The organism is Ginsengibacter sp., assembly GCF_057362405.1.
Genome location: NZ_JBMQQG010000240.1, coordinates 1 through 45,487 on the forward strand (window position 1 = coordinate 1; position 45,487 = coordinate 45,487).

At 37.5% G+C, this 45,487-nt stretch carries 45 protein-coding genes, 1 tRNA gene and 1 pseudogene; 21 read left to right on the forward strand and 26 right to left on the reverse strand.

The annotated features are described in order from the left end of the window. The 4 genes from ACO1O5_RS20485 to ACO1O5_RS20500 all read left to right on the forward strand — a co-directional run. On the forward strand, positions 1 to 702 hold a 702-nt coding region (locus ACO1O5_RS20485), incomplete at its 5' end, for a 3'-5' exonuclease (RefSeq protein WP_486273592.1). A gap of 117 nt (positions 703 to 819) precedes the next feature. Further along, entirely contained in the window at positions 820 to 1,419 is a 600-nt protein-coding gene (locus ACO1O5_RS20490; RefSeq protein WP_486273594.1) for a NifU family protein, read from the forward strand. A 90-nt stretch (positions 1,420 to 1,509) separates the two neighbouring features. Further along, positions 1,510 to 2,169: a nicotinamide riboside transporter PnuC gene (gene pnuC / locus ACO1O5_RS20495; protein ID WP_486273596.1), complete on the forward strand. Its 660-nt coding sequence runs from the start codon at positions 1,510 to 1,512 to the stop codon at positions 2,167 to 2,169. Then, the gene (locus tag ACO1O5_RS20500; RefSeq protein ID WP_486273598.1) at positions 2,157 to 2,732 is read left to right on the forward strand and encodes an AAA family ATPase; all 576 of its coding nucleotides are present in this window, start codon (positions 2,157 to 2,159) and stop codon (positions 2,730 to 2,732) included. Before pnuC ends, ACO1O5_RS20500 begins: the two co-directional genes overlap by 13 nt. A 4-nt stretch (positions 2,733 to 2,736) precedes the next feature. Here ACO1O5_RS20500 and mtgA read toward each other — a convergent pair whose 3' ends face one another. From mtgA to ACO1O5_RS20520, 4 genes are all read right to left on the reverse strand, one after another. Continuing rightward, the gene (mtgA, locus tag ACO1O5_RS20505) at positions 2,737 to 3,444 is read right to left on the reverse strand and encodes a monofunctional biosynthetic peptidoglycan transglycosylase (RefSeq protein ID WP_486273600.1); all 708 of its coding nucleotides are present in this window, start codon (positions 3,442 to 3,444) and stop codon (positions 2,737 to 2,739) included. Positions 3,445 to 3,455: 11 nt separating this feature from the next. After that, a complete protein-coding gene (locus ACO1O5_RS20510; protein ID WP_486273602.1) occupies positions 3,456 to 4,010 on the reverse strand; it encodes a hypothetical protein in 555 nt (184 codons plus the stop codon). A gap of 4 nt (positions 4,011 to 4,014) precedes the next feature. Next, positions 4,015 to 4,659 (reverse strand): LysE family translocator, encoded by a 645-nt coding sequence (locus ACO1O5_RS20515; protein WP_486273604.1) that lies wholly within the window; start codon positions 4,657 to 4,659, stop codon positions 4,015 to 4,017. Positions 4,660 to 4,753: 94 nt separating this feature from the next. Continuing rightward, positions 4,754 to 6,286, reverse strand: a complete 1,533-nt coding sequence (locus ACO1O5_RS20520) for a GH3 family acyl-acid amido synthetase (protein WP_486273606.1) — start codon at positions 6,284 to 6,286, stop codon at positions 4,754 to 4,756. 546 nt (positions 6,287 to 6,832) lie between these two features. Between ACO1O5_RS20520 and ACO1O5_RS20525 the strand changes: the two genes are divergently transcribed. Then, on the forward strand, positions 6,833 to 7,213 hold the full coding sequence (locus ACO1O5_RS20525) for a hypothetical protein (RefSeq protein ID WP_486273607.1): 381 nt from the start codon (positions 6,833 to 6,835) through the stop codon (positions 7,211 to 7,213). A 156-nt stretch (positions 7,214 to 7,369) separates the two neighbouring features. Here ACO1O5_RS20525 and ypfJ read toward each other — a convergent pair whose 3' ends face one another. Continuing rightward, entirely contained in the window at positions 7,370 to 8,224 is an 855-nt protein-coding gene (ypfJ, locus tag ACO1O5_RS20530) for a KPN_02809 family neutral zinc metallopeptidase (RefSeq protein ID WP_486273609.1), read from the reverse strand. A 49-nt stretch (positions 8,225 to 8,273) separates the two neighbouring features. After that, complete coding sequence (locus ACO1O5_RS20535) at positions 8,274 to 9,080, reverse strand: copper resistance protein NlpE N-terminal domain-containing protein (RefSeq protein ID WP_486273611.1); 807 nt, start codon at positions 9,078 to 9,080, stop codon at positions 8,274 to 8,276. Between the two features lie 212 nt (positions 9,081 to 9,292). Here ACO1O5_RS20535 and recA point away from each other — a divergent pair, with 212 nt between their 5' ends. Continuing rightward, positions 9,293 to 10,318, forward strand: coding sequence for a recombinase RecA (recA, locus tag ACO1O5_RS20540; protein WP_486273612.1), 1,026 nt, complete (start codon positions 9,293 to 9,295; stop codon positions 10,316 to 10,318). Between the two features lie 167 nt (positions 10,319 to 10,485). Then, positions 10,486 to 11,070: an RNA polymerase sigma factor gene (locus ACO1O5_RS20545; RefSeq protein WP_486273613.1), complete on the forward strand. Its 585-nt coding sequence runs from the start codon at positions 10,486 to 10,488 to the stop codon at positions 11,068 to 11,070. Here ACO1O5_RS20545 and rlmD read toward each other — a convergent pair. After that, positions 11,067 to 12,470, reverse strand: a complete 1,404-nt coding sequence (gene rlmD, locus ACO1O5_RS20550) for a 23S rRNA (uracil(1939)-C(5))-methyltransferase RlmD (protein WP_486273615.1) — start codon at positions 12,468 to 12,470, stop codon at positions 11,067 to 11,069. The two genes, ACO1O5_RS20545 and rlmD, sit on opposite strands and share 4 nt — an antisense overlap. A 121-nt stretch (positions 12,471 to 12,591) precedes the next feature. Between rlmD and ACO1O5_RS20555 the strand changes: the two genes are divergently transcribed. From ACO1O5_RS20555 to ACO1O5_RS20565, 3 genes are all read left to right on the forward strand, one after another. Beyond that, entirely contained in the window at positions 12,592 to 14,046 is a 1,455-nt protein-coding gene (locus tag ACO1O5_RS20555; protein ID WP_486273617.1) for a redoxin domain-containing protein, read from the forward strand. A 58-nt stretch (positions 14,047 to 14,104) separates the two neighbouring features. Next, a complete protein-coding gene (locus ACO1O5_RS20560) occupies positions 14,105 to 16,033 on the forward strand; it encodes a foldase protein PrsA (protein WP_486273619.1) in 1,929 nt (642 codons plus the stop codon). A 201-nt stretch (positions 16,034 to 16,234) separates the two neighbouring features. Continuing rightward, positions 16,235 to 16,927, forward strand: coding sequence for a porin family protein (locus tag ACO1O5_RS20565; protein WP_486273621.1), 693 nt, complete (start codon positions 16,235 to 16,237; stop codon positions 16,925 to 16,927). An 88-nt stretch (positions 16,928 to 17,015) separates the two neighbouring features. Here ACO1O5_RS20565 and ACO1O5_RS20570 read toward each other — a convergent pair whose 3' ends face one another. Further along, positions 17,016 to 17,969, reverse strand: coding sequence for a methylenetetrahydrofolate reductase (locus tag ACO1O5_RS20570; RefSeq protein WP_486273622.1), 954 nt, complete (start codon positions 17,967 to 17,969; stop codon positions 17,016 to 17,018). Positions 17,970 to 18,160: 191 nt separating this feature from the next. Here ACO1O5_RS20570 and lptB point away from each other — a divergent pair, with 191 nt between their 5' ends. The 4 genes from lptB (at position 18,161) to ACO1O5_RS20590 (ending at position 22,032) form a co-directional block, all read left to right on the forward strand. Then, a complete protein-coding gene (gene lptB, locus ACO1O5_RS20575) occupies positions 18,161 to 18,922 on the forward strand; it encodes an LPS export ABC transporter ATP-binding protein (protein WP_486273623.1) in 762 nt (253 codons plus the stop codon). Positions 18,923 to 19,034: 112 nt separating this feature from the next. Beyond that, positions 19,035 to 20,564: a GH3 auxin-responsive promoter family protein gene (locus ACO1O5_RS20580; protein WP_486273625.1), complete on the forward strand. Its 1,530-nt coding sequence runs from the start codon at positions 19,035 to 19,037 to the stop codon at positions 20,562 to 20,564. Between the two features lie 29 nt (positions 20,565 to 20,593). Beyond that, positions 20,594 to 21,343 carry a 3-oxoacyl-[acyl-carrier-protein] reductase gene (gene fabG / locus ACO1O5_RS20585; protein WP_486273627.1) on the forward strand — a complete coding sequence of 250 codons (750 nt, stop codon included), beginning with the start codon at positions 20,594 to 20,596 and terminating at the stop codon, positions 21,341 to 21,343. A gap of 53 nt (positions 21,344 to 21,396) precedes the next feature. Next, positions 21,397 to 22,032: a carbonic anhydrase gene (locus ACO1O5_RS20590; protein ID WP_486273629.1), complete on the forward strand. Its 636-nt coding sequence runs from the start codon at positions 21,397 to 21,399 to the stop codon at positions 22,030 to 22,032. 25 nt (positions 22,033 to 22,057) lie between these two features. Here ACO1O5_RS20590 and ACO1O5_RS20595 read toward each other — a convergent pair whose 3' ends face one another. From ACO1O5_RS20595 to ACO1O5_RS20610, 4 genes are all read right to left on the reverse strand, one after another. Beyond that, entirely contained in the window at positions 22,058 to 22,822 is a 765-nt protein-coding gene (locus ACO1O5_RS20595) for an enoyl-CoA hydratase/isomerase family protein (RefSeq protein ID WP_486273630.1), read from the reverse strand. An 88-nt stretch (positions 22,823 to 22,910) separates the two neighbouring features. Beyond that, positions 22,911 to 25,004, reverse strand: a complete 2,094-nt coding sequence (gene paaZ, locus ACO1O5_RS20600; protein ID WP_486273632.1) for a phenylacetic acid degradation bifunctional protein PaaZ — start codon at positions 25,002 to 25,004, stop codon at positions 22,911 to 22,913. Positions 25,005 to 25,090: 86 nt separating this feature from the next. After that, positions 25,091 to 25,507, reverse strand: coding sequence for a hypothetical protein (locus tag ACO1O5_RS20605; RefSeq protein ID WP_486273634.1), 417 nt, complete (start codon positions 25,505 to 25,507; stop codon positions 25,091 to 25,093). 82 nt (positions 25,508 to 25,589) lie between these two features. Continuing rightward, positions 25,590 to 26,174 (reverse strand): adenylate kinase, encoded by a 585-nt coding sequence (locus ACO1O5_RS20610; RefSeq protein ID WP_486273636.1) that lies wholly within the window; start codon positions 26,172 to 26,174, stop codon positions 25,590 to 25,592. A 190-nt stretch (positions 26,175 to 26,364) separates the two neighbouring features. Between ACO1O5_RS20610 and msrB the strand changes: the two genes are divergently transcribed. Then, positions 26,365 to 26,805, forward strand: a complete 441-nt coding sequence (gene msrB / locus ACO1O5_RS20615) for a peptide-methionine (R)-S-oxide reductase MsrB (protein WP_486273637.1) — start codon at positions 26,365 to 26,367, stop codon at positions 26,803 to 26,805. A 14-nt stretch (positions 26,806 to 26,819) separates the two neighbouring features. On the opposite strand, the gene ACO1O5_RS20620 is transcribed toward msrB, so the two are convergent. From ACO1O5_RS20620 to gndA, 4 genes are all read right to left on the reverse strand, one after another. Then, positions 26,820 to 27,104, reverse strand: coding sequence for a GlsB/YeaQ/YmgE family stress response membrane protein (locus tag ACO1O5_RS20620; protein ID WP_486273639.1), 285 nt, complete (start codon positions 27,102 to 27,104; stop codon positions 26,820 to 26,822). Positions 27,105 to 27,175: 71 nt separating this feature from the next. Then, positions 27,176 to 27,910, reverse strand: a complete 735-nt coding sequence (pgl, locus tag ACO1O5_RS20625; RefSeq protein ID WP_486273641.1) for a 6-phosphogluconolactonase — start codon at positions 27,908 to 27,910, stop codon at positions 27,176 to 27,178. 2 nt (positions 27,911 to 27,912) lie between these two features. Next, the gene (gene zwf, locus ACO1O5_RS20630; protein ID WP_486273643.1) at positions 27,913 to 29,400 is read right to left on the reverse strand and encodes a glucose-6-phosphate dehydrogenase; all 1,488 of its coding nucleotides are present in this window, start codon (positions 29,398 to 29,400) and stop codon (positions 27,913 to 27,915) included. 42 nt (positions 29,401 to 29,442) lie between these two features. Continuing rightward, the gene (gene gndA, locus ACO1O5_RS20635; protein WP_486273645.1) at positions 29,443 to 30,891 is read right to left on the reverse strand and encodes an NADP-dependent phosphogluconate dehydrogenase; all 1,449 of its coding nucleotides are present in this window, start codon (positions 30,889 to 30,891) and stop codon (positions 29,443 to 29,445) included. A gap of 271 nt (positions 30,892 to 31,162) precedes the next feature. Here gndA and ACO1O5_RS20640 point away from each other — a divergent pair, with 271 nt between their 5' ends. Beyond that, on the forward strand, positions 31,163 to 31,270 hold the full coding sequence (locus ACO1O5_RS20640) for a hypothetical protein (RefSeq protein WP_486273646.1): 108 nt from the start codon (positions 31,163 to 31,165) through the stop codon (positions 31,268 to 31,270). Between the two features lie 112 nt (positions 31,271 to 31,382). Continuing rightward, complete coding sequence (locus ACO1O5_RS20645) at positions 31,383 to 32,420, forward strand: 2-oxoacid:ferredoxin oxidoreductase subunit beta (protein ID WP_486273648.1); 1,038 nt, start codon at positions 31,383 to 31,385, stop codon at positions 32,418 to 32,420. 24 nt (positions 32,421 to 32,444) lie between these two features. Here the strand turns inward: ACO1O5_RS20645 and ACO1O5_RS20650 are convergent, their stop codons facing one another. After that, positions 32,445 to 32,693, reverse strand: coding sequence for a hypothetical protein (locus ACO1O5_RS20650; RefSeq protein WP_486273650.1), 249 nt, complete (start codon positions 32,691 to 32,693; stop codon positions 32,445 to 32,447). 203 nt (positions 32,694 to 32,896) lie between these two features. Between ACO1O5_RS20650 and ACO1O5_RS20655 the strand changes: the two genes are divergently transcribed. Continuing rightward, positions 32,897 to 34,024 carry a glycosyltransferase gene (locus ACO1O5_RS20655; RefSeq protein WP_486273652.1) on the forward strand — a complete coding sequence of 376 codons (1,128 nt, stop codon included), beginning with the start codon at positions 32,897 to 32,899 and terminating at the stop codon, positions 34,022 to 34,024. A 6-nt stretch (positions 34,025 to 34,030) separates the two neighbouring features. Then, positions 34,031 to 34,948 carry a DMT family transporter gene (locus tag ACO1O5_RS20660; protein WP_486273654.1) on the forward strand — a complete coding sequence of 306 codons (918 nt, stop codon included), beginning with the start codon at positions 34,031 to 34,033 and terminating at the stop codon, positions 34,946 to 34,948. 8 nt (positions 34,949 to 34,956) lie between these two features. On the opposite strand, the gene ACO1O5_RS20665 is transcribed toward ACO1O5_RS20660, so the two are convergent. The 6 genes from ACO1O5_RS20665 to ACO1O5_RS20690 all read right to left on the reverse strand — a co-directional run bounded on the left by ACO1O5_RS20665 (position 34,957) and on the right by ACO1O5_RS20690 (position 43,619). Continuing rightward, a complete protein-coding gene (locus ACO1O5_RS20665; protein ID WP_486273655.1) occupies positions 34,957 to 35,448 on the reverse strand; it encodes a SixA phosphatase family protein in 492 nt (163 codons plus the stop codon). 55 nt (positions 35,449 to 35,503) lie between these two features. After that, on the reverse strand, positions 35,504 to 37,351 hold the full coding sequence (locus ACO1O5_RS20670; RefSeq protein WP_486273657.1) for an amidophosphoribosyltransferase: 1,848 nt from the start codon (positions 37,349 to 37,351) through the stop codon (positions 35,504 to 35,506). A 141-nt stretch (positions 37,352 to 37,492) separates the two neighbouring features. Further along, positions 37,493 to 38,857 carry a peptidylprolyl isomerase gene (locus tag ACO1O5_RS20675; RefSeq protein ID WP_486273659.1) on the reverse strand — a complete coding sequence of 455 codons (1,365 nt, stop codon included), beginning with the start codon at positions 38,855 to 38,857 and terminating at the stop codon, positions 37,493 to 37,495. A gap of 141 nt (positions 38,858 to 38,998) precedes the next feature. Then, on the reverse strand, positions 38,999 to 41,761 hold the full coding sequence (gene infB / locus ACO1O5_RS20680) for a translation initiation factor IF-2 (RefSeq protein ID WP_486273661.1): 2,763 nt from the start codon (positions 41,759 to 41,761) through the stop codon (positions 38,999 to 39,001). Positions 41,762 to 41,887: 126 nt separating this feature from the next. Then, positions 41,888 to 43,138 carry a transcription termination factor NusA gene (nusA, locus tag ACO1O5_RS20685; protein ID WP_486273663.1) on the reverse strand — a complete coding sequence of 417 codons (1,251 nt, stop codon included), beginning with the start codon at positions 43,136 to 43,138 and terminating at the stop codon, positions 41,888 to 41,890. Between the two features lie 10 nt (positions 43,139 to 43,148). Further along, on the reverse strand, positions 43,149 to 43,619 hold the full coding sequence (locus tag ACO1O5_RS20690) for an LSm family protein (RefSeq protein ID WP_486273665.1): 471 nt from the start codon (positions 43,617 to 43,619) through the stop codon (positions 43,149 to 43,151). A 164-nt stretch (positions 43,620 to 43,783) separates the two neighbouring features. On the opposite strand from ACO1O5_RS20690, the gene ACO1O5_RS20695 reads away from it, so the two are divergent. Continuing rightward, entirely contained in the window at positions 43,784 to 44,020 is a 237-nt protein-coding gene (locus ACO1O5_RS20695) for a hypothetical protein (RefSeq protein ID WP_486273667.1), read from the forward strand. Positions 44,021 to 44,022: 2 nt separating this feature from the next. Here the strand turns inward: ACO1O5_RS20695 and ACO1O5_RS20700 are convergent, their stop codons facing one another. Further along, positions 44,023 to 44,637 carry an HAD family hydrolase gene (locus ACO1O5_RS20700; protein ID WP_486273669.1) on the reverse strand — a complete coding sequence of 205 codons (615 nt, stop codon included), beginning with the start codon at positions 44,635 to 44,637 and terminating at the stop codon, positions 44,023 to 44,025. Between the two features lie 78 nt (positions 44,638 to 44,715). Here ACO1O5_RS20700 and ACO1O5_RS20705 point away from each other — a divergent pair. Further along, a tRNA-Ile gene (locus ACO1O5_RS20705) sits at positions 44,716 to 44,789 on the forward strand. 318 nt (positions 44,790 to 45,107) lie between these two features. Here ACO1O5_RS20705 and ACO1O5_RS20710 read toward each other — a convergent pair. Further along, positions 45,108 to 45,281, reverse strand: coding sequence for a hypothetical protein (locus ACO1O5_RS20710; protein ID WP_486273671.1), 174 nt, complete (start codon positions 45,279 to 45,281; stop codon positions 45,108 to 45,110). A gap of 27 nt (positions 45,282 to 45,308) precedes the next feature. Then, positions 45,309 to 45,449 (reverse strand): annotated as a pseudogene (locus ACO1O5_RS20715) (plasmid mobilization protein); the annotation flags it as partial. Positions 45,450 to 45,487 lie beyond the last annotated feature (38 nt).

The following is a 45,487-nucleotide window of genomic DNA, read 5'->3' on the forward strand; positions in this document are numbered from 1 at the left end:
AGCCTTGGGAGTTATCTCCAACAAATAACGCTTTTAACAGATGCTGATGATGATAAAGGAGAAAGCGATGTGGTAAAGCTAATGACTATACATGCAGCAAAAGGATTGGAATTTCCGGTCGTTTTTGTTGGCGGCCTCGAAGAGACTTTGTTTCCAAATGCCATGTCAATTAATACAAGGGAAGAACTGGAAGAAGAAAGGCGATTGTTTTATGTAGCAGTGACGAGGGCTAAGCAACGCCTTTGGCTAACGTATGCGAATACACGATATCGTTTCGGAAATCTTACTCAAAATGATCCAAGCCGGTTTATTGACGAGTTACCTGAAGAAAGACTGGATAGAGCTTTTGCCGCGGGCAACATGCGCAACAATCAAACGAATAGTTGGAATGCATTCAATAATGGTAATAAAGGGATTAATAGTTACCCTAAAGAAACTCGTAAATCCGCGGTTGAAAAACCTGCATACCTTGTTACATCACCTGTCGTAAAAATAAAAGAACACACGCCAACAGAAGGATTTGCCCCAAGCGACACAAGTAATTTACAGGCGGGCCAAAAAATAGAACACCAAAAATTTGGATTTGGCGAGGTTATAAAAATGGAGGGAGCTGCTCATAATCCTGTTGCTACTGTTAAATTTGAACACAATGGAGAAAAGAAGATCATGTTGAACTACGCAAAGCTGAGGATTGTGGAATAAAAATTGAATTAAATGCCTTTTCGGGAAGCGGAAAAAGAGCTTATTTGCGCAACTTAAGAGACATCTAACTTCTACTCACCGCAAATATTCTTAACTTTGTTATCTTAATTTTATAATATGATTAAAACAGGAAATCCGGTTATCAGTATATATACAGAAATGACGCCGAACCCGGAAACGATGAAATTTGTTGCCAATAAACTTTTATATCCAGGCAAAAGTGTCGACTTTCAGGATGAGGAAAGCGCAAAGGCATCTCCACTTGCCATGCAATTGTTTAGTTTTCCTTTTATAAAATCAGTTTTTATTGCCAGTAATTTTATTACGCTCACAAAAACGAATGAAACTGAAGATTGGCAGGATGTTATTCCTTCCATAAAGCAATTTTTAAGAGAGTATCTCGAAGAAGGGAAAACAATAATTAACGAAGAAGAGATTGCTTCGAGAAAGACCACGAGCTCTAATGAAGTTAGTCTTGACGATGGAGATGTAGTGAAGCGAATAAAAGAATTACTGGAAAATTATGTAAAACCTGCAGTTGAAATGGATGGTGGAGCCATACAATTTAAAAGTTATGAGGACGGAAAAGTTAACTTGATGCTACAGGGAAGTTGCAGTGGTTGTCCTTCCTCGATGATCACATTAAAAGCTGGGATTGAGGGTATGATGAAGCGTATGATTCCGGAAGTGAAAGAAGTAGTAGCGGAAGCAGATTGATAGAATTCAGAAAAAATTTATTTAAGGCATCTCAAAGCAGGTGCCTTTTTTATTATGATGTAACCTATTTTTGATTCTTTAATTTATCATTTGAGTTTTTCAGAAGTCTATCAACAGTTTGTTTCTGATATGCAGCAGACAACGTTGCTGGAATATATTGCTGTGTTCTTCGGAATTGCAAGTGTATGGTATAGCCGCAAAGAAAATATTCTCGTCTACCCCGTTGGGTTAGTAAATACTATAATTTATGTTTATATAAGTGTAAGAGGAAGTTTATTGGGCGAGGCTTCGGTAAATTTTTATTACACCGTTATGAGCATCTATGGATGGATACTATGGGCTAAAAAAAATCAGCAACAGGAACATATTGTATTAATTACAAGGTCTGATGCAAAGGAATGGTTGAGGCAAATACTTTTTTTTGCAGTGTTTTACATTACCATTTTTTATTCACTGACCTATTTGAAAAGGGATTTTGCGCCGGGCGCTATTCCCTGGGCCGATGCATTTGCAAGCGCTACTGCGTTCACAGCAATGTGGTTAATGGCAAGGAAAAAAGTGGAAAGCTGGTATTGGTGGATTGCTACCAACATTGCTTCTATTCCTTTGTATTTTGTTAAGCACTATGTATTCACAAGCATTTATTATATAATCCTTTTGATAATGGCTTTCTGGGGGTTGAATGAGTGGGCAAAAAAAGCAAAAAAACTCAAAATTAAAAAAGAAGAACTACCTGAATGGAAACAATAAAAAAATTTGTTGTCATTGGTCCGGAGTCTACGGGAAAAAGTACTTTATGCAGCCAACTAGCAGATTATTATAAAACCAGTTGGGTACCCGAATACGCCAGGGACTTTCTTGAAAAAAACGGAACAGGTTATTCTTATAATGATTTACTTACTATTGCGAAAGGGCAAATTAACCTTGAAGAACTGGTTGAAGATCATCTTTCAGAGCAAAGAGAGAGACCAATATCAGACGTCCATCACCAAACATCGGGCATTCTTTTTATTGATACCGATATGTACGTGATGAAAGTATGGTGCGAGTTTGTTTTTAATAAATGTCACAACTGGATCTTGAATCGCATTGCCGAAAGAAGTTACGACGGATATCTTCTTTGCAATACTGATTTGCCATGGGTGAAAGATGATTTAAGAGAATACCCTGATATGGTAACGAGAAATAAATTATATCGTTATTACAAAGACTTATTAATTAATCAATCGGTACCGTGGACGGATATTACCGGCAGCTATGATGAAAGATTAACAAAAGCGAAACTTTTTATAAGCGAGCTCGATAAGGGATAGAAATTTATTTGATTAATTCTTTAACATCCGGATCAGCTTCAAGGTGATTCATTTGCCGCAATATCCAGGGATACCGGGTAGCTACATGAGCAGATAAGGGTTTTATCGTGTATCCCTTTGGGTTAGGAAGACATGCTGCTATTAACGCCGCCTGTTTTCTTGATAAATCTTTTGCATGCTTTTTAAAATAGTGTTCGGAGGCCGCTTCTACTCCAAAGACACCTTCTCCCATTTCAGCCACATTCAGATACATTTCGAGAATACGTTTTTTGCTCCAAAATTTTTCAATCATAAAAGTAAAATATACTTCCAGGCCTTTTCTAAAATAGCCACCATGTTGCCACAGGAAAACATTTTTTGCCACTTGCTGGCTTATAGTACTGGCGCCCCGCAACGATTTGCTTTTTTGATTGTGTTTCATAGCCTTTTGAATACTTTTAAAATCAAAACCATTATGATCAGGGAATAACTGGTCCTCACTGGCCATTACCGCCAGTTTCACATTGGGGTTCATTTCATTGATGCCCACGTAATCGCGATGTAATCCGTGGCCTTCAAATACACTTGCCATTTGCGTGAGCGTTATAGGAGGATTTATCCATTTGCAAAGCACAATGTATATAATGGAAAAGAGAAAGCCATAAATAATTGTTTTTACAATGATGCGCAGGATTCTTCTTACTAGGCTTGTTCTATCTGTTTTTTTATCCAATAAATCAATTTTTATTTAACGGTAATGTACTCAAGGGTATACTTTCTTCCAAGCGCCATTTTCTTACCACTTGATTTTGCAAGAAGGTAACCTATGCCTGCAAGTAATGCCGCTCCACCAACGAGATATGGACTTGCATAATATCGTGTATTAGGTTTTGTAAAGAGCCATGTTCCCAAACCAACTGTGGCTAACAGAAGGCCACCCCCCATTAAGGCTCCTCCGGATGCAGCCAAATCAAATTTTTTATTTCCGTTACTTCCAAAGCCGGTTATTTCTTTGTAATTGACCGCAAAAGGATAGGTGCCTAAAGTATCAAGTATGTATATGCCAAGGCTCGTGGGCACTTGCCTTACATCATATTGAACCAGAAATAAAGAATCGTGATTAATTGATTGTATATAAGCATCGAAATATCTTGTTGATGTATTAAAAACGATTTCATTGCCGGGAAAAAAAGTTTGTATGGTGCGATTATTTTTTTTGAGAATAAGTAAATCAGAAGATTGTCCTGCTGCGAAAATGAAAGATAAAATTCCTATAAATGAAACAAATATGGCTTTCATTGGATCAAGTGTTTTTTACAAAGAATAAAACGCCAGTGAGCAATACCGTGCCAAAGATGACCAGGATCAGGCCGGAAATTTTATTAATTAGCCTGATATTATGCACGGTTAATTTTGATCTTAGCTTGCCTGCCAGTGTTACTTTTGCTACATCTGCAGTCATGTTTATAATTAGAGTAGTGGTGAAAATAATTATTCGTTCCTTTATTGTATGAGTAACCGCGATCGCAGTAGCGGCTGTAAGCCAGAAAGCAATGACTGCCGGATTTAAGGTGTTTAGCAAAAAACCTTGTATAGCAATTCTTACATGGTCACTGGCTTTTAGCGGAGGTAAAGAAACATCTTCGGGATGTAATGGAACCTTTTTAAAAAAAAGATAATAAACTCCCATTGCTATGAGGAAAAAACTTCCGGTAATGCCGATAGGTTTTTTGAAATCGAGGAGACGCGTAACCAACTCAGAAAAAATATTGCTTAAAAGCACCAATAAAAGATCACTCGCCCATACGCCGATAACAAAGCTAAAGCCACCCTCTTTTCCGTTATTGACACTTTGCTTAATTATGGTAAATATTACGGGGCCAACGGAAATTACCAGTAGCAGGCCCATTGCAAGACCTTTGAGTATTGCTTCAAGAACATCTGCCATGTATAGGAGAGATATTTAATTATTAAGAAAAAGAAGGAATATAAAACTACAATATTAAATTTCAACCTTAAAGCAGGATAGAGTCAATAAAATTTTAAATTTCAACTTTTTCGCCTTTTAAAAATTTTTGCCAATCTTCAAGCATTTTTCCTTTTAATACCCTTGGAAATTTATGTTGACCTCCTACCTTGCCTTTTGCTTTCATAAAATTCATAAAAGTCTTTTCGCTCAATACATCAACAAAAATTTCTTTGAGAGCATGCTTCCTTTCCACCTCATAATCATCATTGAGTTCTTTTAGCTTTTCATCAATCATGATCTTTAGCTTTTCCGAATTCACCGTATCGTTTGTTGCAATAAACCAATGATGAGCAAAGAAGTTGCCATATGGCACGCCGGCAACTGTAAACTCACCGATGGATATATTAAGTTCTTCACTAACGAGTTTGATTGCACAGTTCATATTATCTACACTCAGGTGTTCGCCGACAAGGCTCAAAAAGTGCTTTGTACGTCCTGTAATGATTATTTCGTTTTTTTCAATGTCAACAAATTTTATTGTATCACCGATCAGGTATCTCCATGTTCCGGCATTGGTGCTTATAAGAATTGCGTAATTTTTGCTTTCTTCCACTTCATGAATCATCAATACTTCAGGATTGGCCACCATATTCCCCTCACTATCGAAATTGTTATAATCAAAAGGAACGAATTCAAAAAAGATATTATTATTAAGTGCCAGCTTCATTCCTTTGGCATCCTGCCTGTTTTGATAAGCAAGAAAACCTTCACTCGCCAAATAGGTTTCGATATAAGTAATAGGTTTGCCCAAAAGTTTATTGAATCCTCTCTTATAAGGTTCCAGCGCTACTCCGCCATGTACGTAAAACGCAAGATTAGGCCAAATCTCATGGATATTTTTAAGATTATAACGCTCAATTACTTTTTCCATGCATAACTGCACCCATGCCGGAACTCCAACCAAAAATGCAATATCCCATTCCGGCGCCTTTTCTACTATCTCATCTAATTTTTTTGACCAATCAGTGTTCTTTGCAATTTTTCTTCCCGGCTTATACATTCCCTGAAACCAGAAAGGAATATTTTTAGCCTGAATGCCACTGAGGTCGCCCGCATAGTATGTTGCGGACTTTTGTAAGTGCGTACTGCCGCCCAGCATAAGCCATCCTTTGCCAACCGATGATTTTGGAACATTTGTATAGGTTGCCAAACTAATAAGCTGACGAATACTGGTTAATGTATTTGCCCTTATTAACTCTTTTGTTATTGGAATATATTTACTGGACGATTCACTGGTTCCGCTGCTTAATGCAAAAAATTTAATGATACCAGGCCAGCATACATCTGGTTTTCCATCCAGTGCCCGATACCACCATTCATTGAAAATTTTGCTATAGTTATAAGTTGGAACTATTTGTTGAAAAGCTTTCCCCGGATGGCGACTTAAAAGAATTTCATCAAATAGATATTTTTGGCCAAATTCTGTAAAACGGGATTTTCTTAACAACTTTGTCAGCACTTTCAATTGTTGTCTCTTAGGGGAGCTCACAGGAATGTTTAAAGCTCTTGAAACCGATTTTGGTAATTTGAATTCTATTAATGCCATTCAATTAGAAAGTTGAGACTTGCAACAAATTTAGTGAATACTATTACCCCACGTAACATTAATTTACAAGTGGCTTATAGGACCGTAAAGCTGTTTACAAATATATTAAAAATTGCCGCTTGATAAGTGGATGTTGCCATTTGCTAAATGGAAGGAAATTATTGGGGAAAAATATAAAACTTAGCACTCGAAAATATTCGCAGATCGGTACTTTGAGGGCGAAAGGAAGTGTTATAAAGCGAATTTGAAGGATTTTAATACCAGGGTTCTTGGAATATAAAAGTGTGTGTAGTTTTTAATCAGGAGGCTCCCGGCTTGTTTGGCCGGGAGTTTTGTTTTAGGTCATTGGAGTCCTTAATTTAGGAGCATTAAAATTCCTTTTTTGATAACGTGGAGATTTGGCTTTGTATTCTATCTGCAAATAATTCATTTGGGTAAAAAAATTACAGTAATTTTATTGTAAATCAGTTAGCATATCTTTACATCGGTTCCCGGTTTCCTTTATCCGGATAATACCCCAAAAAAAAAATTAAATTAAAATTCTTAATGTACAATCACATCTGGAAAAAATATTTACCCATTATTAAAATATTAATGAAAAAATCTGCCACCGGGGACCAGGTATTGGATTTGAACAGGGTTGATTTTGAAAGAGCCGGAACTGGAAGAAAGGCCGGCTACAAATTCACTATTGAACTTACCGACGGGAAAGTGGGCAATGTGATTAGTGGCTCAGAACTGGCAATGCATCTTGCCGCTGTAATATTAGAAGACGATGGAGCCAAACAAATCATAAATGAAAATAATTACGAGATAAGCCTCAATACGAAGTTCCAGTTGTCAATTAAAAATGTTAGTTCTGCTGAGATTAGTAAATCTTCGCCTAAAAAGAAGGGTAAAGATACAATTGAGGAAGAGGCTGAATAAATCAAGCCTTTTTAATTTTAGCCTACATTCTATAAGGTCATTTGAAGAAAAATTATAGACCTTATTATTCTATTTCAAAAATTATAAACTGAAATGCGAAGTACTTTCAGGAAAGAATAAGTCAACTTTCTAAAATAGTGTTCCAGCACTAAAACTTTATAAATTAGTTGCAGAGAAAGTATCTCCTTGGCTTAGGTCACCCGTATCATATCCTTTCTTAAACCAATACATCCTTTGTGCCGAAGTTCCATGGGTAAAGGCATCCGGAGTTACTGTGCCGGTAGCTTCCTTCTGCAACCTGTCATCTCCGATGGCATTGGCCGCTACCAGCGCCTGCTCAATATCGTTAGGATCAATTACATTTTTCATTTGCTGATCGTAATGTGCCCAAACTCCTGCATAAAAATCTGCCTGGAGTTCGAGTTTTACAGAATATTTATTGTATTCACTTTCACTAACCTGCTGTTGTATCCTTTGTAATTTTTCGGTTGTTCCAAGAAGGTATTGAATATGATGCCCTACTTCATGAGCAACTACATAAGCCATGGCAAAATCCCCCGCAACTTTAAAACGCTGATTCAATTCCTGTGCAAATGAAAGGTCTATATACACATCATGATCCGCCGGGCAATAGAAAGGCCCGCTTTGGGAGCTTGCCTCTCCGCATCCGGAAGTTGTGGCATTCCGAAAGAGAACGAGAGTTGGCTTAGTATAGGTTTTACCCATGTCACCAAAAATTTTCGTCCATACATCCTCTGTATCTTTCAGTACCACCTTTACAAATGAAGCTTCTTTATCGTCAGCTGCCTTTTGCTCTGCAGACATTTCCTGCTGCTGGGGCTGTTGCTGCTGTAAATCCTGTTGCAGTTGATTTACATCTCCGCCACCTAAAAGGAATTTTGCCAATATGAAGATTACGCCAATAATTCCTCCGCCAACTGCCACATGACCACCGGTGATGCCTCTGCGGTCATCCACATTATCACTCTCCTGCCTGCCTTGCCATTGCATACTTAAATAATTTAAAAATTAAAAAGACTTCAATAAATAAGTCACAAATTTATTGAGAATTTTTGTTAGTAAGCATTACTCCACAACCTTTATAACGTATGCCGTTGTACTCCACACTTACCTTATGCTGATATAAATAATCGCTCATTCCATCGTTGCAAAACTGCGGATAAATAGTAATAGTCCACACTGTCGTGTCAGACTTAAGCTTATAGATTGTACTGTCTTTATTGATTATTGGTTTTACTACACCCGTTACAACAGGTTTTTTCCAATCTGCCAATTTGAATGAAATTGTTTTTTTAAAATCGATATCGAGACTCCAAAAAGGCTCGTTCCCGACTCCTGAAAAGTCAATACCATCCCGTTTCTTCTTTTCCCAAATCGGATTGTTGATGGCAAGGTTTCTTTTCGTGAGCATATAGTTTGATGAATTGCGAATTAGAATTCCATTAATTTCAACTGCCAATAAAGTATCTCTTTTTTTAATGAAATTTATTACGGGTTTATTATTTTGAATCAATTCAATTTTACCATTTTTTATTTGCCAGTAACCTTCACTTATTTTAGAACCTTCGTTTTTACTCCAGATCATTTGTTCTTCCCTAAAAGTTTTGTCAGCGTTAAAAAGAATCGTTTGTTGCACGCCATCACAGTCTTTGCATGGAAATATTCCCTGGTAGACACCCAGAGGCAGACTATCATCAATTATTGAATCCTTAAGGGAATCTTTTAGAACTATGGTATCCTCAATCTTTGCAGTATCTTTTTCCACAACAGCTTTTTCGTTTTGAGAATCATTGTTGCAAGAAAAGAAAATCATACCAATGACCGTGGCGGCAGCAATAAATTTCATTTGCCGAATTTCCTATGAAAATAGATCAAAAATTTGAAAAATTTGCTTTTACAACTCCTTTCTATTTTGCAGCATAAACGGAAAATTAATCAACGATAAATAACTAATTTATTTGTCAAATAATACTAAATAAATTAGTGTTGATAACTTATAATATATATCTTTACACAACTAATAACTTTACAGAATTATAAAAGCTTAATTAATTTTTTATGGCAAATACTGAAAAAAATGGTGATAAAAGCTCCGAGAAACTTAAGGCGCTCAGGCTTACTATCGATAAAATAGATAAAGACTTTGGAAAAGGAAGTGTAATGATGATGAACGAACGTTCGCAGGAACCCCAGGCTGTAATTTCTACCGGTTCTATCGGGCTCGACGTAGCATTAGGAATTGGCGGATTGCCCAAGGGCCGGGTTATTGAAATATATGGTCCTGAATCTTCAGGTAAAACAACGCTTGCTATTCATGTAATTGCAGAAGCCCAGAAGAAAGGTGGTATGTGTGCCATAATTGATGCCGAGCATGCTTTTGATAGTGCTTATGCAAAACGTTTAGGCGTAGACGTAGATAATCTTTTAATAAGCCAGCCTGATTATGGGGAGCAGGGTTTGGAAATAGCGGACAGGTTAATACTTTCGGGCGCATTGGATGTAGTAGTTATAGATTCAGTTGCTGCACTGGTTCCCAAGAGTGAACTTGAAGGTGAAATGGGTGACAGCAAAATGGGCATGCAAGCCAGGCTCATGAGCCAGGCTTTAAGAAAATTGACAGCCACTATTAGCAAAACGAATTGTTGCTGCATATTTATTAATCAATTAAGAGAAAAGATAGGTGTAATGTTTGGTAATCCGGAAACAACTACCGGAGGCAATGCTCTAAAATTTTATGCATCCGTTCGGCTTGATATTCGTCGTATGACACAAATTAAAGATGGTGACGAATCTATTGGAAACCACGTAAAAGTGAAGGTGGTTAAAAATAAGGTAGCACCTCCATTTCGTGTTGCTGAATTTGATATTATTTATGGGGCGGGCATTTCAAAAACCGGGGAGATAATTGATATGGGTGTGGAAATGGGGGTTATTCAAAAAAGTGGTAGCTGGTTTAGTTATGATACTACTAAGCTTGGCCAAGGCCGGGATGCAGTTAAGCAACTTTTAGTTGATAACCCTGAATTGGCTAACGAACTTGAAGGAAAGATAAGAGCAAAGATTGCGGAAGTGAATGCTGCGTAATTTCTTTAAATAATTTTCTTAGAAGGGCCATCTGTAAAAGGATGGTTTTTTTGTTTATAATCAGTTCAGAGTGTAACAAGAATAAATTAATCTTAACCCGGCAACTATTTTTTATAAACATGCATTTATACCTTTATAAACCAATGCAACATTTGTAGATTTTTTACATGGAAACATCAGAACTGATTAAAGAAGCTAGGCGTGGAAGTAGTGCCGCTCAGAAATATCTGTTCGACCAGTGGGCAGAAAAAATGCATATAATATGTCGCCGTTATGTAAAGAGCCCGGAGGATGCTGAAGAACTGATGCTTGATGGTTTTTATAAGTTCTTTAAAAAAATAAACAGCTTTAGCTACAAAGGTGATGCTGCTCTATACATGTGGCTAAAGAAACTTATGATTAATGAATGCCTGATATTTTTGCGAAAAAAAAATGTATTCTCGATAGTAACAGAAGCTGCAGCACTGGAAACGCCTTTGCAGGAAGATGCACTTGATAAATTATCGGCAACCGAAATTTTTAATTTAATTGTTCAGTTACCTGCCAGGAAAGATCTTTCCTTCAGTGCAGTTTTTTCATTGGGTTGCCTTATTGATAGAAACGGAGATTATTTTGAGAAAAATACTTTTCGGTTTGGTGCCGGCAAACTTTCAGTAGCAAAAACAACAATTGAACCTTCCCTGTATTTTAATAATTTTTTTAAAGGGAGTAACGCCCGGAATCCGTATCAGTCAATACTTTTAGAGGGTTAGTTCAATTTCAAAAGGGCCACACATTCTATATGATGTGTATGAGGAAACATATCAACAGGCTGTAACCTCTCAACAGAAAATTTTTCGCTGAGTAGTTGAAGATCTCTTGCTTGTGTGGCTACATTACAGCTTACATATACAATTTTTTCAGGAGCGATATCCAAAAGTTTTTGGATAAGTTTTGCGTGTAGGCCTGCCCGTGGTGGATCAACAATAATTGTATCAGGACGGCCATGTTCAATAAAAAAGGCATCGTTGCAAATTTCTATAACATCTCCACAGAAAAAAGATGCATGAGTAATATTATTGAGCGAAGCATTTTCTTTTGCATCTTTAATTGCATCTTCAACAACATCAACACCAATAATTTTTTTCGCCTGGTTGCTTAGGAAAATTCCGATACTTCCTGTACCACAATACAAATCATAGACAATTTCATTATTATTCAACGCGGCAAAATCTTTTGCCACGTTATATAACTTCTCAGCCTGTTTTGTGTTGGTTTGAAAAAATGATTTTGGAGAAATTTTAAAATTAAAATCTTCCAGCTTTTCAATTATATATCCTTTCCCGGTAACAACATTTGTTTCAATGTCATAAATAGTATCGTTCCATTTTGAATTTATCGTGTACAATAATGTTGTGATGGATGGAACTTTTTCCATTAAGTGTTTACATATTCTTTCTCGTTGACGTTTATCATCATAACCAAAAATGAGATTCACCATTAGTTCTCCTATTGTAGAATATCTTATAATACAATTTCTCAGCCAGCCTTTATGTTCCTTAATGTCATAATAACTATAGTCATTAGCAATCGAAAAATCACGCAGCGTATTACGGATTATATTGTTAACATCATCCATTAACCAGCATTCGTTGATGTCAATTATTTTGTCGTACAGTCGCGGAACATGATAACCTATTGCGCCGCCTGGCCAGGAATCATCTCGCAATTCATTTAATTCTTCTGGTGTCAAAAACTTTTTATTGCTAAAGGTAAATTCGAGTTTATTCCGGTAACACGTTGTTTCATGGGAACCAATAATTGGCAACATTTTTATATCAGTTAGTTTGCCTATTCTCTTAAAAGCATCCGACGCTTCCTGTTGTTTATATTCAAGTTGCTTGTTGTAAGGAAGCATTTGCCATTTGCATCCGCCGCATATTCCAAAATGAACACAAAAAGGCTTAACCCTTTCTTTACTAAATTCCCGTACAGCAATTACCCTTCCCTCGGCCCAGTCTTTTTTATTTCGTGTAATTAATATATCAACAGTGTCGCCGGGTACTGCTCCTTCAATAAAAACAACTTTACCGTCAACCCGGCTAAGCGCTTTGCCTTCTGCAGCATAATCCGTCACAGGTACGTTTTCCAGCGTGAATTTTTTTCTTTTCATCTAAAAGTAAAAATAGGATATGTGCCTGAGGGTTAATTATAATTACTACAAAATGTTAAGTATTTTGCATGACTATTGATTTTTAATCAATTTAAATATTTTTGTTCCCCATCCCAAAATCATGAAGATATTTTTTAGCCTAATTGTTTTTCTTACCATGTTCTGTGCTTCTTTTGCGCAGGGGTTCAAGGTTACTTTACAAACGCCTAATTACACCAACGGGTTGGCTTACCTCACGTATTATTATGGCAAAAATATTAATATAGAAGATTCCGCCATTATAAGCGGCAAAGGTGTTGCAGTTTTCGAAAAAAATGAAAAGCTGCTTCCGGGTGTTTATTCAATAGTGTTTCCGGGTAAAAATAAATTGTTTGATTTTCTTGTCGATAAAGAACAGGTAATATCAATTAAAGCTGATACCTCGGACCTTATCAATAAAACAACAGTAACAGGCTCGAAAGAAAATATTCTGTTTCAGCAATATCAAAAATTTGTCGCAGCTAAAGGAGCCGATTTGCAGGCAGAAATAAATAGTTATAAGGCATCGAAAACTAAAAACGATAGTCTTTTGCATGAAAAGAAATATAATGATCTTAACAAAGAATTAAATGACTACAGGGACAAGATAATAAAGGAACATCCAGAGTCTATGCTCGCCGCATTGCTCACGAGTATGAAGGAGCCGAAGGTTTTAATTGCAAAGCCCGTTACCCGGGAAGACTCGGTAAATAATTACAATTATTATAAGCAACATTATTGGGACGGAATTACGTTTATGGATGACCGTATTATTCGTACGCCATTTTTTTTACCGAAAGTGGAAAAATATTTTAGGGAAGTGTTATCCCCTGCGCCCGACTCTATTATTCAAGAGTCCGATTATTTATTACTGAGAGCAAGAACAGCTCCCGAGATGTATAAGTTTTTGTTGAACTGGCTTACAGATGAGTACATATATCCGAAATACATGGGGCAGGATGCCGTGTTTGTTCACTTGTTTGAAAGGTATCATTCAAAAGGGATTTCATCGTGGCTCAATGAAAAACAGTTGACAGCGATTTCAAACAGGGCGTACATGTTAATGTCTAACCTTATTGGGGAACAGGCAGCTAATCTCGAAATGGTTGACTCGTCGGGCCAATCGATGCCACTGTATAATGTAGTTGCCCCTTATACTATTGTATGTTTCTGGGATCCAACCTGTAGCCACTGCCGGCAGGAAGTGCCGGAAATGGATTCAATGTATCATGCCAAATGGCGAAAAGAGGGTGTGAGGATCTACGGAGTACTTACCGATACAAAAGAACAATCCAAATGGAAGGATTTTATGAATACGTACAATTTGCAAAGCTGGATAAACGTTTATCAAACTGATCAGCAAAAGAAAATCGATGAAGATGCGAAAAGACCTTCCTACAAACAATTGTATGACGTAACTCAAACCCCTACTTTGTATTTGCTGGATAAGGATAAACGAATCATCGCAAAAAAATTAACCTGGCAACAAATGGACGACGTGCTTCAAATGAAAATTAATAATAAGGCTGTCAATAATATTAACAGTACTGAAAAGTAAATTTTGATGATTTAATAATTGACAAAAGTCAATAACCCATTCCAATAAATTCTGTGTGATGAAAAAACTTTTTTTGTTTACTGCTTTTTCTTTTCTTATTTCAATAACTCATTGCCAAACACTTTTTACCTACGGAAAACATACCGTGAGTAAGGAAGAATTTGTTCGGGCATATAATAAAAATAAAACCCCAGCAACCGATACGGAACAATCCCTGAAAGATTACCTTGATCTTTATATAAAATTTAAATTGAAGGTGCAGGCCGCAAAGGATATGCAGCTTGATACGCTTCCCTCTTTACAATCTGATCTTCAGAACTTCAGGGCACAGATTGAAAATAATTACTTGCAGGATGACAAAGAAGTGGATGCATTGGTGAATGAAGCATTTAACAGGGCCCAAAAAGATATTCACGTGCAACATTTCTATGTTTCAATTAACAGCAAAATGCTACCTGCAGATACCGTTAAATTATACAAAGCAATTAACGAAGCATTTGATGAATTGAAAAAGGGCGGCACAAACTATGATGAAATGGTTTCCGAAATAAAAGAAAAAATTGCTCCGCTGGAGGGAAGCGATTTGGGTTGGGTAACAGTTTTCACATTGCCATATGAATTTGAAAATATAGTGTACGACCTGAAGCCTGGGCAGGTAAGTAAGCCTTATCGTTCCAAAAAGGGCTGGCATATTTTTAAGAATGAAGAAGAGCGACCCGCGGTTGGCAAAATTAAAATTGCCCAGATATTATTTGCTGTCCCGGCCGGGAATATTAACATGAGAGATCGTGCAAAGCAAACAGCAGACTCAGTGTATAAAGCGTTGAAATCAGGTGCTGATTTCGGAGAATTGGCTAAACAATACAGTGACGACAGGAGAACTTATATGAACAATGGCATCATGCCTGAATTTGGTGTGGCGACTTACGACGGAGCTTTCGAGCAGGTTGCTTTTTCATTAAGAAACGATAGTGATATTTCACAACCTTTCCAAACCGAATTTGGCTATCACATTATTAAACGACTCTCCCGGTCACCGATACCCGAAAATAAGACCGATGCAGCTTTTATGGCCAATATTAAGCAAGAGGTACTTGCAGATAGCCGCATCGCATCAGCAAAAGAAAAATTTTTAAAACTAGTATTGGTTAAAACAGGATTCAAAAAGAACAATGCCATAAACGAAAAAGATCTTTGGACGGTAACAGATACATTTGCAATATCAAATAAGAAAATAACTGCCGGCAATGTTAACGAAAATACTATCTTGTTTTCCTTTAACAATGCGAAAGTAAAAGTGGGAGACTGGATGCAATATGTAAGAAGTGTGAAAACCACCTATGCAGCTCATGCAGAACAATCCCATGCAGAGCTTTTCAAAAATTATGTTACAATTGCGGCCACAGAAAATTATAAAAGCCGTTTGGAGAACTTTAATCCGGAATTTAAATACCAGTTGCAGGAATTTAAAGACGGCAATATGCTTTTTGAAATTATGGAACGAAAAGTTTGGTCCAAAGCTTCTTCGGATAGCGTGGGACTCGAACAATATTATAATGAACATAAAACCAATTATAAGTGGAATCCTAGTGCTGATGCCATTTTATTTTCGTGTTCCAACGAGGCTGAGGCAAAAGCCGCACTGGAAGAAATTAATAAAGGTAAAACCTGGAAAGACCTCGTAAAAGATAACGCCCAGGTTCAAGCTGATTCTGGAAGATACGAATTGAGCCAGATTCCGGTGAAAAGCAAAACTGATTTTACACCTGGTATGCTCACCGAACCCGTTGTAAACAGCGGAGACGGGACATCTATATTTTCAATTATTATTAAAACATATCCAGGTGATCAACAACGCAGTTTTGCGGACGCCCGTGGATTGGTTATCAATGATTACCAAAATTTACTTGAAAAGAAATGGATTGAGGAGTTGAAAAAGAAATACCCCGTTACAGTAAATGAAAAAGTCTTTCAGTCAATTAAATAACAGGCGTTTAATGCTACTGTTAAACAAATACGAAAATCTATAGTCATAGAATCATATTTTTCGTATTTACCCGTTAGGTAGATATTGTAATTGTATTTAAAAAAATATCTTGGATATTTTTTTAAAAAGATGTTGACAAAAATCTCTCAAGAGATTCTATTAATCCGTGTTTTTAATTTTTTAAACTAAACAAGCTAACCAATGAAGAAACTATTAATGATCGCAATGCTAACTGGCGGTGTGACCGCAGCTAAATCGCAAGTGTATCTGCAAGGAGGTTTAAACCTCGCCAATATTACCCAAACAAAGTCGGGCGAAACGCAGGATAACAATTTACTTACAACTTTGAATGCCGGTTTTTTGGGACGATTTGGGTTATCGAAAGCCATCGACCTGGAAAGTGGTTTGTTATTGGAAGGAAGAGGTGCCAAGGCAAACACTTATTTCGGCTCCACACATGAAGACAATTATGTAAAAACAGAATTTAATCCTTTGTATCTCGAAGTGCCTCTAAATTTAGTGTTGCGTTTCCCCCTTGAGAGGAATACTAATATCTACTTTAATGCAGGTCCGTATGCGGCCATGGGTATCGCAGGAAAATCTAAAACAGAAAGCAGCATTTTAGGAGTAACGTCAAGTTCTTCAAATACTGTAAAATTCAGTAATGATAATCCTTTTACCTCACAACAGGATGATGCGGCATATGACAAAATTAAAAGGTTCGATTTTGGATTAAATTTTGGTGGAGGATTAGACCTGGGTAAGGTTTTATTAAAGTTGAACTATGGATATGGGCTGACAAAAATTAATTCAACGCAAAGCAATAATAACGCTGATAATAAAAATAAATATAGAACAGTTAGTATTTCCCTGGGGATTCCCCTGGACAATTAAAAAAGATTCTTTGAGTGAAAATTCAGATAAGGTCCGCTCGTAATATTTTGCAAGCGGGCCTCTGTTTCTAAATGAAATTCAAGGATCATTACACCAATTCTTTTACTACATTGGCAATAACATGAGGCTTTCCTAAAGTATAATAATGCAAAACAGGCACACCCATTTTTTTGAGTTCCTGCGATTGTGCTAATAGCCACTCAGTTCCCACAATTTCTACTTCAGCATCTGTCTTGCATTTAAGAATTTCATTGCTTAGTTCTGTGGGAATATCTACATGAAAAGTTCGTGGTAAAACAGAGAGCTGTTTTTTTGAAGTTATTGGCTTAAGGCCTGGAATTATGGGTATTTCAATGCCAACCTCCCTGCTTTTTTTTACAAAATCAAAATATTTTTTATTATCAAAGAACATTTGCGTGGTTATGTAATCTGCGCCGGCATCAACCTTGAGTTTAAGGTATTTCAAATCACTTTCCATATTGGGAGCCTCAAAATGCTTTTCGGGGTAGCCAGCTACTCCAATACAAAATTTTGTTTTGTAACCATCCCTAATGTCTTCTTCGAGGTAGATTCCGTTATTGAGATTAACGGTTTGTTTTAACAGGTCTAACGCATAAGCGTGCCCGTTTTTTTCCGGTTCAAAAATTGTTTCATTTTTTGCTGCATCGCCACGCAACACCAATACATTATCTATTCCCAAAAAAGCAAGATCAATTAATGCATTTTCGGTTTCCTGTAAATTGAAACCCCCACATATTAAATGGGGTACAGCATCAATTTTATAATGATTCATTATAGCTGCACAAATGCCAACGGTACCCGGTCTTTTGCGCACCTCTATTTTTTCAAAAGTGCCATCAGCCTTCTTTTTAAAAACCTGTTCGCTGCGGTGATAAGTAACATTTATAAAGGCCGGATCGAATTCCATTAAAGGATCAAGATGGTTATAAATAGATTCAATCGTTTTACCCTTCAGTGGCGGTAATATCTCAAATGATACTGCGGTACCCTTCGCTTCTTTTATATGATCAGTAACTTTCATTTTTACAAAATAGATGCAAACATAAACTCAAAAACTCAATAGTCAAAAAGTCGATAGTCTATTGCAATCAAAAAAAATGACGCTTCTGCATCTGATCATTATTAATTGATTATATACGAATACCTAAAGGGAAACTATACGTTAGCATAATATTAATATCCATTCGCTTATTTTTGTTTAAATACTTTGTTTTGAACCAGACCATTTACGCAAAAGAAATTACTAAGAATTATGGCAAAAGAACAGTTACCAACAAGGTTTCGTTCCAGGTTGGCCAGGGAGAAATTGTTGGACTGCTAGGTCCAAATGGAGCAGGCAAAACAACTTCTTTTTACCAGGTGGTAGGCTTGGTTAAGCCCGACGAAGGGGATGTATTTTTGAACGATATAAACATAACCAAACTGCCCATGTATAAAAGGGCAAAAATGGGCCTGGGCTACTTACCGCAGGAAGCAAGCATATTCAGAAAGCTTACTGTGGAAGACAATATTGCCGCTGTTTTAGAAATGACCAAACTCTCCAGGGCACAACAAAAAGAGAAACTAGAGACATTGATTGAAGAATTTAATCTTGTCCATGTTCGTAAAAGTAACGGAGATGTATTAAGCGGCGGCGAAAGAAGACGCACCGAAATAGCACGGGCATTGGCGGTAGATCCAAAATTTATTCTGCTGGATGAGCCTTTTGCGGGTATTGATCCCATTGCGGTTGAAGACATACAATCAATAGTTACCAAACTTAAATATAAAAACATCGGTATTCTCATTACAGACCATAATGTAAACGAAACCCTGTCAATCTGCGATAGGGCCTATTTACTTATTGAAGGCAAAATATACAAACATGGCACTGCTGAAGAACTGGCAAAAGATGAACAGGTTCGGCGCCTTTACCTGGGTAAGAACTTTGAGTTAAAAAGAAAAGACTACCTGCACACAGATGCTATAAAATAATTTGTAAATTAGTTATGGATTAAATTGCCACGAATGCTTTTTATATATAATTACAAACTATAACATATATCATCCATAGCTTTACCTTTATAAAATAACCAAAAAGTATTTAATGAAGCTGCTGAGCCCTGCCATATCGAGATTAGCAAGACTTCGTCTTTGGCGGGTTCAAAACTGGATTAGCTTCCCGGTTGCAGCACAACGTAATGTTCTGCAAAATCTTGTAACACAGGCACAGTACACGGAATTTGGCCGCAAATATTCGTATTCAAAACTTTTTACAATCAAGGATTTTAAAAAACGTGTGCCCATTCACGAATATGATGATATTAGGCCTTACATATTGCGGATGATGAACGGCGAGGAAAATGTTTTATGGAACACACCTATTAATTGGTTTGCAAAAAGTAGCGGGACTACTTCTTCAAAAAGTAAGTTTATTCCCATTAGTGAAGAAACCTTGAAGGAAACACATTTCAAAGCTTCTAAAGATGTTCTAAGCAACTATTACAAAAATTTTCCTGATAGTGATTTACTCACAGGCAAGAGCCTTGTTGTTGGCGGAAGCCACCAGGTAAACGCTTTGAATGAAGAAATACAGTATGGTGATCTAAGTGCGGTCCTGATGCAGAACACACCTTTCTGGGGGCATTGGATTCGAACTCCGGAATTAAGTATAGCGCTGCTTGATGAATGGGAAAGCAAAATTGAAAAACTGGCACAAAATACGATCAATGAAAATGTGACCTCACTGGCGGGCGTTCCCACATGGACTATTGTATTAATTAAACGCATCCTGGAAATTTCCGGAAGGAAAACTTTAAAGGAAGTTTGGCCCAATCTTGAATTGTATATTCATGGTGGTGTTTCGTTTACGCCTTATCGTGAGCAAATGCAAAAGCTCGTAGGAGCTCCTATTAATTATCTTGAAATTTATAATGCAAGCGAAGGATTTTTTGCGGCTCAAAATATGCCTGATACAGATGGAATGTTGCTCTTTGCAGATCATGGCATATTTTACGAATTTATGCCCGTTGAAGAATATGGTAATCCCAACGCAAAAACTTTTGGGTTAGACCAGGTTAAACTGCACAATAATTATGCTCTAGTAATAAGTACCAACGGCGGCCTTTGGCGATACCTTGTGGGGGATACCATTCAGTTTACATCTCTCCGCCCGTTTAAAATAAGAGTCACGGGTAGATTGAAACATTATATGAATGCATTCGGTGAAGAGGTGATAGTAGATAATGCCGACAAGGCAATAGCGATAGCATCAGCAAAAACAAACGGAATAGTAAGCGACTATACAGCTGCACCGGTTTTTTTTAGCGAACGGGAAAATGGCGCACATGAATGGTTAATAGAATTTGATAAGCTGCCAGATAATATGGATGAATTTATCACAGCTCTTGATGATGCATTAAAATCGGTGAACAGCGATTATGAAGCGAAACGTTATAAGAACATCGCACTAAGAATACCACTGGTTCATGCTATAGAAACAGGCACTTTCAGGCAATGGCTTAAACAAAAAGGAAAACTTGGTGGTCAGCATAAAGTGCCGCGATTAAGCAATGAAAGAAATCTAATTGATGAGATTCTTGCAATGGTTAACACAGGATCAATGAATTTAATTTGACAGACGATAAAAAATAAAAAGTTGTATTTATGAAATTATTGGAAAACAAAGTTGCGATAATAACAGGAGGTAGTCGTGGTATTGGAGAAAGTATTGTTTTGAAGCTGGCTGAAAGTGGTGCGCACGTTGCTTTTACTTACTTGCACAGCGAAGAAAAAGCGAAACTGCTCGAGGAGAAAATAAAAGCATTTGGTGTTAATTCTAAAGCCTATCAAAGCAATGCCGGTAATTATGAAGAGTGTGAGACGATGATAAGTGATGTTGTGAAAACGTTCGGCACTGTAGATATTTGTGTAAACAATGCCGGAATTTCTAAAGACAATCTATTGTTACGTTTGACGCCCGATCAATGGGATGAAGTAATGACCACGAACCTTAAAAGTGTTTTTAATATGACGAAACAGGTTATACGTCCCATGATGAAATCAAGGAAAGGAAGTATAATTAATATGAGTTCAATAGTAGGCATGCGAGGAAATGCAGGCCAAAGCAGCTATGCGGCAAGCAAAGCTGGCATTATAGGATTTACAAAATCTATTGCTGCAGAATTAGGTAGCCGAAATGTAAGATGCAATGCGATTGCACCGGGCTTTATCGAAACAGATATGACCCACTATTTGAAGGAGGGAGAAGCTGCAAAATCATTTCTGGATAAAATCCCTTTGGGAAGATTTGGCAGTGCAGAAGAAATTGCCAATGTCACTCTCTTTCTTGCAAGCGACCTGAGTTCTTATGTTACAGGACAGGTAATAAGTACATGCGGCGGATTGAATATGTAATTGCCAAATGGAATGATTATACAAATGCTATAAGTAGTTGCTAAATTTAATTTATGACTTCATACGAAAAATTACTTTCGGATAATAAAACATGGGCACAAAATCAGGTTGACAATGATCCTGAATTTTTTAAAAGATTATCTTCTTTACAAACTCCTGAGTTTTTGTGGATTGGTTGCAGCGACAGCAGGGTTCCGGCAGATAAAATAACAGGGACACAGCCAGGTGAAATATTTGTTCATCGCAATATTGCCAATATGGTTGTTCATACTGATGTTAACCTGTTGAGTGTATTGGATTTTGCTGTAAATCATTTAAAAGTCAAACACGTTATTGTTTGTGGACATTATGGTTGCGGTGGTATTAAAGCCGCTATGACAAATCACGATTATAAATATGTGCTTAACATGTGGCTGCGAAATATTAAAGACGTTTACCGGTTATATCGTGACGAATTATCAGCGATTAGTGATGAGGAACACCGTACAGACAGGCTGGTAGAGCTTAACGTAAAGGAGCAGGTCGTTCACCTGGCAAAAACATCCATTATCCAACGGGCATGGTTAAACGAACAACGCCCTCATTTACATGGCTGGGTGTATGGATTAAAAGACGGATTAATCAATCCTGTTTTTGACATGCAGGCAGGTACTCATATTGACCCACTATATGAGTATGATGATTTGTAAGGAGAATATTTTAGCGGGAAGCTTTTTATCTTATTTTAACCTTGAGTTTTGCAATTGCATTTTTTGTGAACTCGCTTAATACCAATTTCCCACTTATAGCCGCTCTTTCATGCAAAAGCGTGTCCCAGTCCTCGGTGTCTTTCCAGAATATTTTTTTCAATTCCTTCATGGCGTCAGGATTGGAATGCGCAAGTGCATTTGAAAGCCTGTAAATTGATTCATCCATATTGGAAATAGAATCGTGCACCTCTGCAAACAATCCTTTCTTCTTTGCCCAGTCAGAGTTTCTCCAAAGGGTTGCATCAATAGCGAGCTGGCTATAAGCTGAAATTCCAATCTTTCTTTGAATAACGGGACCTACCACAAACGGACCAATGCCCAAAGACAGTTCACTTAATTTAACGTCGGCTTCTTTTACAGCAATTGCATAATCGCATGCAGCCACCAGCCCCACAGCGCCACCAACCGATTTCCCCTGGATACGGCCAATAATGAGTTTATTGCATTTACGCATTGCATTAATTACATTGGCAAAGCCTTCAAAAAAGTGTAAGCCATCTTTTTCGTTTTTAATTGCCATCAATTCATCAAAACTCGCTCCTGCACAAAATGCTCCCTCACCGGCACTGCGAAGGATCAATACTTTTGTATCATGCGTTCCGGCATAATGAATTTCCTGGGCCAATTCATCAAGAATTTTTGCTGGAAGAGAGTTGCTTTGAGGATGAAAAAATTCGATCGTTGTAATTCCGTGTTCGGTGTGAGATTTTACGTATCCGTTTTCTGGCATATCTTAAAATTAATTTATCGGCTTAAGCAAGCCACGAAGTTATAATCATTTTTAATTTATCATTATTATTTCTGATCCCGAACTTTTTCTATTTTAAAGGGTGCTGGTTATTTTTTCTTTTGACCATCGTTAGTATCGTCGCAATGCCAATTACAGGATCATTTGTTTCATCCAAAATTTCCACATACCATTTTACTATTCCCTTCGGTATATCGCTACCTTTTATAAACGGTGCTTCAGGATTCATTTCTTTTAGTTCCTGTTGAATTTTTTCTTTACAGGTGAACCGAACATAAATTTCATTACCTGGATAAACGGGCTTTGTAAAACGAAGTTCATCAATACCGTAATTAAGCAGAACAGGATTTTTCTCTACGCTATCAACAAATAATCCTGCAGCGGCACTAATTATGAAATATCCGTGAGCTACCTGTTGGTCAAACATGGTATCTTTAAAATCGGTCGTTTTTAAGTGCGCATAAAAATGATCACCACTCAGGTCGGCAAACCTATCAATGTCTTCAGAAGTAATAATTCTTTTATCTGTTATAAGTTGATCCCCTATTTCAAGTTCTTCAAAATATTTTTTAAATGGGTGAATTGAAGAGCTTTTCCCTTTCGCCTTCGGCTGATACACGTTTGTTATTGCCGTGAGCATTGTTGGAGAACCCTGGATGGCCACCCTTTGCATGTAATGTTGTATGCCACGCAATCCGCCCATCTCTTCGCCTCCGCCGGCACGTCCCGGTCCGCCGTGAATTAGCATTGGCAGCGGTGAGCCATGGCCGGTGCTTTCTTTTGCATCCTCACTATTAAGCACTAAAATTCTCCCATGAAAAGTGCCTGCTCCTAATATATAATTTCTGGCAAAATGTTCATTTGCCGTAACGACCGAACTACATAGAGAGCCTTTGCCTTTTTTTGCCAGTTCAATTGCCTCGTCAATATTTTTATATGGCATGATTGTGCTCACTGGTCCAAATGCTTCTACGTTATGAGGCTCCTCCGATATAAAAGGCTTTTCATTTATTAATAACAAAGGGCTAACAAATGCCCCTTTGCTGATGTCCGCATCAATCAACGCCACACTATCGAGACTGCCATAAATTAACTGAGATGTGGCTAACAATTTTTGAACCTGACCTAATACTTCTTTCTTTTGAGACTGGCCCGCCAGCGCACCCATCCGAACTTTTTCATTTTCAGGATTTCCAATAGTGGTTTGAGCCAACGATTTACCTATGGCTTTCCATACATCTTCCATCTTATTTTCAGGCACGAAAATCCTTCTTATTGCCGTACATTTCTGTCCGGCTTTCGATGTCATTTCTTTTCTGATCTCTTTAATAAAAATATCCCATTCAGGCATATCTGGAGTAACATCATCGCCAAGTACAATACAGTTCAATGAATCTGCTTCAAGATTAAACGGTACATTTTCTTTAAGAATATTCGAATTGCTTTTTAATTGAAGGCCTGTAGATGCGGATCCTGTAAAAGTGATTAGATCCTGCGAAGTAACATGATCTAATATATCACCGGCACTTCCACATATTAATTGCAAACTTCCCTCCGGTAAAATATTTGAAGAAATAATTTCACGTACAACCATTTCCGTTAGGTAAGAAGTAATTGAAGCAGGCTTTACAATAGCGGCTACGCCTGCCAGTAAGTTTACCGCAATTTTTTCCAGCATTCCCCAAATTGGAAAGTTGAAAGCGTTAATATGAACAGCAACACCTTCTTTAGGAAGTAAAATATGTTGGGCGGCAAATGTGCCGCCTTTACTTAGTCCTATGTTGTCACCATCCAATACAAAAATTTCGTCGGGCAGTTTTCTCCTGAGCGAGGCGTTAGAAAAGAGATTTCCGATGCCGCCTTCAATATCGACCCAACTATCCGCACGGGTTGCGCCAGTTTTATAACTCAGTGAATAAAACTTTTCTTTATGCTCGAGCAAATGTAACGCCAGGGCTTTAAGCATTCTTCCCCGCTCGTGAAAAGTCATTTTGCGAAGGGCTGTACTTCCTTTTGCTCTTCCATATTTTAACATGGAAGCAAAATCGATACCTTTTGTTGTTGCTGCGGCAATTAATTCGCCATTAACTGCATCGTATAGTTGCTGTCCGTCCCCTTCGCCTTCCATCCAATATCCCATTACATAATTACCCAATTTCTTCATGGTGCCTTAATTAGGATTCAAAATTAACAATAGAACGCAATCGGATAGGAAAATGAAAAAAGGTAGATTAAATACAACCCCAAATATTATACTAAGCCAAACTGCCGTAAATGATGCATGGCGTGTTTGTGTAATAATTGAACATTCATTCTATAATCAAGCTCTCCAAAAAAAGGATTTTGAGTTTTTATTTCAGGATGTTTTTCAAAAATTTCAAAAAAATAATCAAGTTCTTTTTGAACTTTATTGATGGCAGATTGGATATCAGGTTTGTGTAATTTAAATCCGCCTTCGGGAATGAGCGGATTGTTTATATTTTCTTTAAATGGCTCATCACTCATTAAAAATTCCCTTAATTTTTGTAATCTCTCATCCTTGTTTAGGAGGGGTAAAATCAATTTTCCGTTGGCACTTTTTACCGCATCTGCAAAATGCTCAACCATTTGTTGTGCATTCATAATACCCCATTTCGCTTTTTCTCCTCCCTTTAATTTTTTTAACATGGCAACTAATTTTTCTTTCAGAAAAGTTTCTTTATTGTCTTTCATGTTAATATAATTTAGAGTGAGTAAATAATAATTGGGTTTAATTTTTTTTCATTCGGGTATCAATTTCTTTTGTAAGGCTCTTAAAGATATTATCAATGCTCCCTTCGCCTTTTATGAGTGTTACTTTATTTACTTTTTTGTAATGATCAGCAACGGCTGAAGTTTTTTTGTTGTATTCATGAATACGGGTTCGTATCACCTGTTCGTTGCTATCATCAGGCCGGCCGCTCGTTTCGCCTCGTTTTACCAAACGTTTCACCAGTTCTTCTTCAGATACGTCTAATGCAAGCATTACGTTTATCGAAAGGTCCTTAAGTTCCAGTAAATTGTCTAAAGCCTCTGCCTGCTTTGAAGTTCTCGGAAAGCCATCGAATAAAAAACCTACCACGTCAGGATAATTGTCTAAGGCAGAACTTATCATACCGATTACAACTTCATCGGGAACTAACTGCCCCTTGTCCATAAATTTTTTTGCTTCTAAACCCAGGGGCGTTTTGCCCGCGATTTCGCTTCTCAGCAAATCACCTGTTGAAAGATGTTTAAGATTGTACTTTGCAATAAGTTTTTCTGATTGCGTACCCTTCCCACTGCCTGGCGGCCCAAATAAAATGAGATTGAACATACTTGCTAAAATCCTTGTGAAGTCCAAATATAATGGATGGAATTTAAAATTCCTTATTCGTGATTATTATTGTTATAAACGATTGGAGAAATTCATAAATTTATTCAAACATTGTTGCGGCAAATCTGTTTATTTTCAATGTTCAATTAGGAAGATAACTATATGAAACAATTTAAGAAAAAACATTTTTATGAACACTGATAAGAAAAATCCTGATTATTCTGGAAATGATAGTAGACCGGAGGATATAACCAACGAGGAATGGCTAAAAATTTTGCCGGCCGATGTGTACCACATTGCACGTGAGAAGGGCACCGAGCGCCCATTCACGGGAAAATATAATATGCATAGTGAAGTGGGTACTTATTATTGCGCTGTATGCGGGAATCCTCTTTTTAAAAGTGATGGTAAGTTTAACAGCAGTTGCGGATGGCCGAGTTTCTTTGAACCGATAAGCAAAGAGAGCATTATCTATTTGCCGGATAACAGCCATGGGATGAAAAGAACAGAGGTAGAATGTGGAAAATGCAAATCACATCTTGGGCATGTATTTGAAGATGGACCTCCGCCAACCGGTTTGCGTTATTGCATCAATTCCGTGGTTCTGGATTTTGAGAAGCAAGAAAAATGATTAATGTATATTTTTTAACTGCGCCCGGTAAATACTCTTCTTAATAAAGCAACAATAAAGGTAAAAATTGCCGAGCCAATTATTGCCCATATTATTGGGAAGGGTTTACCGTCAACTATTACTGTATAAAAATGAGGTAAGCCCATTTTTCCGGCAATCCACAAACCAATATAGGCTCCAATGAAGCCAACAACGATAGAAACCAGGCAACCTCCAACGCTGTAACCCGCAATTGATTGACCAATTCCACCACAAACTGCAGCAATCAACAGGAGAATTAAAAAGCCAAATATTGACATAGACTTAAATTTAATATATAAAATTATTCAAATTTTTGTTGGTTTGTATCTCAGGAATTGCTACTAAAATACTATTTGATTGCACTTAAGTCCTGTGCTGCATCTTCGTCCAGAAACCAATGCAGCTCGCCCTTTTCGGGTTTTATAATTTGTGCAGGTAAATTAACTGGCGAAAATTTGCCTTTAATAACTTCTTTAAGAACTGCTGATTTCTTTTTGCCCTCAATCATAAAAGCAATATTAGAAGACCGATTAACGATCACGGGCATTAGTGTTAAACGAAACATCTGCTGCTCCTCATTATAAACGGGATTTACCCAATTCTCATTTTGTTCGTTAAGGAGTGGCGAATTTGGAAACAACGAAAGGGTGTGACCATCATCTCCCATACCAAGTAAGACGAGGTCAAAACTTCTATCAGTATCGTCAAAAAAGTGATGTAACAATTTTTCGTATTCTTTAGCTGCAAAAATGGGTTCAATATCTGTTCGCATTATATGCACTTGCGAGGCGGGTACATCGACCTTATCAATCAGGATGTCACATGCCATTTTTGCATTGTTCCGCTCATCACTAAATGGAACAACACGTTCATCACCCCAGAAAAGGTGGATTTTATTCCAATTAATTTTCTCTTTGAATTCGGCTGAGGCAAGTTTTTTAAAAAGATCTTTCGGAGTTTCACCACCCGAGAGCACCAACGTGAAAAATTCCTGTTTTTGTAAAGTAGAATTAATTAAATCACATATCCATGTAGCTAGTTCGTTAGCCAGCTCTTTCTTATTTTTATAAATATGAAACGTCATCTTTATTGTTCCTTCTTTTTCGGGGCAACATTTATCCAGTTATGTCCATCTCTTGCAATCAGTGCTTCGGCATCTTCCGGTCCCCACGAATCCGGAGAATAATTAGGAAAATCAACAGGCTTGCGTGCATGCCAGGCATCCAATATAGGCATTACAACTTCCCAGGCAGCTTCTACCTGGTCGGCCCGCATAAAAAGTGTAGCATCACCTTCCATTACGTCGTATAAGAGTGTTTCATAAGCTTCGGGTTCTTCGCCATCGAATTCATCCTTGTAATTAAATATCATATCAACCGGGCTAAGTATCATGCTTTGTCCCGGGCGTTTTGCCTGGAAACGAAGACAAATATCCATTTCGGGAGCAATGCTAATGGTAAGCCTGTTAGGCCGCCAGGTTTCTGCAGCTTCTTTGGGAAAAGCGTAAGCAGGTGCAGGTTTAAATTGTATACTTAACATCGTGGTTTTTTCGTGAAGATGTTTCCCTGTGCGTACATAAAATGGAACACCTTGCCAACGCCAGTTATCGACAAAAAATTTAACTGCAGCAAAAGTTTCTGTATTTGATTGAGGCGAAACATCGCTTTCTTCCCGGTAGCCAGTTACTTTTTCTCCTTGCATCCATCCGCCGCTGTACTGCCCGCGTGCAGCGTACTCATGTACTTCATCTTTGTTAATACGGCGAATGGCATTTAGCACATCAACTTTTTTATTTCTTATCTCGTTAGCATCAAACGACACAGGCGCTTCCATTCCTATCATGCAGACTAACTGCAAAATATGGTTTTGTATCATATCTCTTAAGGCGCCCGAATTTTCGTAATAACCACCACGACCTTCCACACCTACAGTTTCTGCTGCCGTGATTTGCACATGATCAATATAATTTCTGTTCCAAATCGGTTCAAACAATGCATTGGCGAATCGTAACGCAAGAATGTTCTGTACTGTTTCTTTACCCAGGTAGTGATCAATGCGAAATATTTGTTCTTCTGTAAAATATTTGGCCAGCATTCTGTTCATATCTTTTGCGCTTTCCAGGTCGTGCCCAAATGGCTTTTCAATTACAATCCGGGTGCATTTTGTATCATGACAAATATCGAGCGTACCAAGATTCTTTACAATTGAAGGAACAAGCTGCGGGGCAACTGCCATATAAAAAATGATATTGGGGTGTAATCCGAATTTAACTTCTGTATCTTTTGCAATTTTTGCAATTTTCGCATAATCTTCAGCGTTAGTTACATCCAGGGGTGTATAACTAATATGTTTTAAAAATTCCCCCCATTCATTATCTGTATCCTTTCTTCTTGAAAAATTATCTATTCCTTCCTTTAAATGTTTTTCATATTCATCACCCGGATATTCTGAACGGGCAATACCCACAATACTAAAGTTGTCAGGCATCGCTTCATCCATAAACAGGTTAAATAACGCAGGATTTAATTTTCTATAATTTAAATCCCCGCTGCCACCGAAAATAAAAATGAGCATCGGAGATATTTTTTTGTAGTCTAACATTGAACTTTTTTCTTATTAATCTAAATATTTTGTTGATACGATTTCAGGTTTCGTTTCCCATTCAGTGTGGAAAATTCCATCTTCATCAATTCGCTGATAAGTATGCGCTCCAAAAAAATCCCGTTGGGCCTGGATCAAGTTTGTAGGTAATAAATTTCTGCGATACGCATTATAATAATTGAGTGATGACATAAACCCTGCCAAAGGGAAATTGTTTAGCCCACCAATCGATACAATTTTTTGAATACTATTTTCCTTCTGCTTTAAAATGGTTGCAATATTTTTATCGAGTAATAAATTTCTCAAATCTGCATTGATGTATGCATTTTTAAAATATTCCAATAACGCAGACCGAATAATACATCCACCTCTCCATACGCTAACGACCTCGGGTAAAGGAATTTCCATATTAAGTTCGTGCGAAGCTTTTGTAAGCATTGCAAGACCTTGCGCATAGCTAATGACAGTTGCAAAGTAGAATGCATCTTTTAGTAACTGTACGAATTCTTCTTTTGGAATTTCTATTTTTTGCAAAGTAGTTTCATATAAGGTAGCAGCTTCTTTTCTTTCATCTATCAGAGAAGAGAGATTTCTCATCATAACAGCTGCGTCAATAGTAGGTATGGGCATTGGCAGGTTGAGTCCTTCTTCCGACGTCCATTGCCCGGTTCCTTTCGCTCCTGCTTTATCGAGGATCATGTCAACCAAATAAGCATTGCTGTTTTTTTTATCTTTCTTTTCGAAAATCGTAGCTGTAATTTCCAGCAGAAAAGATTTCAAGTCGCCACTATCCCAATTTTTAAAAACTTCATGTAATTCGGCATTAGGCAATGAAAGGCCATTGTGCATTAAATCGTAACATTCACTTATTAATTGCATTATCGCATACTCTATACCGTTATGTACCATTTTTACATAATGCCCTGCAGCATCTCGACCTAAATATCCAACACATGGAAAATCATTCACCTTCGCAGCTACAGCTTTTAGTAGTGGCTCTACTTCTGCGTAGGCTTCTTTATCGCCCCCCGGCATAATACTGGGGCCTTTCCTTGCACCTTCTTCTCCACCTGAGATACCGATGCCCATAAAATGGAACCCTTTGTCCTTAAGTTCCAGTATTCGTTTTAAAGTATCAGTATAATGAGAGTTCCCTCCGTCTATGATAATATCACCTTTTTGCAGCACCGGTAGCAGGTCGCCAATTACACTATCAACAGGTTTTCCGGCGGGTACGAGCATCATAATTTTTCGCGGAACCTTTAAAGCGTCAATCATTTCCTTTAAAGTATTTACACCTTTTACGATCGTGTTTTTTGAAGCGGAAGCCTCGAAGAGTTTTGTTTTATCAGGATTCTTGTCATAGCCGATAACAGCGAAACCATGATCTGCCATATTCAGCAAAAGGTTACTGCCCATAACGCCTAGCCCAATCATTCCGAAGTCATATTGAATGTCGTTCATAGAAAATAATAATAGGCAGTAAAATTAACGAAAATGAATTTGCATGCCATGAATGCGTTAAAAGATAAACGATGTCAACATTAGTTGATAATTTTAGTGAATACCGTAAGAGAATGAACGACGTTATCCTAAGCAAAAATGATATTGTGATGAAGTGCCTTTGGAATCTTGATACCAACGCTTACGAGGAAGGTGTTCTCAGTAAAAAAACTAAAGCAATGCTTAGATTAGTAGCAAGGTTTTACGGTGTGATGATTGTATCAAATATCATTTGGGTAAATCTTTTGAGCTTGGTGTTTCAACTGAAGAGATGTATGAAATTTTTGCAATTCCATGTATCGCTGACGGAACGTTTGTAATTCCACATACGCATCGTTAAGGAGAATATTGGAAGAATTACAGAAAATTTCGTAAATACTTTTCATTTTACATATTCGTTATCATTTACGATATGCCAGTATGTATTAACTTTGAAAAATAATATTACAGATATGAGTGAAACCGCAACAGGGTCTCAAATAACATTAACACCAAAAGATTTTGTAACTGACCAGGAAGTACGATGGTGCCCGGGCTGTGGCGATTATTCGATACTGGCACAAGTGCAAAAAATTATGCCTACACTTGGAATTCCCAGGGAAAATATTGTGATTATATCAGGGATAGGTTGCAGCAGCCGTTTCCCTTATTATATGGATACATACGGAATGCACAGCATCCATGGACGGGCAACCGCAATTGCCAGCGGACTTAAGGCCAGCAGGCCCGAATTGAGTGTGTGGATAGTAACTGGTGATGGAGATTGCTTGAGCATTGGAGGCAACCATACCATTCATTTGCTGAGAAGAAATTTTGATGTAAACCTTATGTTGTTTAATAATGAAATTTACGGACTTACCAAAGGCCAATATTCTCCAACAAGTGAAGAGCATAAGATTACAAAAAGTACGCCATTTGGAAGTATCGACCATCCATTTAATCCTTCAGCGCTTGCATTAGGAGCCGACGCCACTTTTGTAGCACGCACTATGGATAGAGATCCCAAACATTTACAGGCTATGATTTTAAGAGCGTATGCTCATAAAGGTTCTTCTTTCCTGGAAATTTATCAGAACTGCAATATTTTTAATGATGGGGCTTTTGAAATATTTACAGAAAAAAAATCGAAACCTGAAGAGGCGTTATTTCTGGAACAAGATAAGCCGCTAGTTTTTGGCACAGCAAGGAATAAGGGGATAAAGCTCGATGGGTTTAAACCAATTGCTGTTGAAATAGGCAACGGTATAAGTGAAAACGATTTATGGATACATGATGAGAAAGATTTTTACAAAGCTCAAATACTGACAAGACTTTTTGATAATCCCCACCAGGATGGTCATCTCCCCAGGCCATTTGGAGTTTTCTACCAACACGACAGAAGTTGCTACGAAGACGTAATGTCCATGCAAATTGAAGAAGCCATTTCAACTAAAGGAAAGGGAGACCTTGATAAAATATTAAAAGGAAGGGAAACCTGGACGATTAGCTAGGTCGATAGCCATCACGCCGGCTTTTTAATTTTTATTATTCAGAAAAATAAAGGGTTTTAAATCTTTAAGACCAATCGTTTGACGAATAATTTTTTCATCAGAACTTATTTTGTATTTATTCAAATTAATGACCTCATGGGCTACAATAAGATTATCTATTTTTTCAACAGAATAAAGTAGTTCATGAAGCATTTCTACCTCATGTTCGATTGCCTGGGGGTTCATCAACTCTTCTTTGAACAATACCAAAAGATCCCGGTTAAATTTGTTCATTTTGGTTTTTTGGTTTTTTATAGTCTAATATCCTACCATGCCTTGTTTATTAGGACAACCACATTTGTTTTTTCTGGAAGCATTACAGCTAACAACAGCAATAGCAATCATAATAAGTAATACAAGTAAGATTTTGTTTTTTGCGATTTTCATAAAATATCATTCTAAATTAAACTATTTTCACAAATAATTATTGCAATGTTTTGATAAATGGCAAAAATTTTAACAGCGGGCTGCCAAAGACAAGAATACTGGTAGCTCCTTTAGATTGGGGCCTGGGGCACGCAACCCGTTGTATTCCAATAATAAATGAATTAATTTCTCAAAACTGCGAGGTATTGATTGCCGCCTCCGGGAATAGCTATTTTTTACTTAAAAAAGAGTTTCCGTCGTTGTTGATTTTACGTGTTAACAGCTATAAAATTACTTACAGTGGTGACGGCGGGTTATTGCCCATCAAATTAATGTTACAAATTCCAAAAATCTTTTTCTCTATCCTGAAAGAAAATCTTTGGATAAAAAATAGCATTAAAAAATATAAAATCGATGCAATTATTTCTGATAACAGATTTGGCATGTACAATAAGAAGGTTCCTTCAGTTTATATAACTCATCAACTTTTAATCAAAACAAAAAATCGCTTTTCTGAAAAAATTGTCCAGAAGATTCATTATCATTTTATAAAAAAATACAAGTTTTGTTGGGTTCCTGATTGGAACGAAAATGGACTGGCCGGAGATTTGTCTCACCAGGAGAATAAACCAGTCAACGTTTTATACATAGGCCCGTTATCAAGATTTGAATTATTGAAAAACCTTCCCGAAAAATATGAAGTCCTGATTTCGATTTCGGGCCCGGAGCCGCAAAGAACTTCTTTTGAAAGAGAGATTCTTTTTCAATTAAAGACTTTTAATAAGAATATTTTGCTTATTAGAGGATTACCCAATGAAACTAAAGATTTGCTGTCGGATAATGGATCAATTAAAATCTTAAATCATCTTCCGGCAGATGAATTAAATAAAGCCTTTCAGCAATCGAAGATAATTATATCCAGGAGCGGTTACACCACTGTTATGGATTTGGTAAAACTTGGAAAAAATGCTGTATTAGTGCCTACTCCGGGCCAAACGGAACAGGAATATCTTGCCAGATACCTTATGGGAAAAAAATTCTTTTACTCAGTTGAGCAGGATAAGGTCTCTTTAAAAAAAGTGATAGAAAACGCTTCGACATTTCAAATTAGCAATGCAAGTGCCTGCATGAGTAGCTATAAAAAAGTTATAAACGAATTTGTGTTATCACTTAAATCCGGCAATTTTGAAAATCAATAAATCACCTTGGATCATAAAATCAAAGCGCATTTGGGGCTTATTGGAACCAACCTCTTTTTCGCAGCTAATTACAGCATTATAAAATATTTTACTGCGCATCATTATGCCGGACCTTTTGGATTAAATATTCTTAGGATTGGTGTAAGCCTAATTCTTTTCTGGATATTATTTGTCTTTAATCGGGATAAAACGAAGTTTCAAAAGAGCGAAATTGTGCCATTGCTTCTTTGTGCAGTAACTGCAATTGCCTTGAATCAGATCCTTTTCATTAAGGGGTTATCTCTCACTTTCTCTATACATGCATCGTTACTTACTTTACTTACGCCGATATTGATAACGATTTTTGCAGCCAGAATTTTGGGGGAAAAACTAACCATTGCAAAAGCAGCCGGACTTTTAATGGGTGCATCAGGCGCTATCTTATTAATTTCATCAAGAGAACCTGTAGCGCCGGGCGATAATATTATTCTTGGTGACTCTCTTGTACTTTTTAGTTCGTTGGCCTATACATTTTATTTTATCCTAGTGAAGCCACTTGCAAAGAAATACTCTGCCGTATTTGTAATGAGGTGGGTTTTTACTTTTGGGTTTTTTTTGACACTTCCATTATGTACCAGGGAGTTTTTGCAGATTACGTGGAATATTTTTACTCGGAAAGACTGGTTATTTCTTTTTCTCATTACTGTTCCTGGAACTTTTTTGGCCTATATTTTTAACGCGTATGGAATTAAAAAGCTAAGTGCGTCCGTTGCCGGCGCCTATATTTATTCACAGCCAGTTTTTGCTGTAGCAATAGCTATGATATTTCTTAAAGAACAATTGTCTTTTTACAAGTTAATTGCCGGGACGCTGATATTTGCCGGCGTGTATTTATCCAATAGAAAAATACAAGAGCCTGGCAGCCTGTCGATGAAAAGAATTTAATTGGAAGCTCAATTTTTTTTTGGGAAATCAAAAAATAAAAATTCTTTAGGAGCAGCCTTGAAACCTTTCCAGTTCTTTGTTTTTATTGTAAACGCATAAACTCCACAGGTTGGCATATCATAAACCGGCGAGCATTCAAGGGAATTGATGAAGTCGGTAATTCCAGGATTATGAGCAAACAGGGCAACGGTATCGTGTTTGTCTTTTAAATTTTCAATAGTATCATAATAATTCTCTGGCCTTGCTTCATATAAAGAAGGGACTAAAACCAATTTTTTTTCCTTTGCACCCAATACATCCATAAATATTTCCGCGGTTTTTTTTGCACGTTTTGCAGGGCTCGACACAAAAGCATCAATTTCGATCTTTTTGTCTTTTAATTTTTTTGCCATTAACGGCGCATCGTATTTGCCTCTTTCATTTAAAGGTCTCTCAATATCAGGGAGAGTGATATTTTCCCAGCTACTTTTTGCATGTCGTATAAGAAATAGCGTTTTCATCACTTAATAAAGTTGAATTATTTTCCCTCCAAATTCGTACCGGGATTAATATAGATTAATAGCCTCTCACATTCTTTCCTTCCATATAATTTAAAAATGCGTTGTTTACGACGCGGTTGCCACCTGGTGTGGGATAATTGCCTGTAAAATACCAATCGCCAAGATTAGTAGGACAACTATCATGTAAATCTTCGATAGTTTGATAAATTACATCAACTGGCACAGTAATTTCATCGGGAGTAATAAGCCTGGCAATCTTATTTGAAATTTCTTCAACAGTAAACTGTTTATAAATATGCCTCACAACATTTTCGCTGCTAAGTCTGTTGTTCCTTTTCAGGTCATGACACTTTTTCACCAGCTCATCAAGCAGGCATTCCATTTTTCTTTCTTTCAACAATTCCATAGCGGCTTTGAATGCAACAAATTCGCCTAATTTGCTCATATCAATTCCATAACAATCGGGGTATCTTATCTGCGGAGCTGAAGAAACTACGATAATCCTTTTTGGCTCGAGCCTTGAGAGCATGCGTATAATGCTTTCGCGTAATGTAGTTCCTCTTACAATTGAATCATCGATAACCACTAGTGTATCTTCATGTTTTCTCACAGTTCCGTACGTGATGTCATACACATGCTGTACCATTTCATTACGGCTGGTATCTGCAGTGATAAACGTACGGAGCTTTACATCTTTAATTGCTATTTTTTCGATTCTAACTTTACGGTTAATCATTGCCGTTAGTTTCTCTTCGTCAAAATCTTTTCCCCAACTTGTTATTCTTTCAACTTTTGTTTTATTCAAATAATCTTCTGCTCCTTTAAGTAAACCGTAAAATGCGATCTCAGCAGTATTAGGTATAAAAGAAAAGATGGTGTTTTTAAGATCGTAATTAACTGCTTTGAGAACACCTTCGCTAAGGTGGTAACCTAAAGCAATTCTTTCCCGGTAAATTTTTTCATCGCTTCCGCGGGAAAAATAGATTCTTTCAAAACTGCAGGCTTTTCTTTCTTTCGGCTCAAGTACCTGCTCAATGGAAAAACTGCCATCGTGATGTGCAATTAGGGCACAACCGGGCATTAATTCTTTCACCTCGTTTTCACCAACGTTAAATGCTGTACGAATGGCGGCACGTTCACTTGTTGCTACAATTACTTCATCGTTGGCGTAGTAATAACAAGGCCGTATTCCATGGGCATCTCTCACAACAAATCCAATACCACTCCCAGTAAGTCCGCCGAATGTGAAACCACCGTCAAAAAGAGACACCGATTTCTTTAACACTGATGCGATGTCGACAATTTCGGGGGAGGCTTCGTCGGCCTTAACCAGGAAATGGTGAATCACGTCCATCATTGCACCCAGGTCACTTTGCCTGTCAAGCTCATCAGGGTGGCTGTTGATTAATGAAAATAATTCATCTTTGTTTACGAGGTTGAAGTTTCCCGCAAGAGCAAGATTTCGTGCGGGAATGGTATTCCGTTTTATGAAAGGATGGCAAAACTGAACATTGTTCTTTCCCTGCGTTCCATAACGTAAATGACCAAGTAAGAGCTCTCCTAAAAAATCTATATGGCCCTTCATAAGGCCGGGATGCTGGTCTATCTCCGGATGATATTTTTGAATTTCATTTATCTGTTCTCCAATTTGAGAAAAAATATCCGCAATTGCCTGGTTGGCGGAGCTTCTTTTGCGATGGAGAAAAGGGTATCCTGGTTCAGTATCTAATTTCACCGCAGCCACGCCAGCGCCGTCCTGGCCGCGATTGTGCTGCTTTTCCATCAATAAATACAACTTATTAAGGCCGTAAAGAACACTACCATATTTTTGACGGTAAAAGGAGAAGGGCTTTCTTAATCTCATGAATGCAAGGCCGCATTCATGTTTTATTTCATCGCTCATTTATTGGAATGAAGCGCAAAATTAAGGTATTATGACACAGCGCCAAAGGCTGAAATAAATAGTTTTGTTATTTCTTCTTTAATAACGGTGTTAAAGGTATATGCGTGAAAGGAGTTGCCGGATCAGATTGTCTATAACGAGTTATTTTTGTACGGTTGATGAGTTGGTTTCCCATTTTTGCATTTCCGGACAGGATTTATAGTCGTCTGCAATTTTTACATAAAATGAAGGAATTTTTTTGGTAAACCAATTTTCAAGTGCAGCGTTTTTCTTTTCTGCCAGGGCATCCTGGGCAATCTTATCATAGTCATCTTTAAGATTTTCACGATGAGGCTCTGTTTTAGTCAAGATGATTACAATGCGCACAGCTTTTTTTCCCCGGTCATCAACAAACTCTGTGGGTTGTGAATATTGTCCTACCTTAAGATCCTTAAGCATCAATACAAGATCTTTATCGAGATCGTCTATGGATATAAAAGTACTGCCATCCCTTGCAGGAATCCTGCCGCCTGTGAACTTACTGTTTTGATCTTCACTATATTTTGAAACTGCCTGGCCAAAATCGATTGTGCCGGCCACAAGTTTTGAACGAATGGAATCCAATTTTTCTTTGGTCTGGTTTACTTCTATCGAGCTTATCTGGGGGATTTTTAAAATATGGCGTATAACCGCATCGTCTCCATTTCTGCTAACCATTTGTATAATGTGGTACCCAAACTTTGTTTTAAAAACGCTGGAAATTTGGCCATCTTTTAAACTGAAGGCTTTAGCAAGAAAGACTGGATCCCAGGTTTTTTCATTACGATTAATTTCATATCTGCCCCCATTATCTTTACTTCCGGGATCATCAGTGTACAAAGATGCCAGCGTCTCAAATTTTTTGCTGCCGCTTTCTACTTCTTTTTTGTATTCGTTTAGCTGATCGATCGCATAAGTATCAAGATCACGGCTAGGCTTGGGATATATCACAATTTCCCCTACTTCCAATTCAGACCCATAAAAATGCAAGCTATCCTTTGGAATGGAGTCGTAATAAGCCTCTACTTCCTGGGGTGTTATTCTTACATCAGCCACAATTTTGTCACGCTCGCCCTGCGCCAGTTTTTGTTCTTTAAATGTTTCTCTAAAATCTTCTTTAAGTTGAAAAAGTGATTTCCCCGCAATTTGTTCTACAATTTCTTTTGAGCCATATTGGTTAATAAAATATCTTATTTTATTGTCAATATCTGCGTCAATATCCTCATCAGAAACCGGTATGGAATCTATCTCAGCTTGTAATACAAGGGCCTTTAAACCAAGTGCCTGCTCAAGCAAAAGACATTTGGCGTTTGCAGGTATGTTAATATTTTGACGCTGCATGTCTGTAATACTGTTATCAATTTCACTTTTAAGAATAATCTTATCGCCAACCGTCGCAATAATCTTATCTACCATTACTTTCTTTGTTTGAGCAGATAAAATGCATACACAAGCAACTAAACAAATGGTAAATAAACTTTTCTTCATCAGTAAAAAATTCTAGAATTTAATTTTGCATTATTTACAGGATAACAGTAAATACCAAAAATACGGTTGTAAACCGAGCGATTTTTTTTTGAAAAGTTAAATGTTGACGCGGTTTTGTTAAAGAAAGGATTTACGAGGATTCTAAAGAGTTCTTTTAACTTCAACTTCTTCAAACGCTTCAATCATATCCCCGGGTCTCGTGTCACTATAGTTTTTTATACTAACACCACATTCCATATTGGTAGTTACTTCTTTCACATCATCTTTAAAACGTTTCAGGCTGCCCAATTCCCCAGTGAAAATAATGATACCGTCACGAACTAATCTTATTCGATTGTTGCGGGCAATTTTACCTTCAATCACTGTGCAACCGGCAACACTTACTTTATCAAACTTATAAGTTTCTTTTACTTCCAAAATGCCAAGAATTTTTTCCTGAATTTTTGGTTCAAGCATACCTTCCATGGCACTCTTCACTTCGTCAATAGCGTCGTAGATAATTGAATAGGTTTTAATTTCCACACCTTCGTGTTCAGCAAGCTTTGAGGCCTGTAAGGCTGGCCGTACATTAAATCCTATAATAACAGCATCAGATGCCGTGGCGAGCAATACATCGCTTTCTGTAATTTGTCCAACGCCTTTATGCACCACACTTACTACAATTTCTTCCGTGCTCAATTTTTGTAAAGAGTCGCTTAATGCTTCTACTGATCCATCCACATCCGCACGAATAATTAGATTGAGCTCTTTAAAATTTCCGAGTGCTAACCGGCGCCCGATTTCATCAAGTGTAATATGTTTCTTTGCACGAATTCCTTGTTCACGCAGAATTTGAGCCCTTCGGTTGGCGGTTTCTTTTGCTTCGGATTCATCATTGTAAAACTTAAATGTTTCACCAGCCTGGGGAGCTCCATTTAAACCCAATATTAACACGGGAGTTGACGGAGGCGCTTTTTCCGTACGTTGGTTCCGTTCATTAAACATGGCCTTTACCCTTCCGTAGTTTTGCCCCGATACAATTAAGTCACCCTGCTTCAATGTACCATTTTGTACTAAAATAGTCGCTACATAACCGCGACCTTTATCGAGCGAAGCTTCAATAACAGTTCCGCTGGCACCTTTATCAGGATTGGCTTTTAAGTCCAGTAAATCTGACTCAAGAAGGATTTTATCAAGAAGCGCATCAACATGTAATCCTTGTTTTGCGCTTATTGCCTGGCTTTGATATTTGCCTCCCCAGTCTTCTACCAATATATTCATTGCGGAAAGCTGCTCTTTTATTTTTTCAGGATTCGCTCCGTCTTTATCAATCTTGTTGAAGGCAAAAATCATAGGAACGTTTGCCGCCTGCGCATGAGAAATGGCTTCCTTCGTCTGTGGCATAACTGCATCGTCAGCTGCAATAACTATTACGGCAATATCTGTAACCTTGGCACCACGGGCACGCATAGCCGTAAATGCCTCGTGACCGGGTGTATCTAAAAATGTAATGGTTCTTCCATTCTTTAGCGTCACTTCATAAGCGCCAATATGTTGGGTTATTCCACCTGCTTCGCCGGCAATTACATTTGCCTCGCGAATATAATCGAGTAGTGAGGTTTTACCATGGTCAACGTGCCCCATGATGGTTACAATCGGGGACCGTGTAACCAAATTTTCATCGTTATCTTCCTCCTCCTCTTCTTCAAATTCAGCTTCGTCATCAATTCCTATAAACTCAACTTCATAGTTAAATTCGCCGGCTACCAGTTCAATTACATCCGCTTCAAGCCTTTGGTTAATCGAAACCATAATACCAAGGCTCATACATTTGCTTATGACATCTGCAAAACTCACATCCATAAGGTTTGCAAATTCACTAACGGAAATAAATTCAGTAACCTGCAATTTATTATCAGCAACTTCTTCGCCTATATTTTCTGCCGCCTCTTCTCTTTTTGCTTTACGGTATTTGGCTTTTAAACTTTTACCTCTGCCACCAGCCCCTGCTAACTTCGCTTGTGTTTCTTTTATCTTATCCTGAATTTCTTTTTGATCAATTTCTTTTTCCTCTCGACGTGTAGGCGGGGGCGCATTCCTGTTAAACCTGGCTGGGGGCCTTGGTGATTGAGGACGTTGAAAATTACCCGGAGCGGCCTGGTTAGGTTGTTGTTTTTTCTCAACTACTATGCGTTTACGCTTGCGCCTTTCGTCATTAGGTTTTGGACGTGTTTCATTATTAGTTGGAAGATCAATTTTCCCAAGAATTTTAGGTCCTTCAATTTTTGAAGCTTTAATATTTGTTATAACTACAGGCTCTGGTTTAATAGGGCCGGGAGTTATAATTTCATCTTCAGGAACAGACACTTGCTCAGATTTCCCGGTTTCTTTTTGAGTTCCCTTTACTTCTTTGGAGGGAGCTTCCTTTTTCGTTCCTTTAGCCGTGGTCTTTTTAGGCCTGGTTGAAGAATCTATCGTGCTAAGATCAATTTTATCGATAACCTTAGGCTGCTCCATTTCCGGAGCCTCTATTTTTATTTTCTCCGGTTGCGCCTGTTCTATAACTTCTTCAACTTTTGCGGGTTCTATTTTTTCTGGCGCAACTTCGGTCGCTTTGGTTTCTTCTATTTTAGGTTCCTCTGCCGTATGCGTAACTTCCTTAGGTTTTGAGGGTTCTTTTTTATTGAAAGAGAGATCTTGTTCATCTCTTCTTTTTTTGTAATCTGTTACTGCATTTTTTGGAAGATCGACCTGTTCTGCCTTTTGCTTCGCTACTTTATCAGGTTGAAATTCCACCTGCAATACACGGTACATTTCTTCCGAAATTTTGGAATTAGGCTTCAGGTCATCGCCTTCAAAACCTTTGGACACAAGAAAATCAACCAAGGTATCTTTACCTATGTTAAATTCCTTGGCTGCTGCCATAACCCGCGGTGTATTTACTTCTGCCATTAAGCCTCTCCTTATCTTCTTTAATTAAGAAGACTATTTTATGTTTAAAATTATGTTTTAAATAATCAATTTTATTTATTGTTACTAAAATAAAATTGATTACTCTGCTTCAAACTCTTCTTTCAAAATCTTTTTAACTTCTATGATGGTTTCTTTTTCAAGATCAGTTCTTCTTTCAAGTTCTTCGTCAGATAACTGCAAAACGCTTTTTGCCGTATCGCAACCGATCTTTTTAAGTTCATCAATAATCCAGGATTCAATCTCATCTGTAAATTCATCAAGATCTACATCATACTCTTCCACTTCACCTTCATTATCTCTGAAAACATCCAACTCCAGGCCTGTCAGTTCACAGGCGAGTTTGATATTAACTCCTCTGCGGCCAATAGCTAATGATACCTGGTCGGGCTTTAAATAAACATTAGCATGTTTGGCTTCTAAATCTACATCCATGCTGGTAATTTTAGCCGGCGTAAGAGAGCGCTGTATCAGGAGTTGAATATTATTGGTCCAGTTGATTACATCTATATTTTCATTTTTGAGTTCTCTAACGATGCCGTGTATACGACTTCCTTTCATTCCCACACAGGCTCCTACCGGATCGATACGGTCGTCAAAGCTTTCAACCGCAACTTTCGCTCTTTCCCCCGGGTCTCTTACAATTTTCCTTATCACAATAAGTCCGTCAAAAATTTCCGGTACTTCTATTTCAAGCAATTTAGCAAGGAATGAAGTATCCGTTCTGGAAACTATAATTACCGCCTGGCTGTTTTTAAGTTCTACTTTCTTTACAACGGCACGTATGGTCTCTCCTTTTTTGAAATAATCCGAAGGAATTTGTTCAGATTTAGGAAGCAACATTTCATTGCCTTCCTCATCCAGCAATAAGATTTCTTTTTTCCAAACCTGGTAAACCTCGCCATTTATAATTTCTCCAACCCTATCTTCATATTTCTTAATAAGAATATTTTTCTTAAGATCATTAATACGGCTGGCCAAAGTTTGCTTACCGGCGAGTATCGCTCTTCTTCCAAACTCTTTTTGTATATCCACTTCTTCATATAGTTCCTCGCCTACCTGGTAATCAGGTTCAATTTTGATGGCATCTTTATATTCAATTTCAGTAAGCGTATTGTACAAATCGTCGTCATCAACTATTGTTCTTCTTCGAAAAATTTCAAGATCGCCTTTCTGGTCATTCACGATTACGTCAAAATTTTCATCCGATCCATATTTTTTTCGGATCAATGTTTTAAAAACGTCTTCCATAACCTTCATAAGAGTAGGTCTGTCTATGTTCTCTGCGTCTTTGAATTCCTGAAAGGACTCAATCAAATTGATACTTGCCATCGATGTTTTTTTAAAAAGTTATCAGCACTTTTGTATGCTTTATCTGATTAAATATTATTGTTTTTGTTGTAACGGTTGTTTTATTTCCTCTGCCGGTTGCGTTTTCTATAACTATTTCATTATCGGTAACGCTTACAAGTTTTCCTTCCGCTTTGGAACCATCCATCATCAAAACTTCTATTCTCCTGCCGATATTTTTTTTGTATTGACGATGTAATTTTAAAGGTTCATCTACTCCAGGTGAAGAAACTTCAAGCGAAAAATTTCCGTCGGGAAACAGGCCTGATTCTTCAATGTATTTATAAAGAGCTTTACTTAATTTGGTGCATTTTTCGATCGTAATGCCATCATCCGCATCCAGGAAAACCTTTATATCATTTGCTGGTGATATTTTTATTTCAACCGGAAAAATTGTTCCGGATTGCAAAGCGATTCCTGCAACAAAATCTTCAATGTTTTTTAACGGAGTTATTTCACTCATTCTTACAGTCCCAAATTTTCAAAAAAGAAGAAGGGAACGTTTTCGTTCCCTTCGATGATCCTTTTGCCATTGCAAATATACTGCAAATAACAGTTATGTACCAAATTATGTTAAAGTAAAATTTTTAGAATCCTGTTAAAAAATTAAATATATATTTTTGCACGATGAATATTTTTCGACTTGCAGCAGAGCTATTCGTAATTTATGTTTTATACAAACTCGTATTTGAGTTTATTATACCGATCTATCATTCAACCCAAAAAATAAAGAAACAATTTGGGGAAATGGAAACAAAGATGCAACAGGATATTAATGCTGCCAATGCAAGACACGCCGCAGTTCACAAAGAGCCTAAAGTTAAGAGGGAAGGGGATTATATAGATTTTGAAGAAGTAAAATAAAATTATAGGGGCAGGTCTTCAATAAAATTTCCGGTAGATAGCAAAATGGTCTGTATACCCAAAGCCTTGGCTGCTTCTATGTTTTGAGCTGAGTCATCCACAAAAAGGGTCTTACCCGCATCCAGGTTATTTTCCTTCAACACGTATTCATAAATATTTGCATTTGGCTTTCTTAAGCCCATATCACTGGAGTAATAGGCTCTGTCAAAAAATTCGTCAAAGGCCTTTAGCCTTTTTTTCTCATTATAGATGCGGTGAAATTCTTTTTTATGAATATGGTTGGTGTTGCTCAATAAAAACAATCCATACTTCGATTTCAGCGATCCAATGAATGCCAGGCTCTCTTCGCGAAAGTCTAACAACATCGCGTTCCAGGCATTTCTGATTTCATCGTCTGGAAGATAAATGCCGCTGCGGTTATTAAACTCTTTGTAAAAACCGGCTTCGCTTATTTTCCCAGTTTCAAGATCATCAAAAAGATCGTTTGCAGCAGCCTGGGAATACATGTTGTTGAAGTTATGAATACCCAACTTTTCAAATGCCTGTCTTGTTAAATGGTAGTCAATATTCAATATAACGCCACCCAGGTCAAAAATGATAGCTTCTGTCTTTTGCATGCTCAAAGAAAATTATTTCTTTTCACTTGGCGAATTTTTCTATTTTTGCACTCCTGAAATTTTACGGAATATCGGTCCGGGCCTATAGCTCAGTTGGTTAGAGCACCTGACTCATAATCAGGGGGTCACAGGTTCAACCCCTGTTGGGCCCACTTGAAAATCAAGCATTTATGGATTAATTTTCATAAATGCTTTTCTTGTTTGCAAACAATTTGCAAACATTCGATATTAAAAAAGAAGCTGCGGCTCTCTATTCTTACGACTGTGACGTTATTTGCGAATAGCAGTTTTCTGATTAATTGAACAAGAATGGCTAGATCAATTGGAGGCACAACATATTCCAGATCAGACGCGGCCTCCATTTGTAAGCCGGGAAATAGTGTTGACCATTATTGGAAATGATTGAAGCTTTTCTGAAAAATAAAATTCCAATTTCCAAAGAAGAGATTCTGGATTAAATGAATCAGCGATTATTGAACCAAGTTCAGAGTTGATAGGCTTATAATTGTCATCGATGTGAAAATATTAAATTTACGTTTCAATGCTTCTTCAATATTACTCATCTTGCTGAAAGAGCAGACACTGCAGTAATAAACCCTTCCTGGTGTCCCTTTTTTTGTGAGCTGATTTAGATTGTTCGCCATCCCTATTAACTGCCTGACAAATTGCCTTTCTTCTTCAGATAATCTTGAAATTATTTTTCCCTGCTAAGCCATCTGCCTGATATAAACAGTGATTTTTAATCCGGACTTTGAAGCATTTTGTTTGACAATAAAATATTCTGTTTTTGAAAACCGGATGCTTCTTATAATTTCTTGCCTAACAGCTTTTTTAGGCCTTCCATTTTTGC

Excerpts from the sequence above, each read along its gene's own strand:
- ACO1O5_RS20490 (WP_486273594.1), top strand. The coding sequence starts at position 820 with ATGATTAAAACAGGAAATCCGGTTATCAGTATATATACAGAAATGACG.
- ACO1O5_RS20500 (WP_486273598.1), top strand. The coding sequence starts at position 2,157 with ATGGAAACAATAAAAAAATTTGTTGTCATTGGTCCGGAGTCTACGGGA.
- ACO1O5_RS20510 (WP_486273602.1), bottom strand. The coding sequence starts at position 4,010 with ATGAAAGCCATATTTGTTTCATTTATAGGAATTTTATCTTTCATTTTC.
- ACO1O5_RS20515 (WP_486273604.1), bottom strand. The coding sequence starts at position 4,659 with ATGGCAGATGTTCTTGAAGCAATACTCAAAGGTCTTGCAATGGGCCTG.
- ACO1O5_RS20520 (WP_486273606.1), bottom strand. The coding sequence starts at position 6,286 with ATGGCATTAATAGAATTCAAATTACCAAAATCGGTTTCAAGAGCTTTA.
- ACO1O5_RS20525 (WP_486273607.1), top strand. The coding sequence starts at position 6,833 with ATGTACAATCACATCTGGAAAAAATATTTACCCATTATTAAAATATTA.
- ypfJ (WP_486273609.1), bottom strand. The coding sequence starts at position 8,224 with ATGCAATGGCAAGGCAGGCAGGAGAGTGATAATGTGGATGACCGCAGA.
- ACO1O5_RS20535 (WP_486273611.1), bottom strand. The coding sequence starts at position 9,080 with ATGAAATTTATTGCTGCCGCCACGGTCATTGGTATGATTTTCTTTTCT.
- recA (WP_486273612.1), top strand. The coding sequence starts at position 9,293 with ATGGCAAATACTGAAAAAAATGGTGATAAAAGCTCCGAGAAACTTAAG.
- ACO1O5_RS20545 (WP_486273613.1), top strand. The coding sequence starts at position 10,486 with ATGGAAACATCAGAACTGATTAAAGAAGCTAGGCGTGGAAGTAGTGCC.
- rlmD (WP_486273615.1), bottom strand. The coding sequence starts at position 12,470 with ATGAAAAGAAAAAAATTCACGCTGGAAAACGTACCTGTGACGGATTAT.
- ACO1O5_RS20555 (WP_486273617.1), top strand. The coding sequence starts at position 12,592 with ATGAAGATATTTTTTAGCCTAATTGTTTTTCTTACCATGTTCTGTGCT.
- ACO1O5_RS20560 (WP_486273619.1), top strand. The coding sequence starts at position 14,105 with ATGAAAAAACTTTTTTTGTTTACTGCTTTTTCTTTTCTTATTTCAATA.
- ACO1O5_RS20565 (WP_486273621.1), top strand. The coding sequence starts at position 16,235 with ATGAAGAAACTATTAATGATCGCAATGCTAACTGGCGGTGTGACCGCA.
- ACO1O5_RS20570 (WP_486273622.1), bottom strand. The coding sequence starts at position 17,969 with ATGAAAGTTACTGATCATATAAAAGAAGCGAAGGGTACCGCAGTATCA.
- ACO1O5_RS20580 (WP_486273625.1), top strand. The coding sequence starts at position 19,035 with ATGAAGCTGCTGAGCCCTGCCATATCGAGATTAGCAAGACTTCGTCTT.
- fabG (WP_486273627.1), top strand. The coding sequence starts at position 20,594 with ATGAAATTATTGGAAAACAAAGTTGCGATAATAACAGGAGGTAGTCGT.
- ACO1O5_RS20590 (WP_486273629.1), top strand. The coding sequence starts at position 21,397 with ATGACTTCATACGAAAAATTACTTTCGGATAATAAAACATGGGCACAA.
- ACO1O5_RS20595 (WP_486273630.1), bottom strand. The coding sequence starts at position 22,822 with ATGCCAGAAAACGGATACGTAAAATCTCACACCGAACACGGAATTACA.
- paaZ (WP_486273632.1), bottom strand. The coding sequence starts at position 25,004 with ATGAAGAAATTGGGTAATTATGTAATGGGATATTGGATGGAAGGCGAA.
- ACO1O5_RS20605 (WP_486273634.1), bottom strand. The coding sequence starts at position 25,507 with ATGTTAAAAAAATTAAAGGGAGGAGAAAAAGCGAAATGGGGTATTATG.
- ACO1O5_RS20610 (WP_486273636.1), bottom strand. The coding sequence starts at position 26,174 with ATGTTCAATCTCATTTTATTTGGGCCGCCAGGCAGTGGGAAGGGTACG.
- msrB (WP_486273637.1), top strand. The coding sequence starts at position 26,365 with ATGAACACTGATAAGAAAAATCCTGATTATTCTGGAAATGATAGTAGA.
- ACO1O5_RS20620 (WP_486273639.1), bottom strand. The coding sequence starts at position 27,104 with ATGTCAATATTTGGCTTTTTAATTCTCCTGTTGATTGCTGCAGTTTGT.
- pgl (WP_486273641.1), bottom strand. The coding sequence starts at position 27,910 with ATGACGTTTCATATTTATAAAAATAAGAAAGAGCTGGCTAACGAACTA.
- zwf (WP_486273643.1), bottom strand. The coding sequence starts at position 29,400 with ATGCTCATTTTTATTTTCGGTGGCAGCGGGGATTTAAATTATAGAAAA.
- gndA (WP_486273645.1), bottom strand. The coding sequence starts at position 30,891 with ATGAACGACATTCAATATGACTTCGGAATGATTGGGCTAGGCGTTATG.
- ACO1O5_RS20645 (WP_486273648.1), top strand. The coding sequence starts at position 31,383 with ATGAGTGAAACCGCAACAGGGTCTCAAATAACATTAACACCAAAAGAT.
- ACO1O5_RS20650 (WP_486273650.1), bottom strand. The coding sequence starts at position 32,693 with ATGAACAAATTTAACCGGGATCTTTTGGTATTGTTCAAAGAAGAGTTG.
- ACO1O5_RS20665 (WP_486273655.1), bottom strand. The coding sequence starts at position 35,448 with ATGAAAACGCTATTTCTTATACGACATGCAAAAAGTAGCTGGGAAAAT.
- ACO1O5_RS20670 (WP_486273657.1), bottom strand. The coding sequence starts at position 37,351 with ATGAGCGATGAAATAAAACATGAATGCGGCCTTGCATTCATGAGATTA.
- ACO1O5_RS20675 (WP_486273659.1), bottom strand. The coding sequence starts at position 38,857 with ATGAAGAAAAGTTTATTTACCATTTGTTTAGTTGCTTGTGTATGCATT.
- infB (WP_486273661.1), bottom strand. The coding sequence starts at position 41,761 with ATGGCAGCAGCCAAGGAATTTAACATAGGTAAAGATACCTTGGTTGAT.
- nusA (WP_486273663.1), bottom strand. The coding sequence starts at position 43,138 with ATGGCAAGTATCAATTTGATTGAGTCCTTTCAGGAATTCAAAGACGCA.
- ACO1O5_RS20690 (WP_486273665.1), bottom strand. The coding sequence starts at position 43,619 with ATGAGTGAAATAACTCCGTTAAAAAACATTGAAGATTTTGTTGCAGGA.
- ACO1O5_RS20695 (WP_486273667.1), top strand. The coding sequence starts at position 43,784 with ATGAATATTTTTCGACTTGCAGCAGAGCTATTCGTAATTTATGTTTTA.
- ACO1O5_RS20700 (WP_486273669.1), bottom strand. The coding sequence starts at position 44,637 with ATGCAAAAGACAGAAGCTATCATTTTTGACCTGGGTGGCGTTATATTG.
- ACO1O5_RS20710 (WP_486273671.1), bottom strand. The coding sequence starts at position 45,281 with ATGGCGAACAATCTAAATCAGCTCACAAAAAAAGGGACACCAGGAAGG.